The following is a 50,886-nucleotide window of genomic DNA, read 5'->3' on the forward strand; positions in this document are numbered from 1 at the left end:
GCTACGGGTCTGAGCGCACGATAAATTTTGAATAGCCACTTAGTCACTCCATTTAAGATATTTATAGCTTTTATTCACCCTCCACGGGGCTGTTTTAAACAATCTCATACTATTAATTGTTTAAGAAGAAACTAGCATTTAAATACTCGATAATTTCGAAGTAATCGCCCCCCCCCCTCTCGACCACGGTCAGCCCAATGGAAGGCATCCGTGATATTGCCAGTCAGGTAGCCATGAATAGTTTGAAGGTGGGCGGCCCCCTTAAGGTCACACCTTGAGGGGGCTCTGCTACTTAAAGGTTGTACATCCGTTTTCTAGAGGAGTGCCAGCGTCAGCCAGGGCTGCCAAGCTAACAACACCAAGGTCACAAGACTCGCCAGCAGGAATGGCAACAATGCCAGGAAGATACGCATAGGCGGCACCCCCGTCATGGAAGAGGCAATAAACAGTCCTGCACCCACTGGCGGCGTCAGAAGTCCCAGCACTAACGTCAGACAGACCACCACACCAAACTGGTAGGGAGTAATATCAAACTGCTGGGTGGCAATCGGCAGCAGGATGGGGACTACCAGGATCAGCGCAGCGATACCATCGATGATCATTCCCACCAGTAGCAACACCCCCACCAGCAACAGCAGAAAAATAAAGGGGTCGGTGGTCAAAGCAGCGATCCAGGCGGCAGCCATTTGCGGCAGTTGCTCGTAGACGACCACCCAGCCGAAGACTCCAGCAGCAGCGATCAACATGATCACCAGACCGGCATTGATAGCGGTGCGTTTGAGTATCTCGGGCAGCATGGCGACTTTCAAATCACGATAGAGATAGCGCCCTAATAGCAACGCCGCCAGCGAGGCGAGCGCCGCCGATTCGGTGGGAGTCGCTAAGCCCAGCAGAATACCGCCGATGATAATCAGCGGTATCGACATGGCTGGCAGGCCCATCTTCAGCGCTTTTATTGCTTCTTGTCGACTCAGCCACTCTCCCTTGGGGTATTGCTGTACCAACCCCATGATGGCGATAGTCAGAAAGAAGGTGCCGCCTAGCAGTAGGCCCGGCAAGATACCGGCGATAAACATATCCGCAATGGGCACCTGGGCCATCACGCCGAACAGCACGAACAGCATCGAGGGCGGGATGATGGGTGACAGCAAGCCGCCAGCAGCGGTAATGGCCGCACTATAGGGCTTGTCATAGCCCTCCCGTTCCATGGCTGGCACCATAGCCCGAGACATGATGGCGATCTGCGAGGCGGCAGAACCGATAATCGCTGCCATCATCATGTTGGCAACCAGATTGATGTAGGCCAAGCCACCGCGAAAACCACCCACCAGCAGCCGTGCCAGGTCGATCAATCGGCGAGTTACCCCACCTTCGTTCATCAACTCTCCGGCCAGCATAAAGAGTGGAATGGCCAGCAGCCCATAGCTCTCGATGGCCGCGAATAACTGCTGAGGATAGGACTCAAAGAGCACGGTATTACCCGATACCAATATATAGAACAGGGCGGTAAGTGCCAGCACCAGGGCAATGGGCACCGCCCCCAGCAGTAGCACAGCAAAGACAGCGACAGTCATCGGGCCACCTCCTCTTGAGTGGTGTGGGATGCCGGACGACCAAGATTGCACAGCGATTGGCATAAATTGATCAGACTGTGGAACAGCAAGGAAGCGGCGAACCAAGGAAGAATCAGCCACACCCAGAACTTCTTGATACCCAGCGTTGAGGTATTCTCGGCATAGATGAAATTGAAGGTCTCGCCTTGAAAAGCCTGAATATCGAATCCGCTCTGCCACAGCAGTAGTGGCTGATACCAGCGCCAACAAAGCCACAGCAGAATCAGCGCGAAGAGCGCCACCATGAGGTCGACAAACAAACCTACCAGGCGCTGACAAGAGGTCGGCAAGAGATCAGTGAACAGCGTCACAGCAATCCCTTGGCGCCGTTTAAAAACCGCACTGGAGATCAGCAGAGTCATCCAGATCATGGCGTAGATAGCCAGCTCGCTGATCCAGTAGATCGGATAGCCGGCGGCACGAAAAGCCACATTGACAAGGATCAGCAGGGTCACTGCCGCCGCTAGGACAGCGGCAGTGATCTCCTCTCCTTTGGCAAGTCGGTCAGAAAGTCGTGACAACATCACGTCGCCCTCATTCACGTAGACGGTCGGCTTCCTGGCGAAGCATCTCCAGTCTCGGAGCTTTCTCACCCCAGATTGCTTCCCACTCGGCAATGGCGTCGCCGAAGAACTCAGCATCGGCCTCGACAATGTTCAGACCAAGCTCACGGATCTCAGCTTCTTGGGCAGCATCCTTAGCCTGAAAGCCGGACAGGACATTCTCCAGGTGCTCAGCCATGGCGGTCTCGATCAACTCACGATCCTCCACTGAGAGTTCGCGCCAAACCCGACCGGAGACCACACCCACCATAGGGAACATCATATGGTTGGAGATCAGTAAGTTAGGCGCCTGCTCATAAAACTTGAGGATCAAGATAGAATCAAAGTCCATGTCGATGGCATCTACCTGGCCATTAGCCAGAGCGTCATAGACTTCGAGCAATGGCAACGGGGCTGGAGCCGCGCCAGTGGCAGTATAGAAGTCACGGATTGGCTCAAAGGGGGTGATACGCAAGCGCTTCCCGCTCATATCGGCCTGGTTCTCGATAGGTGCCCGAGAGAGCACCTGCCGCATGCCTACCATGCCATAGCCAACGCCGACCATACCCACGCCCTGGGGCATCAGGTCGAGCAGTTCACCGGCAGTGTCGGAACGCAGTAGGCGCGCGGCATGATCCACATCATCAACCAGATAGGGCGCATAGAGGGCACCGAAGTCAGGAATCCGATTGGAAATTTCAGCGATGGTCAGAAAGGCCATGTCCAGCGCGCCAGTCTGCAATTGCTGAACCATCTGTGCTTCGTTACCGAGCTGCTGAGCCGGGAAGACACTGACGCTGTGCTCGCCATCAGAACGCTCATGAAGGGTGTCGGCAAAGGCCACAGCTTCGGTGGACCAGAGGTGCTGGGGAGGTGTAATTACCCCCAGGCGGAAATCGCGAGCCTGGGCAGAAACGGCACCAAAGAGTAGAGAGGCCGCCACGGCAGTGCTCAGAAAGGCTTTTGTAGGAGTCATAATGGGTCTCTTATATAGTTTTTATGTGGTTTGAAAACAGACTCAGACCTTCGCTGTACCGGCCAGTTGACTGGCGAGATCCTGCTCATCTTCTTTAGCCCGCGGCCGGGCATGACGCACCTGTAGCTCGGGTGCCTCAACGTTGGCCAGTGCCACATTGAACACCACATGAGAAAACGGACCGTCTAGTTCACGCTTGGCAATCTCGGCGGGGTCCTCAATACGTTCGGCAGTGACGACCAGCTCTTCACGGGTGGCAAAGGCAAAGTCGTCATAGGTGTAGGGATCACCCGCCAGGTTAATCTGAGTGGTCAGGTGCTGGTGGCCCGGAGCGGAGACGAAGTAATGAATATGCGCTGGACGCTGCCCGTGACGTCCCAGAGATTTCAGCACTACATCCGTGGGCGCACCTTCGGGTACGCCGTAACCAGAGGGGATAATGCTACGCGCGGTGTAGTGACCTTCGCTGTCGGTATAAATCGTACGACGCAGGTTGTACTCAGATTGCGAAGGATCAAAGAAGGAGTAACCTCCATGGGAGTTGGCGTGCCAAATCTCGACCTTCGCGCCAGCAATCGGCGTGCCGCTCACGTCACGCACCTGACCGGTCAGCCACATGGTCTCACCGTCGTTATCCTGACTATCGTCCATGCGGGCAAAACCTTCGGCTTCCGGGGCGCCAGCGACATACAGCGGGCCTTCAATAGTACGCGGGGTGCCGCCAGTGCGTTTGGCTTCGGCATCGATAGCGTCTTGGCGCATATCAAGGTAGTGATCAAAACCAAGTCCAGGAGACAGCAAACCAAACTGAGTTTGGCTACCCAGCGAATTGAGCAGATTGACCGCCGCCCAGTACTCTTCCTCGGTCACATCGAAGTCATCGATTAGCTTGAACAGATCAGATACCAAGCGATGCACAATTTGTTTGGCGCGATCATTGCCACCGGTTTGGCCAAAGCCAGCAACGGTTTTGATGAAGTCTTGCACGTCGGGAGTGTCAAAAATCTTCACGGTCATGGTGAAACCCTCTGTTTGTTATAAGCTGTTGTTATTAATAAGAACTAACCTTGCACCTGGGTATATCAGCTATCGTCGTCACGCACTGAAGAGGGGTGACGACACAGCGGTTTGACGCTGATCTCCATATAGGGAAACAGCGGTAAGTTGCTAACCAATGCTTGCAGCTCGGCGTTATCTTCAACGTCAAAGATGCTGACGTTCGAGTAGCTGCCTGCCACCCGCCATAAGTGGCGCCATTTGCCCTGGCGCTGCAGGTCTTGGGAGTAGCTCTTTTCAGCAGCCTTAATATCTGCCGCTTGCTCGGCGGGCATATCCGTCGGCAATTTAACGGTCATTTCTACCTGATACAGCATGGCGCTCTCCTCCTCGGCTCTTACGCGACTAGTCTTTACGTGAGTAGTGCGTAACCTTGTCTTCATCTAGCGTGATACCCAGCCCCGGCCCTGTCGGTAAGTCGACGCCAAAGTCATGGTAATTCAGCGGTTTAACGACGATGTCGTCTTTGAGCAGCAGCGGGCCGAACATCTCCGTCCCCCAGGCCATTTCTGGTAGCGTTGCCCAGGCGTGGAGTGACGCGGCAGTGCCGATGGTGCCCTCCAGCAAGGTGCCACCGTACAAGCCAACCCCCGCAGCTTGGGCAACATGGGCCAGTTCCAGCACGCCGTACATGCCACCGGCTTTGGCAATCTTCAGCGCGAAGGCACCACTGAAACCGCCGCAGACAAGGTCAAGCCCGTCGCGAGCGTCTTGTACTGCCTCGTCAGCGAGCATTGGCACATTGAAACGGTTAGCCAGTCGGACCAGCCCGGCATGCTCACGAGCAGGAATGGGCTGCTCGATCAGCTCAATACCGGCCTCCTGCAGTGCCTGAATACCGCGAACCGCGGTGGACTCATCCCACGCTTGGTTGACGTCAACGCGCACGCTGGCGCGATCCCCCAAGGCCTCTTTGATGGCCGCCACGTGACGTACATCGTGATCCACCGGATGTGCGCCGATCTTCAACTTAAAGTCACAATGCTGGCGCTGCTCTAAGCGCAACTGCGCTTCGTCGATATCCTTGGCGGTATCGCCACTGGCCAGCGTCCAGAGCACCGGCAAATGTGTTTGGCGGGCGCCGCCGAGCAGCTCGGCCACGCTTAGCCCCAAACGTTTTCCCTGAGCATCGAGCAGCGCGGTTTCCAGCGCCGATTTGGCGATCATATTGCCGCGGATGTGGCGGTTAAGGCGGGCGCGTAGCTGATGAATATTGCCTGACGGTTGACCGATCAGCAGCGGCGCTAGGTAGGTATCAATATTGCGCTTGATGCTCTCTGGGCTTTCTGGGCCGTAGGCAAGGCCACCAATGGTGGTGCCTTCGCCTAGCCCTTCAACCCCATCCGAGTGGCGCATGCGCACAATGACCATGGTTTGGCAGGCCATAGTGGTCATGGAAAGCTTGTGTGGACGGATGGTTGGTAAATCGACCAGCACTGTTTGAATATCTTCAATAGAGACGCCGCGCATAGAAACCTCAACTAGAGATAAATTTCTCAAAAAACACTCGGCATTCGCCCACCGGATTTTCCTCAAACCAAGTCTTGCTAGCCTCAATCATCGGCGGCGGCCCACATAGGTAGGCATCGAAGGGCTGGGCGAGGAAGTCGAGATCGAAAAGATCACAGACCACGCCCTTGTTGCCTTGCCACGCTTCGGAAGGCGTCATTACAACGGTGCCAAAGGCGAAGTCGGGCAGCGTCTCGGTGAAAGCTTCTAAACGCGCGAGCTCACTGAGATCCTGCTCCTGGGTCACTCCATAGACGAGACGGATCGGCTGCTGGCACTCGCCCTTTTCGGCCAGCTCCTCAAGCATACCGAGGAAGGCAGAAAGGCCTGTACCGCCGGCCACCATCAGTAACGGGCGCTGTACCTCACGGAGATAGAAGGCTCCCAAGGGCGCCTCCAGAGAGATGGCATCGCCCACCTGGGCACAGTCGCGCAGGTAGTCACTCATCACACCGCTCGGCAACAGGCGAATCAAAAAGCGCAGCTTTCCCTCCTGTACCGCCGAGGTGGCAAAGGAGTAGGCCCGCCACTGATCACTACCCGGCACCTCGATGCGAGCATACTGACCAGGCAAGTACGGCAATGCCTGAGTGGGATCGTCGAGGGTGATCTCGAGGATGGCAGCACCATCGGAGACCTGCTCCACGGCACTGACAGTGCCGTTATGCACCTCGGTAGCCACACTGCAGACGTTGGAATCGATATCGAAATAGAAGGAAGCCTGACTGGAGCGCAGGCGAGTCTGGCAAGCCAATACATGCCCTTCGGCGATCTCCTCCTCGGTTAAGGCCTCCTCATCGATATACTCGACGTCGACATCACCGGACTCGCGCAGGCAGCGGCAGGTACCACAAACCCCCTCCCGGCAATCCACCGGCAGATTGACTCCGTGACGCTGAGCGGCATCCATCAGCAGCTCATTCTTATCGACCTTGACGAAGCGGGTGGTGCCGTCCCGAAAGACAATGGCGGCTGTGTTATGCATGACTCGCCCTCCAGCAACATCAGACGTGGTAGAAATCCAAGACGGAATCGATCTTGTCGTTGAGCAGTACCGTGTGCTTACGGGTAATCTTCCAGTCATCGCCATCACCACGCAGCGTGTAGCTGGCCGTGCCGAAGAAGTAGCCGCTCTCACCGAAGCGGTGGAAGTGAGTGACCCAGTTCACCTTAGCCTGCACCTGACCATCATCACGTGGCGCCCAGCGCACGTTATTAATCAGATGCAGCGTGCGGGGCATCGGCGTAGAAGCAGCGGACTTACCAGTACGCAGGCGGAAGATGCGATCCTCAATGCCTGTGCGGTCCGCGTAGTACATCAGCGACATCTCACGCTTCGGGTCCTGGGTGATCTCATGGTCGCCCTTCCACTGAGGGATATGAAACTCACACTCTGGGGCGAACTGGTCTAAATAAGCATCCCAATCCTGGCTGTCACAGAGTTCGGCGACCTGATAGAGAAACTGTTCGATGGATTGCTGCTGGCTCATGACTTATACCTCCTGGAGCTTGAGTGCTTTCTTCTCGAGACCCGCGAGCAGCATTTGCTGCCAGCTGCCGTGCTGGTTGACGTAGAGCCCCTCATGGGTGAACTCGGTTCCGGTGATCACCGGTTTAATCCCAAGCACCTGGCTGTTATGGGTCTCGCCGTACTCCCAGCACTGGTAGCCCCGGGAAATGTCATTCCACTCAGTGGCCCGCGCTTCGAAGCCACGTTGTTGCTCACGGAACTCCACCAGATCATCGGGGGTCCCCATGCCAGAGACATTGAAGAAGTCCTCAAACTGTCGGATACGATTCTCGCGATCAGCATCGGACTCACCTTTCACGCCCAAGCAGAGGCTGATCACTTCCGTCTTGTTCCAAGCCACCGGGCGCACGATGCGCAGCTGGGAACTGATCTGATCCATGAAGAACAAGCTGGGGTAGATATTCAGGTTACGCAGGCGGTGCATGGTCCACTCAGCACGTTCCTGGGGGAGCTGCTCTAGTAGGCGCGGCATCACCGCAGCGTAACCAGGGCGTACCTGGGGGTTAGGCATGTCGCTGAACAACAGGCTGTGGCCGTTATTGAAGGAGAACCAACCATCGTCGGTATCTTTGTCGCCGGCACCTAGCTTGCTGTAATCGAGGGTGTCACCACTGCTACCCTTCTGCTGGGCTTCCAGCTCACGGCGGTGCTGTACGGTGGAAACATAGTTATAGTGCACAGTGCTGACGTGATAGCCATCCAGACCGTTCTCGTTCTGCAGCTTCCAATTGGCGTTGAAGGTGTAACGGGACTCACCGGGCAGCACTTCCAGTTCACCATCCTTCGCCTGCTCGACCATCATGTCGAAGAACAGCGTAGTGTCACCGAGGAACTCCTTGAGACTGACGGTGGATTCTGTGTCCAGACTAATAAAGACGAAGCCACGGTAGCTTTCGATGCGCGCCTGGCTCAGGCCACGGCTGGCTTTGTCGAAGTCTTCGGGATATTCGCTCGGCGCCTTGACCTTGACCAGGCGGCCATCGGACTTGTAGCACCAAGCGTGGAACGGGCAGGTGAAGGTAGACTGGTTGCCCTTGCCAACCCGGGTCAGGGTGGCCCCACGGTGCTGGCAGGTGTTGGCCAGCGCCCGCAGCTCTCCCTTGCCGTCACGAGTGATGATCATCGGCTGACGGCCAGCCTGCATGGTAATAAAGTCGTTCTTATTGGGAATTTGGCTTTCGTGGCAGGCGAAGATCCACTGCTTTTCGAAGATGAGTTCCATTTCGAGATCGAACAGCGCCCGATCGGTGAACATGTCACGAGAAACCCTAAAAACGCCTTCATCGGGGCGGAAGTCGATACAACTCTCGACGAAAGCCTGCCAGTCGGAGGGGGAGCGATATGCAGTCATGGGTCGTTACCTTTTTATTACTTATGAGGTACGTCTAACCCTAGAGGCTTCCCCCAGCCTTCACTATGCAGTTCTTGGAGGAACACTATGCACTTTTTTGCTCATTCTCCGAGAGCAGTACTGATTGGCGCCAATGCTCATCCAAGCCGTTCTTGTCTATTTAATCGTCGCAACAATTTCCTAAAAACAATGCCCTAGAAACAATGTTCTAGAAACAGTGCCCTAGAAAAGCACCTGAACGCTTCTATGAAACAGTTACACTAGTATAAAGATAACCACGAAAGGCCTTAACATGACGCTACCGCTTTACCTTGGTCTGCCCATGTGGGCCAATCAGGATTGGCTTGGCACTCTTTATCCAAGGCATGCCAAAACTGACCTGTTAAGCGATTATTCGGCGGTCTTTTCAAGCGTTGAGGGCAATACAACGTTTTATAGCGGCGCACCAAAGGCAGAAACGGTGGCCGCGTGGGCGCGGCAAATACCGCCTCATTTTCGTTTCTGCTTTAAACTTCCCGCCACAGTCACCCATGACCAGCGTTTAACCCAGCCAGAAAATGCCTGGGCGTTTCTCGAAGCACTCACGCCACTGCATGATCGCCTTGGTCCTACCATGGTTCAGCTACCACGTGATTTTGGCCCTTCGGAGCTGTCACAACTAGAAGCACTACTTGCTCAATGGCCGACCCACTTGCCTTGCGCAGTAGAGGTACGCCACCCCGCTTTTTTCCTTAAAGGAGACGCTGAAAAAGCCCTGAACCGCTTGTTAATAACTTATTCAGCTAACCGCGTGATGCTCGATGTTCGCCCGCTGTTTTCAACACCCGTCAACGACCATCCTGGCCTAGCGCATGCTCAGCAAGAAAAGCCGAAACTCCCGCTACACGTGCTTTCTACAGCAAATTATCCAGTCATTCGCTTTATTGGCCATATTGACAAAACAATTAATAGGGACTACTTCACGCCGTGGACAGACAGGCTCATCCTGTGGATAAGTCAGGGGAAAACCCCTTTCTTATTTGTGCATACTGCTGATAACCGAGCGTCACCAGAACTGGCGCGCTGTTTGTACCATGAAGTTCAACAACGCATCACTTTGCCAGCGCTTGCGTCATTCGCCGACGATAAGCAGAGCCAACTGTTTTGACCGATCTTTTTAGGCTAACTGACTGGCAACCCCCACCACGATCGGATAAATTGCGCGTACTTTCGGAAAATAACGTTAGAACATTTCTCTTTTCCGAAAATCAGCACATTAGGCTTATAACGCCTTATTACAATTAACTAAACAGGTGATTTCATGGCAAAACTTGCACATGCACAGTGGTCATCGCGCATGGGGTTTGTGCTAGCGGCCGCTGGTTCAGCCGTTGGCCTTGGCAACATTTGGCGCTTTTCTTACATGGTGGGCGACAGTGGTGGGGCAGCTTTCGTGCTTGTCTACCTTGCTTGCGTAGCGTTGGTGGGCCTGCCCATTTTGGTGGCTGAATGGATGATTGGTCGTCGTGGCCAGAAAAATCCAATCAACACTATGGCGGACCTAGCAGCCGATCATGGTAAATCCAAGGCGTGGGCGTTAATCGGTGTGAGTGGCGTATTAGCGGCGTTCCTGATTCTGTCTTTTTACAGCGTCATTGGCGGCTGGTCGCTGAACTACACCCTTAGTTCCGTCATTGGAACGTTTAACGGCCAAGATGCTGACGCCATTAGTGGCCTTTTTGGCGGCATGTTGGCTAGCCCGACGACCCTGCTGCTTTGGCATACAGCCTTTATGGCGCTCGTCATTGGGATCGTTGCGCGTGGCGTAACCAAGGGCCTTGAGAGCGCAGCACGACTGTTGATGCCAGCTCTGGTGGTATTAATGCTGATACTGGTGGGCTACGGCATGACCAGCGGCTATTTTGGTGAAGCGCTAGCCTTTATGTTCAGCCCGGATTGGGATGCACTTGACGGCGGTGTTGTACTCGCTGCCATGGGCCAAGCGTTCTTCACCCTATCGCTGGGTATGGGCATTATGATGGCCTACGGTTCCTACCTAGGCGAAGACGTTAACCTGATCAGTACCGCACGCACCGTTATTATTCTGGATACGGCGATCGCGCTGTTGGCGGGCTTAGCAATCTTTCCGATCGTATTTGCTAATGGGCTCAGCGCTGGAGAAGGCCCAGGTTTGATTTTTGTCACGTTACCATTAGCTTTCGGCAATATGGCTGGCGGTACAATTTTGGGCTTGATGTTTTTCTTACTGCTGACCTTTGCTGCCTTAACGTCAGCGATTTCCCTGCTGGAACCGACGGTAGAAATGCTTGAAGAGCGCACTACAATGTCTCGTGTCACCGCTACCTTAACAAGTGGGATTGGCGTCTGGGTACTCGGTGTCGCCGCATTGTTGTCGTTTAACGTGTGGTCTGAGGTGCTTTTCTTCGGCCTTAATATTTTCGATCTACTCGATACGTTTACCAGCAAGATCTTGCTGCCATTAACCGGGCTGGGGGCAATTATATTTGTTGCGTGGTGTTTGAAGCGTGACAGTGTAGAGGCTGAGCTGGGGCTTTCGTCCACAGGCGTTAGCGTATGGAACGTCATCGCGCGCTTTATAGCGCCCGCAGGCGTTATTGCAGTGTTCGTCACAGGGCTACTCTAAACCCTTACTGACAATCAGCACTATTGAGCAGTGCCGCCCTGCGCATGAGCGGGGCGGATCTGCTTCAGCGTCCTACAATCCTTAGGTATACTTTTTGAGCCTACCTTTTAAGTGCACTCTTTAGTGCACTTTTTTAATGCAGTTCGCTCTCTTGCTGCTCGTCATCGTCTGGCATCGGGGCGATATCTCGCGATAACTTCTGAAACTCCCGATGCAGCTCGATGCCCCTACGCGCCCTTAGGCTGCGCTGGGCGGCACTGCGCCGACGCTCAACATGCTCATCCACTTCCATACTCATAAAGATGTCGAGCAGTTCGCTTTTTACCGAGGTGATTCGTTCGACGTTTCTCATAATCGACGTTCCTCCAGGTGAATATGCCTACGTCCACCTGCATCCGTGACGACTGTTTATTTAAATGATGCAGTGCGGCACTTCACTTCTTACTATAACCTACTTGACAAAATGATGACGAATCCAGCTGAAATGCCCTAACGGCATTTAAACGCATGAGTCAATCGCATTTATACTGTGTCTGCATAAGTACTAAAGAGAATTTAAGGAGCTTAATGTGAGCCGCGCCCTGTTCGATGAAATGAGACGCCGCATGGAGCACTTTCGTCGCTCCGAGCAAAAGGTTGCGCGGTTCGTACTGCGCAACCCAGACGAGGTCATCCATATGCGGATTGTCGACCTCGCAACAGAGGCTAAAGTTAGCGAGCCCACCGTCGTGCGCTTCTGTCGCGCACTCGGCTGTAATGGGTTTCAGGACTTTAAACTCCAACTTGCCCAGATGCTGGCCAGTGGTAGTCAGTTTGCCCAGTTCTCGATGAACGATAGCGACTCGGTTGCCGAATTTTCCCATAGCATTTTCGACTCCACCGTGGGCACACTTTTATCGGTGCGCGACCGGCTTGATAATGATGCCCTCGGGCGTGCAGTCAACGCTCTCGCCATGGCAAACCGCGTTGAGTTCTATGGCTTTGGGGCCTCCGGTGCCGTGGCTTTCGATGCCCAGCACAAGTTCTTCCGCCTGCAGATATCGACCTCCGCTTATGCGGACCCGCATATGCAAAATATGTCGGCGGTCACGCTAAAAGAGGGTGATGTGGTGGTCGCCATCTCACAAACTGGCCGCACTAAAGCACTGGTCGCTAGCGTTCGCTTAGCGCGCGAAGCAGGCGCTACCGTTATTGGCCTGTGCCCGAGTGACTCACCGCTGGCCGGCGAAGTGAGCCTGCCGTTGTATATCGATGTGCATGAAGATACCGAAATCTACACGCCGCTTAGCTCACGAATCGCCCATTTGGTGCTTATCGACGTCCTCGCCGTTGGCGTTGCCAAAACGCGCGGCCCGAGGCTTGCTGAGCAGCTAAAAGCCGTCAAAAAGAGCCTGAATACGCTGCGTTACCCTGAAGAACCGTAGCTGTCCATTCGACTGTATGCACAGCCAGTTCACTGGCTGTGCTAAACTGGCCGCCCATTTTTCGAACCGGCAGCGGCTTATATGGACGACGTCACGGCGATACTTGATCAGCTCAACCCTGCCCAGCGCGAGGCAGTAAGCGCACCCCAGGGTAACTTACTGGTACTGGCGGGTGCCGGATCCGGTAAAACCCGCGTGCTGGTTCATCGCATTGCTTGGCTAATGCAGGCCGAAGGGCTTTCGCCGTATGCCCTGCTGGCGGTCACGTTTACCAACAAGGCCGCGCGGGAAATGCGCACTCGTCTGGAAGCCCTGCTGAGCATCTCCATGCGCCATGTATGGGTTGGCACGTTTCACTCTATTGCTCATCGCCTACTGCGCACTCACTGGCAGGATGCCCGGCTGCCACAGCACTTCCAAATCATCGACTCCGATGACCAGTTACGGCTGGTAAAACGGATGCTCAAAGATTATTCCATCGATGATGAGCGCTTCCCGCCCCGCCAGGTGCAAGGCTTTATCTCTGGCTGCAAAGAGGAAGGACTTCGCCCCCACCAAGTCAACGTGGACGGCGATGGTTATCTTGGCCAGATGGTAGAGCTTTATGAGCGCTACCAATTTATCTGCGAACGCGGCGGCTTAGTGGACTTCGGTGAACTGCTACTGCGCAGCCTAGAACTGTTGCGTGACAACCCGCCGTTGCTAAATCATTACCGCGAGCGCTTTGGTCATGTATTGGTCGATGAGTTTCAGGACACCAATACGCTGCAATACGCGTGGTTAAAACTACTCACTGGGCTACAAACACCGATGACCGCCGTCGGTGACGATGACCAGTCAATTTACGGTTGGCGCGGCGCCAAAGTGGAAAATATTCGCCGCTTTGAGGAGGAGTTCCCTAACACTCACACCGTACGCCTAGAGCAGAACTACCGCTCCACAAGCGCGATTCTGGAGGCCGCTAACACGCTGATCAGTCATAACAGTGAGCGGCTGGGTAAAAACCTATGGACTGACGGTGTCGAAGGCGACCCTATTTCTGTTTACGCCGGGTTTAACGACTTAGAAGAAGCCCGCTATATCGTCGATACCATCAAAGAAAAGGTCGATGAAGGGTTTAATCGCCGCGATGTTGCCATTCTTTACCGCTCCAATGCTCAATCGCGCTTACTGGAAGAGACGCTGATCCGCCAAGGTATGCCCTACCGTATTTACGGGGGGCACCGCTTTTATGAGCGCTTAGAGATCAAAAATGCCCTAGCGTACCTGCGCCTACTGCTTAATCGTGATGACGACGCCTCTCTGGAGCGCGTGATTAACGTGCCTACCCGCGGGATAGGCACCCGTACGGTAGAGATTGTGCGCCACCGTGCCCGAGAACAAAGCATTTCTCTGTGGCAGGCGCTGCACGATGCCATTCAAGACGGCTCGCTAAAAGGCCGTGCAGCCAACGCGGTGCAGACATTTGCCAACCTCATTGAGCAATTAGACAACGATGCATCTGGCCTGCCGCTGCATGAAATTATCGACCACATCACCACGCATACCGGCCTGATCGAGCATCACAAGAGCGAGCGCGGCGAAAAAGGCCAAGCGCGCGTGGAAAACCTGGAAGAGCTGGTGACAGCTGCGCGCGCCTTTACCCATGGCGATGCCTTCGAGACCCCTGAGGCAGGCGAAGGCATGGCAGCGCTGGAAGCATTTCTTTCCGAAGCGGCACTTAATGCCGGCGACCATGAAGCCGATGAGTTTGAAGACAGCGTGCAGCTGATGACCCTGCACTCTGCTAAGGGCTTGGAGTTTCCCGTGGTGTTTATTGCCGGCGTTGAAGAGGGCCTGTTTCCTCATAAAATGTCGATCGAAGAGCCAGGGCGGCTCGAAGAGGAAAGACGACTTTGCTATGTCGGCGTTACCCGCGCGATGCAGAAACTCTACCTGACCCATGCCGAAACCCGCCGCCTGCATGGCAAAGAAGTATTCCCCAGGCCATCGCGCTTTCTACGCGAACTTCCCCCCCATTTATTGGAAGAAGTCCGCCTACGTGGCCATATTTCCCGCCCCGTTACCGCTTCACGCTCAAGTTTTGCGCAACAGCGGGTTGAAAGCGACGGCGACCTACCTGCCCTGCATGTTGGCCAGCGGGTAATGCATCCGGTGTTTGGCGAAGGCATCATTTTAAACGCGGAAGGTGAAGGTGCCCGCGCCCGCGTACAGGTCAGCTTTGAAGGTGAAGGGGTGAAATGGCTCGTACTAGGGTTTGCCAAACTCACCCCACTTTGAGCGGTGTTAACGTAAGCGTAAAGCTGTAGGCGGGTACTTGCCGATTAAAACCTGCTTAGCGCATACTGGCTGATGGACACTGCGCTCACTGCGCGTTAATAAAAAAACATCAGATAATTTCGGAGTTATGCCCGCCATGCAACGCCGCCAATTTCTAAAAACCGCCGGCTTCGGTGCCGCCGGTGTCGCTGCTGCGCCTTTTGTTTCCACTGCTAGCGCCAACGAAACCTACACCTGGGATATGGTGACCTCCTGGCCGAAAAACTTCCCAGCGCTTGGCACAGGTGCCAATGACTTCGCGCGTCGGGTCGAGCAGCTCTCCAATGGCCGCATGCGCATTCGTGTACACGGTGCTGGTGAGCTTGTGCCTGCACTTGAGGTGTTCGATGCGGTCGCTGCGGGTACCGCAGAGATGGGGCATTCCGCATCCTACTACTGGCGCGGCAAGGTCGCGGCCTCACAGTTTTTCACTGCTGTGCCGTTTGGCATGAACACCACCGAAATGAATGCGTGGCTGTATAACGGTGGCGGCCAGGAACTGTGGGATGAAATCTACGCCAACCACAACCTGAAGCCTTTCGCTGTCGGTAATACCGGCACGCAAATGGGCGGCTGGTTCAAAAAAGAGATTAACTCCCTAGACGATATGCAGGGCCTAAAACTTCGCCTGCCAGGCCTTGCTGGCGAAGCGATGAACGGCATTGGCGTCAGTACCGTCACTATGGCGGGCTCAGAAATCTTCACCTCGCTGCAAACCGGCGCACTTGATGCAGCGGACTGGGTCGGGCCTTACAATGATATGGCGTTTGGCCTTCACCAAGTAGCGGATTACTACTACACCTCCGCCTGGAACGAGCCGACAGCCGTACTGGAAGGCACGGTCAATTTAGACGCTTGGAATTCCCTGCCAGAAGATCTGCAAGACGTTATCCGTGAGGCTGCGCGCGCCTCTAACCTCGCCATGATCAGCGAATTTGCCTTCCGTAACGCTCAGGCATTGGAAACGCTGGTCGATGAACATGGTGTTCAACTGCGTACCTTCCCAGACGACGTGATGGCAGCGCTGTATGAATCTTCAAAAGCCGCGATCCAGCGCCAAGTAGACAGTGACGAAGAGTCTCGCCGTGTTTATGACTCTTACTCAGCCTTCCAGAAATTACTGCGCCCATTCAGCGATGTCGGCGAATACGCCTACCTGAAAAACCGCGACAATGTCGGCGTCTAGGAATTTCGCCAACTTTTAGTAGCGACACAACAAAGGGCGCCAAGGCGCCCTTTTGCGATGTTAATGGTCAACCAATCTCTCAGCTATGCACCGCACGGATACGCCCATTATCATCCAACGCTACCATCACAAAACGCGCTTCGGTGACTTTCTGCCGCTCTTCCAAATGGCGACCCTGAGGTGGACGCACCCATACCTCAACATCAATCTTAATTGAGCTATGGCCTATTTCCCGCACGCAGGTATAGACACTTACCATAGAACCCACGCGTACCGGGCTTAAAAAATCCATCGCTTCGATAGCCACGGTCGCTGTGCGACCGCCTGCCTCTCGGCCCGCGGCTAATTCGGCGGCTTGATCCATCTGATTGACTAACCAACCCCCCGGAATATCACCATAGAGATTGGTATCTTGCCGAGAAGCCAGTAACTTTAAGGTGAGCTGCCCCTGCGGAGCAGGTACATCGTCCAAATCGGTGTCCAGCGGTGTCATAAGGTGGTCGCTTCAAAAGGTTATTGTTGTGATGTTGCTGCATCGCAATAGGCTGGTAATAGTTAATCACAAGAGGGGTGTCGTTTGAAGCGTTACAATTTACGACGTGTGAGCAAACATCAACTGCTACTGCTTCTGACTGGCTGGCTTTTAATGGCAGGCACGCTTGCCTGGGGGCAGCCAACTTCGGTGAGCGGCACGTTAGGTGCCGTCGGTTCTGACACCATGGCAGGCTTAGTGCTGCGCTGGGGCGAAGCCTTAAGCGCCCGCCACCCGGATATCAACCTGCAATTTCAGGCCGGCGGCTCAGCCAGCGCGCCAACTGCCTTAGTGGCTGGCACCACTCGCCTAGGGCCGATGTCACGTCCCATGACCCATGCAGAACGCCAGCAGTTTATTGACCGCTACGGTTACCCACCGCTTGAACTTCGTGTTGCTCGGGACGCATTAGTCGTGGCGGTACATCGCCATAACCCATTGGATACCCTGACACTCCAACAAGTCGATGCGATTTTTTCAACTAGCCTCGCTTGCGGTGCCCCCCACCCCATCCGGCGCTGGAGTACGCTGATCCCGGCGACGGATTGGCCCTATGGCCAAATAGCCCTGCATGGCCGTAACCTAGCGTCAGGTACTCATGGCCTCTTTCAGGCAAGAGCCCTGTGCGATGGCGAGTTCCGCCTAGATATCAGTGAACACCCAGGCTCATCGGCGGTCATTGCTGCGGTAGGAGAGTCCTTCAATGCCATGGGCTATGCAGGCTACAACCATTTAAACCCAATGGTGCGCGCACTGCGCCTAGTCGATGAATCCGGCGCTGCCGTTGCGCCCAACGAACGCTCTATTCAGCAAGGAAAGTACCCATTATCACGCGATCTCTATCTTTACGTTAACCTGCCACCCGGCGAGTCATTGCCACCTGTGGAGCAAGCCTTCCTGACACTTATCTTTTCCGAAGAGGGTCAGCAAATTGTCAAAGCAGCTGGCTTTGTGCCGCTGCCCAATCACCTGCGTGATGCTCAGCGCCAACACCTGTGAACTGTCATTTAATTGTCATAAACAAACGATAGGGTAAGGAGACTTGACCATGCATGCTTATTTTCGTGATGGCTTTCGCTTTTCTATGATGTCGACATGATTCCTCCTCGGCTACCCTTCTCGCGTCAGCCGCTGCGCCATATACAAGACCGACTTGCTACCGGGCTTATCACCGCCGGTGGCATCGGTGTTTTGTTGGCAATTTTAGCGATTGGTGTGTTCCTTTTTTGGGAAACGCTACCCTTGCTCGCCTTTGGCGACACGTTCAGCCTCGCTAAACTCTCGCCCCTTGCCTGGGGAACGTTAAAAGCGGCACTGGCGGCCATGCTATTCGCAACGCCTATTGCCCTGGGCGCGGCAATGTACTCTGCACTATTCATGTCAGCACGACTCCGTAGCCGTTTGAAGCCAACGCTTGAGTTGATGGAAGCAGTGCCTGGCGTTGTCATCGGTTTCATTGCCGGTTTATTACTCGCCCCCTGGGTGGAACGAAACCTGGCTAGTGCCTTGATGATCATTATTTGGCTACCTCTTAGCGCAGCCTTAGCGGGATATCTATGGTATCGGACGGCCGCCCACGTTCGTCAACGACTACCGCTTTCTTGGGCAGGCTTATGGCTGATCCCCTGGTTGGCTGGCATGGCTGTACTGGCTATATGGATTGCTCCCATCATTGAACAACACTGGCTTGGCGGCGACCTGCGACGCTTGCTGGATCAACGTTATGGTCTTGATTACGCCACTCGAAATGCATTGATTGTAGGCATTGCGATGGGATTTGCGGTGATTCCCAGTATTTATTCACTCGCGGAAGATGCACTTGCCGATGTGCCCCCTACCTTAATGGAAGGTGCTCAAGCGCTAGGCGCTAGTCGCTGGCAAGCACTGTGGAAAGTTGCCCTACCCACGGCAGGTCCTGGGGTCTTTTCAGCGGTGATGATTGGCGCTGGCCGCGCCGTGGGCGAAACCATGATTGTGTTAATGGCCAGCGGTAACACCGCGCTCTTGAGTGCCAGTCCGTTTGAAGGGCTGCGTTCGCTATCAGCCTCTATCGCCATTGAGCTTCCCGAGGCATCTCCAGGTGGGCTGACCTATCACTTACTGATACTGGCGGCGTTGGCCTTGTTCATTTTTACCTTTGTGGTGAACACCCTGGCTGAAATTGTCAGACAGCGCTTGCGCCGACGCTATCAACGCTTAGGGAGCACACTCTAATGCGTTGGCAGCGGGCTGTTTTTTCAAACGTTGATTTTTTAAAAATGAGCGGCAGCGGGCTCTGGCCTTGGCTTTGTGCTGCCTGTGTGGCGCTTTCGTTATTAATGTTGGCAGCATTATTAACGCTGCTGACGATTCGGGGGTTAGGGCATTTTTGGCCAGCGCCGTTAGAGGAAGTTACCCTCAAGTCAGGCGACATCGTCATTGGGCAGTCAGTTCGTGAAACGACGCTGCCCAAAGGAGCAGGGTCAGAACGGCTCTATTTCACTGGTAATCAGGATATTACAGGAAGCAACTGGCAGTGGATTGCCATTGATGAGATTAGCCAACAGGCCGAGCCAACCGACCTTATCCGCTTAACGCGCACCCCATGGGGTGATTTTATAGGTCGCTTAATGACGCTGGAGAGTGGCGATCAACGGTTAACAGAACAAGCTGCCTGGGCCTTCATCCAGGATGCGCTTGCCTTGCCCGTCAACCAGCGGCCCCCTGGCACGTTAGTGCTAGCCACCGCCGATGGTCAAATACTTCGCCAGCCGCTGGCAAGTGTTACCTACTTTCAATCACCAAATGCTATGTCATGGGGACAAAAAACCATCGCCTGGGGGCAACGCATCTGGCAATTTCTAAGTGAAGGGCCACGCGCCGCAAATACTGGCGGAGGTGTCTGGCCAGCCATTTTTGGCACTGTCTTAATGGTCATTCTGATGTCAGTAATCGTTACTCCGTTTGGGGTTCTCGCTGCCATTTACTTAAACGAAATCGCTCACCAAAACCGCTTAACGCGCTTAGTTCGCATTGGCGTACGCAACCTGGCAGGTGTGCCCTCAATCGTTTATGGCGTGTTTGGCCTTGGGGTATTTGTATACGGAGTAGGCGGCTCTATCGACAGCTGGTTTTTTAGCGATGAACTGCCCTCACCCACATTTGGAACCGGCGGCCTTCTTTGGGCCTCGCTAACACTTGCCTTGCTCACGTTACCTGTGGTGATTGTCGCTACCGAAGAAGGGCTAGCACGCATACCCGATGCCCAGCGGGAAGGTGCCGTTGCACTGGGGGCGACACGTTTAGAAATGTTAACGCGGGTGGTGTTGCCCATGGCAACGCCCGCCATGCTAACGGGGATGATTTTAGCCGTCGCCAGAGCCGCAGGCGAAGTGGCGCCGCTAATGCTAGTGGGCGTTGCCAAGCTAGCGCCGCAAATGCCTGTAGATGGTGAGTTTCCCTACCTTCATCTAGAGCGCAAGTTTATGCACCTCGGCTATCATTTATTTGATACCGCCTTTCATGGTGAAGATGTGCAGGCCGCCATTCCGCTGGTTTTCGCCACTGCGCTGCTGCTGGTATTAATCGTACTCGTGCTTAATCTAACTGCCATATTTCTGCGTCATTATCTGAGGCGTCAGCGAGGAAACGAATGTTAGCGTCTTTATCGTCCAACAATGCGGCTCTCGCACCCGTGGCGCGTTTTTCTGCCGAACAGCGCTGCTTGAGCATTGCAAAGTTTCACCTCGCTTATGCGGGGAAAATGGCGTTGCGCGATCTAACATTAGACCTACCACGCCACCGTGTAACGGCCTTTATTGGCCCTTCAGGCTGTGGAAAGTCAACGCTGCTACGCGCGATTAACCGACTGCACGACCTTAATGAATCGGTAACACACAGTGGCCATATTCAGCTTGAAGGTCAGGATATTCATGCCCCGGACATGAATGTTACCGAGTTGCGACGGCGCGTTGGGATGGTGTTTCAAACACCCAACCCTTTCCCTATGTCGATTTATGAAAACGTGGCCTTTGGCCTGCGTTTACAGCAACGCTTACCCAAGCGGAAGCGAGACGACATTATCGAATGGGCACTGACATCGGCAGCACTGTGGGATGAGGTTAAAGATCGTCTGCACCGATCGGCCTGGCAGCTATCTGGCGGCCAGCAGCAGCGCTTGGTCATTGCTCGTACGCTTGCCGTACAGCCGGATGTACTGCTACTTGATGAACCAGCGTCAGCCTTAGACCCGATCTCAACGCTGAAAATTGAAGAGCTGATTCGTAACCTTAAATCACAGCTAACGCTAGTGCTGGTTACCCACAATATGCAGCAAGCCGCGCGGGTTTCTGACTACACGGCTTTTTTGCAGCACGGTGAACTCGTTGAGTACGGGCCAACGGATCAAGTGTTCACCAACCCGCGTTTACAACGCACCGAAAACTACATCACCGGCCGCATCACCTAGGCCCCAAAGACATCACGTCAGGAGTGCTCAATGGATATTACGAGCGATAGCCACAGCCAACATATCTCTCGCCAGTTCAACCAAGAGCTGGAGGAGCTAAAAACCCACCTGATGGCCATGGGCGGTCTGGTGGAAAAACAAGTGCAAGATGCTGTTTTTGCGCTACTGGAAGGTGATAGCCGTCTTGCTGAGAAAGTGCGCGACAATGACCGCCAAGTGAACGACCTGCAGCTGCAAATTGACGATGAATGTACGCGGGTATTAGCGCGTCGTCAGCCCGCAGCTTCCGATTTGCGCTTAGTGCTGGCGGTTATTCGCGCAACTTCTGACCTTGAGCGTATCGGCGATGAAGCCAGCAAAATTGCTCGAAATGCACTACTGTTGAGCGAAAGTAGCGGCAGTATTCGTGGTTTAGTCGAAGTACGCCATATCAGCGAGCACGTGCGTAAAATGCTTCGCGATTCACTTACCGCTTTTGCGCGTTTTGATACTGATCTTGCAATGCAAGTTGTGCGCGAAGATGAGTTCGTTGACGATGAGTATGGTAGCGCCATGCGTTCGCTGATGACCTTTATGATGGAAGACTCACGTTCGATTAGCTCCGTACTTAGCATTATGTGGGTGCTACGTGCCTTAGAACGCGTGGGTGATCATGCCAACAACCTGGCGGAGTACGTTGTCTACTTGGTCAAAGGGTTAGATATTCGCCATAGCGATCCCGACACGATCGACCCGCAGGTACTTAAAAAATCTTGACCTAGCACGCGATTCCTCCTGCAATACGCCCAGATATCCCCTCTGGGCGTTTTTTCTAAGGAGCAAACATGTTGGATGCGATGACAGCGCTGAGTCGAGGCACTCGCTTGGTCTACCAGAAAGGTCTGCGGCGCTATATTTTCCTACCTATCGTGGTCAATATAATCGTTTATGCCAGCATGCTCAGTTTCGTGGTCAGCCGCTTTTCTGGCTGGCTAGACAGTGCGATGACAATGGTGCCAAGCTGGCTTGAGTGGCTCTCATGGCTAATCTGGCCACTGTTCTTTATCAGCCTACTGCTGGTGATCTTTTTTACCTTCACCCTGGTCACCCACTTAATCGCCGCACCTTTCTATGGTTTTTTAGCCGCGAAGGTAGAGCGCCAAGCAACAGGACGTGAACCCCTGGATGACCGCGGACTCGCTAAAACCGCCGTCGATGCCTTGGGTCGTGAGCTAGTCAAACTCGGTTATATTCTGCCACGCATGGTGATACTGTTTATCATTAGCTGGATACCTGGCCTGAACCTGATAGCGCCTATTTTGTGGATCCTTTTTTCCGCGTGGATCATGGCAATCACTTATTTAGATTATCCTATGGATAACAATAAGGTTACGTTTCGCGATATGCGTACACGATTATCGCAACGGTGGTGGCCAAGCCTCACCTACGGCGGGTTGATCATGTTAGTGACCTGGATTCCTCTCGCCAACCTGTTCTTAATTCCCGGCGCGGTGGCAGGTGCCGTCTTAATGTGGGACGACCACTACCGCGGCACGCGCGACATTACGCCTCATCGCTGATGGCTTAATCGCTATAACGCTGACACAACCTATTTGTTACCTTAAGGTTGTTTGGCTTCACTATTATTCTCAAGATTAAGCATAAGCCTTGTTAAGAAGATAAGGCCCCTACAAGGAATACGACCATGCTGACCCGCGCACTCTGGTTGACGGCTCTCCTCACTGGCTCAATCTCTTTCGCGTCGGCTCACGACGTTCAAACCGACCAGTTAAGGATCGCTCATCCTTTTGCCACGCCAACTCCCCCCGGTGTGGCAAATGGTGCCGCTTATCTGGATATTACGGCTCATACAGAGTCCGTCACACTGGTCAGCGCGCAGACACCTGTGAGCGAAAGTGTTGAGCTACATGATATGCAGATGGAAGGCGATATGATGAAAATGCGCCACGTCAGTGCTATCGAAATCGCTAAAGATGAAACGCTAACAATGCGCCCAGGTGGCGGCTATCACTTAATGCTAATGGGATTACATCAGCCATTGGCAGAAGGTGACCGGTTTCCCATCACGCTCGAATTTGCCCAGCAAGACGCTATTGAAATAGAAGTTTGGGTTCAAAGCGCCCAAGAAGGAAGCACCGCCGCTGACCGCCATCACCAGCATTAACAGGATCAATCGATCACCGTCTTAACCACAAAAACCCCGCCGAAGCGGGGTTTTTGCTATAAAACTTATTTGTCACACACGTTTAACCATCGCCCTCTTTACCAGCGTGTACTGCTACCTTCTTCACGGTTGAGTTCTTCAGCGCGATAACCTGCTCGCTCTTTAGAGTCATCATCAGCGTCACTGGCACGGCTTGAAGGAGCATATATCAGAGTATTCTCATTATCATTGATCAAATCTTTAGCTGAATAGGTTGCAGGGCCCGATGTGTTACGAGATTGAGGTTGAATAATTTCTTGGTTCTCAGCACGTCCTTGATTCAGCTCAATGGAAGAGTGTGCAAACGCTAATGGACTTGCGATAAGCCCCAACGATAAGCCCCAACGATAAGCCTACAACCACAGTGCTTTTAACAAATGATTTCAACAACATAAATAAAAACTCCTTGCTATATGGAGCAACCGACAATGCAATGATACAAGGTACCTTCTTTTGCCAATCGCAAAACGTGTCATCTGAATAATTGCATTTTTAACACCAAGAAACAGTGGGCAACGTAACAATGATTATACTATACACAAAAAATTAGACCCCACCGAAGTGGGGTCTTGAGCACTCTTAGTATCGCGATACGTAACACTAGCTTCCTATCCGTTTGAGGGGCTCCAGCCTTGGAATTAACCCTAACTAGCGTGTTGACCGTCGAAAGATTCAATCCTTGAATCTAGGAGCATCCATGCAATTTGACATCCATGCCTCTGAATAGCTCATCCGTAAGCGTAAGAGTTATAGTACCTTTTGAAAAGATAAGTAACCAAAGTTAATGTTACATTCCGCTATTTTCTTCAGGCAACTCATCTGTGCTGTCATAGCCAGACTCTGAATCGTCCTGGCTAGTTGAACTAGGTTCCATGTCGCTGGCGTTATCGCCTTCGTCATGAGTCAGCTCTTGGCTATCATAATCACTTGAATCTGTTGTACTTTCGGATTGAGTCTCAACAGGCTGCTCGTCAGGGGAAATATTGTTCGCGGGGTCTGCTGGCTCTTGAGCGAATGCTGCAGGGCTAGCCACTAAACCGAACGCTACACTTAAAATACCAGCTTTCTTGAGTAGTTCCTTGGACATCATGTTCCGTCTCCTAGATCGCTGTTCAGGTACTGCTTAAATAGTAAGAAAGACGGCCTTTCGGCTTACCAAATCCTATGGTTTTCTCTCTTACCAAGTACCAAGACACTTGCAGACGATGTGCCAAAAAATCAAAAATTATATAAAAAATCAAACAAAACAAACACTTAGTCAATAAAAAATAATAGAAAGGGCGCTTAAAGCGTTTGCAGATCAAGCAGGGAAAGTGGTTAGAAATGGCACATGAGTATTATGTGACCATACTTGTATGACAAGCATGACACACCTATACATCACTTGTACTTAAACAGAATTGCGCGAGGCGGACTCGCTTTTGACAACACGTGAAGACGGAAAAACACAGCGAAAGAGGGCTCCTTCGCCAGGGCGAGATTCAATTTGTAACAATGCGTCATGTCTTAGCAACACATGCTTTACAATCGCTAGACCAAGCCCGGTACCACCCGTTGCGGTACTACGCCCTTTATCAACGCGATAGAAACGCTCGGTTAAGCGTGGAATATGCACAGGGTCAATTCCCTCACCATCGTCGTCAACTTCAATACAAGCACTGCCATTGGGCATGGTTTTCCAGCGAAGTGTTATCTGACTACCCTCTGGCGTATACCGCACAGCGTTAAACACTAGGTTTGAAATAGCGCTATGCAGTTCCTGCTCGCTGCCGATCAGACGGGCATCGCTCTCAAGCGCGACTTGAACACTGTGCTGTTGATTAGAGAGCGCTAGCGCATCGCGGCGAATGGCGTCGAGCATTGGCCCTAACGCCAACGCATGATGATCCTCGCCACCTTGATCAATTTCTAACCGAGAGAGCAGTAGCAGATCATTGACTAAGTTTTGCATACGCTTCGTCTGCTCTTCCATCTGAGCAATACCTCGGCCCAAACGTGGTGGAAGTTGCTCTTTTAAGTCGCTGTAGGTTTCTAAATAACCCATCAATACCGTTAGCGGTGTGCGTAGTTCATGGGAAACATTGGCGACAAAGTCACGACGCATCTGCTCTAAACGATGCAAGCGGGTAATATCTCGCGCCATTACCAAGCGCTCATCATCACCATAGAGAGTAATTTGATATTGAAGGATATGCCGTTCATCGATGGGCGACGTTAAGGTCAGCGGCTCACCGTATTTACGTGCATTAAAGTAGCTGATAAATCGCGGGTCACGAAGCAGGTTGGTAATGTGCTGGCCACGGTCGTGGGCTGTTTGCAAGCCCAGCATTTCTGTCGCGGCACTGTTCCACCACTCCAGGTCGCCATGTCGATCTAGCATAACGACACTGTCACGCATCGCTTCGGATGATTCCTGAATACGTGCAAGGGTGGCACGTAAGCGATTCTGAGTAATCCGTTGGCTCTTTTGGTAGCGATACAAGCGATCAAAAAGCTCGCCCCACATGCCGCTCGCAGCAGGGGGTTCATCATGAGGATGAAGCGTTAACCACTTAAAGAGCGCTCGCAATTGGCGCAGTTGATACACCAGACAAACGGCAAGCCCCGCAGCAACTCCAAGACCTGGCATACCCAGCAACCACCCCAGACAAGCGCCCAAAGCGGCCAGCCACGCAATTCGCCATAGTTCTCGGCTCCACAGGCGCACCGTTACACCCGCGCGGAAAAACGGTACCCAGTGCCTCTCACCGTTTGAATGAGACTCTGGTGAGCTTCTCCTAAGGCCTTACGTAGACGTCGGATGTGAACATCTACCGTCCGCTCTTCAACGTATACGTTACCGCCCCACACTTGATCGAGCAGTTGGCTACGTGTATAGGCGCGCTCTTGGTGCGTCATGAAAAACTGCAGCAGACGGTACTCCGTCGGCCCCATTTCTAACGCCTTACCGTAAGCACTCACACGGTGGCTCACTGGGTCTAATAGCAAGCCATTAATTTCAATAGGATCTTCGACACCTCGGGGGGTAGTACGTCGCAATACTGCTTTTAAGCGCGCCACCAGTTCGCGGGGAGAGAAAGGCTTGGTGATATAGTCATCCGCCCCAGCCTCAAGCCCTTGAATCTTGTTATCTTCTTCGCCTTTAGCGGTCAGCATAATGATAGGCACCTCGGCGGTGGCTTCTTCACGCTTTAAGCGCCTTGCAAGCTCAATACCACTGGTGCCCGGCATCATCCAATCCAGCAAAAGCAGATCTGGCTGGTGGTCAACCATCATCGCGTGGGCATCCTGGGCGTTATCCGCTTCAAGAACGCGATAGTCAGCCATTTCCAGCGCCACTGCGATCATCTCGCGAATAGGCGCCTCATCATCGACAATCAAAACGGTCTTGGCGGTCATTCCAGGGCCTCACGGTGTTCAATGAAAACTAATTAAAAAAATAGTTTAAAAAACAGTTCAAAGACATGTCAGTGACGATAACACCATGACTCGATGACAATTTTATGACATAGAGGATATTTAGCCAGTTATTGGCCACCAACTTAGTGCAATACCTGCAAAAATTAACAAGCCAGACCAATGATTATTAAGAAATGCTTGGAAGCAGCGGTCGCGCTCACGGCCAGCGATTAAGCGTTGTTGGTGGACAAACGTAGCGGCCATAGCGGCTAGCCCAAGCCAGAAAAAGCCACCTAAACCAACACGCCATCCTACCCAGGCAAGTAGTCCAAGTGCCGCCACTTGCAGTACACCAATGATCAGACGATCAGCGCTACCAAACAGCACCGCGGTAGATTTGATGCCAATTTTCAGGTCATCGTCGCGATCGACCATGGCGTATTGGGTATCGTAGGCAACGGTCCACAGCACGTTCGCGCTAAACAATAGCCATGCTTCAAACGGCACATGACCCAATACCGCACCGAATGCCATGGGGATCGCCCAAGAGAACGCAGCCCCCAACACTACCTGAGGTAAATGGGTGTAGCGCTTCATAAACGGGTAAATGAACGCTAATACAACACCCCCTATCGACAACAGCACCGTAAACCAATTGGTCAATAGCACTAAAATGAAAGCAGTGGCTACCAGCGCGATAAACAGCAGCTGCGCCTCGGTTTCACTGATACGACCAGTGGCTAGCGGACGATGTTTAGTGCGCTTTACATGGCCATCGAAATGACGATCAGCGTAATCATTAACCACGCAGCCCGCGGCGCGCATCACATAAACGCCAGCAATAAAGATCAGCAGAACATTCCGCCCAGGCACACCCTCTGCTGCTATCCACAATGCCCATAAGGTGGGCCACATCAATAGCCAAGTACCAATCGGGCGATCCAATCGCGTTAAATGTAAAAAATCAGCCACCCGAGCCCATCCCGTTGGCCTCAACAGAGAACGGTCCATGCTTACCTCTCAAAAAGAAAACGCTGGCGATAGCCTAGCGCGAAGACAGGGCAAGATCATCTGCCATGGTCGATAAAAAGTATTCCTGCACTAACAGCGATAGCCCACTGTGCTGAAACACTGAGCGCCGCCCCCATACGCTGTCTAAAAGCGACGCAGAGTGTTCCGCGACAAAGCGTGGCTGATGGCGAGTGGCGTAGAGTGGCCCACGCACCAGGTCAGGTTGTTGAAACAACCAGCTGCCTAATGAACGCTCGCCAAGCCCTTCTAACCCCTTACCTTGTAATTGACTAAGTGGCGCTACCGAGCGTGCTACTACCCAGGGCTTATCGCCGACACACAACGCTACTTCCCTCAGCCATGCATAGCGGCGCGGTTCAATTCCCAGCGCTAGCGCTTCGTCCCGCAGAGGTAAGCCAATCGTTTGACGTAACAATTGCACCCGAAATGCGTTTGTGCCGCCTGCGACGGTTAACCGCGTCGTTAAGGAGTCCGTCGATGCCACCCACTGCCACCACGAAGCGCTCATTGCAGGACGAGCCGCAGCAACAGGGAGCCAGTGAGGAAATAGTCGATGAGGAAATAGGCAAGCTTGCCGAACAGTAGGGGCGATCACCAAAGTCTCCAAGGCGGTCAATACACAGAAAGCTAGTGTAACATGGTGACCTCACAGGCTTTTGTTCCGCCGACTTTTGGTGACTGCATGCCCTCACACGAGATATCGCGATATTCCCATTCGGCACTGATTATTATTGGCACCGGCATGGCGGGGATTGGCCTTGCGCGCGCCCTACGCCGACAAGGCGATACACGTGCCATTACCCTTATCAGTGCCGATAGTGGCGATGATTACAGTAAACCGCTGCTTTCTACTGGCTTTGCGAAACGCTTAACGCCAGACCAACTCGCCCAACGTGACGCCAGCGGCGTCGCAGAAGAGCTGAACGCTGAGTTAATTACCCACACCCAGGTCGCACACCTGCATGTGGATAACCAATGCGTAGAACTCAGTAATGGCCAACAGCTCCACTATAACGATCTGGTGCTAGCCACTGGTGCGGCGCCCCATACGCCGTTCAGCGTGCCTGAAAGTGTCGCCAAACGATGCTTCACCATCAACGACTTAGACGAATATCGCCGCTTTTATGCCGCATTAGGCGCAGCGCCTACTAAACGTGTCGCGGTTGTCGGTGCTGGGCTGGTGGGCTGCGAGTTCGCCAATGATCTCCATGCTGGCGGCCACCAAGTCACCCTCATTGCGCCAGAAAGTACCCCGCTGCAACGTCTGCTCCCAGAACCACTCGGCCAAGCGCTGGCGGATGCTTTCCAAGAGGCAGGCATCCAACTTGCCTTAGGGCATAACCTAACAACACTGGCACTTAACGTAGATGACGTCCTATCACTTCGTCTTGATAATGGCGACCTTTATGCTGCCGACATCGTGTTACTCGCCACGGGTTTAGCTCCGCGCACTCAACTTGCCGAAGCAGCCGGGCTGACGGTTAGCCATCGCGGTATTGTGGTTGACCGCCAGCTACGCACCTCTCGACCAAACATATTTGCGTTGGGCGATGTGGCTTGCGTTGAGGGAGTTAACGCTATGTACGTGCAGCCCCTGCAGGCGAGCGTAAAAGCGCTGGCGTCAACACTCGCCGGAAAACCAACCAGCGTCAGCTTTGGGGCGTGGCCCGTCATTGTGAAAACGCCCTTACTACCCGTGGTTGCCTACCCACCGGTAACCACACCAGCACGGTGGAGAATTGAGGGAGAAAGCGGTGAAATGACAGCGATTGCTGAAAATAAAGACGGTCGTTTGATTGGATTTGCGTTGACAGGCAGCTGCGTGAGAAGGAAAGTGGAGCTTTCCAGAGTAGCACCTGCGCTGCTAGGCTGATTTTCGCCGCCTTAGCGACTAGGCTAAAAAAGTTAACCAGCTGGGCAGTGCTTCTAACAACACAGATGAACTTACGCTTGATTTCCACATAGGGAGATACCTTTATGCGCAAACCTGAACTCGCAGCCGCAATTGCTGAAAGCGCTGATCTATCCAAAGACAAAGCAGGCCAAGTCCTGAACGTTATCTTGGACGAAATCACTAACAGCGTTGCCAAAGGCGAAGATGTCGCTCTGATTGGTTTTGGAACGTTTACCGTACGCCAGCGTGCCGCACGTACTGGCAAAAACCCCCAAACTGGCGCGCCGTTACAGATTCCTGCCAGCAAAAACGTTGCGTTCAAGCCGGGCAAAGCGCTTAAGGACGCCGTTTCCTAATGAAACTCAAGCTGACGCTGTGGCTACTGAGCTTACTGCTTAAAAGAGCCCTGCGACGCAAGCCGCGCTTTCGTGAGCAACTTGAGCGAATGCGCGGTCTGGACTGGGGCGTTGCCACGGAAGACCTCAGCATTGCCCGGTATTATCGAATGGCGCCGAAAGGCATTGATACCGGCAAAGGGCTACCCGTTGACCTAGACCTTGAGCTTCGTTTTCGCGATCAGGATGCCGCGTTGAAAATCCTTAAAAAGCCGACGCAACAGGCATTTCTAGATGGCATGGTAGCCGGTGAAGTCCGCCTAGTGGGCGACTCTGCCGATATGAATAAGCTGCAGAAACTACTTAAGTACCTATAGCGTTATTATCGGTTTAGAGAAAACTACGAGGCTTGGGGACCCTTAGGGTAACGATTTATACAGAGCCAGTGCAGAGGCATAGCAGCTACCAGTGGATATTCCTCATCAGCGATTGGTTTACTTTCGCGTTACCCTTGAGTCTGGCTCAGTGCGCCGCGCAGCGGCGCGCTTGGACATTGCCCCCTCGGCGGTAAGCCGGCAAACTGCCTTGCTGGAAGAAGCCTTGGGGGCAACCCTGATGGAGCGTCATCGCGACGGCATTTCGCCTACCCCGGTAGGCGAAATGCTGCTTGAGTACTGCGAACGACGCGGCGCTCTTGATGAAGGCTTTATTGCCTCACTTGAATCCTACCAACGCATGGAAACCGGCAAGATATCGCTCACCGTCGGTGAAGGATTTGTCAGTGACCTAGTGGCGTCCCCTCTGCATGAATTTACCCAACGCTATGCGGGCATTCAGCTCGATATCCATACCGCAGGCACATCGGGGATAATTGATGCCATTATCAGCGATCACAGCCATATCGGCTTGATGTTCCATGAGCGTACCCATCCCCAGCTGCGTTTCTGGTCATCTAGCCCGCAGCCACTGATGGCTATCCTGGCGCCCAACCATCCTTTAGCCAAGCACACCACACCGCTTACGCTCACTCAGTTAAGCACACAGCCGATGGCCATGTGGGATACCACCCATGGGGTGCGCCAAATGGTTGACCAAGCCTTTCAGCAATCGCGTATAGCCCCGCGCATGGCGATGAACACCAACTCCATGGTGATTCTGGCGCAATACGTGCGTAGCGGTATGGGCATTACCTTGCTGCCCGCCTTTGCCGTCGCCCATGATTTAGAGCTCGGCACGTTAGTAGCGCGCCCGGTAGATAATCCGCTTTTTCAGCGCTCCCAGGCCCACATGGTCACGCGGGTAGGTCGACAGCAGCCCAAAGCTAGCGTTCTGCTGCTACGCCACCTACAACGCTGGATGCAGGCCTTTCGCGCCCCAGGCTTGGCGGTGAGCGATCAACCAACACCACTGCCGTAACCAAATGCCACGCTGGCTTCGGGGGCGGTTTCTACCCAAACGCTTTGCGGCACCGTGTATTCGCGCAGGCCATCCAAACCACTGGAGCGCCCAAAGCCGCTATCGCCAAAGCCTCCGAACGGCGACATAACGCTGATCGCCTTGTAGCTATTGATCCACACCGTACCCGCTCGCAACTGACCGGCTACGCGATGCGCCCGCGCAACGTCCTGGCTCCAAACGGCACCAGCCAAGCCAAAGCGTGTCTCGTTGGCAAGTTGAACAGCCTCATTGTCAGTGTCGAAGGCCATCGCCACCAACACCGGGCCGAATACCTCTTGCTGAGCGATCTCCATATCCGGTGTGACATCGACCAGCACCGTAGGGGCGATAAAGTAGCCGTGAGCCTCATCGGGCAGCCCTAATGGACGTTTACCCCCCGTTAACAGCCGCGCGCCAGCGGCTACTGCAGCGTCAATCATACGCGTCACTTGCTCAAACTGGCGGCGATTCTGCAATGGCCCCATGCGCGTTGCTTCGTCACTAGGCAGGCCCACTTGAATCTGCTCCGCCGCCCGCGCCAAACGGCTGGTAACCTGCTCAAACACCGAGCGCTCAATCAACAGCCGCGATCCGGCCACACAGCTCTGTCCAGCCGCCGCAAAAATGGCCGCCTGGGCACCCGCAACGGCTTCATCCAGTTTGGCATCGGCAAACACGATATTAGCCGACTTGCCTCCCAGCTCTAACACGCTGGGTACCAGTCTCCGCGCACCAGCCTCGGCGATCATACGGCCACTCTGGGGGGAGCCCACGAATACCAGTTTGCTGATGGCAGGGTGATCGGTTAGCGCTGCGCCGGTCGATTTGCCTAGCCCATTGACGATATTGATCAATCCTTTAGGAAGCCCGCCGCTTTCAAGCAGCTTGGCAATCACCACCGATGAAAACGGCGTCAGCTCGGAAGGTTTTAGCACCACGCCATTGCCCGCCGCCATGGCCGGGGCTAACTGCCAGGCACAGGTGAACATCGGTGCGTTCCAGGGGGTAATCTGCCCCACCACGCCATAGGGCACGTGGTGCACATAGTTAAGGTGCGAAGTAGGCACCGGAATCACTTCGCCATGCTGCTTGTCGCACCAGCCCGCGTAATACTCGAACATCTCACGCACTTTGCCTACTTCAGCGCGGCAGTCACGAATCGGCTTGCCAGCCACTACACTTTCCAGCTGAGCCAGCGCCTCTTCATGGCCCTCCAGGCCACGGATGGCGGCATTCATGCGCCGTCCACGCTCGCTGGCGGTTAACGCCATCCATTCGCGCTGGCCACGCTCAGCGGCTTGGGTGGCACGCTCAATCAGCGCGGCTCCCGCATCGTGATAACTCACCAGCGTTTCGCCAGTGGTCGGATTGCTCAGGGTGATCACTTCACCCTCTCCTACCACTAAATCACCATCAATCCAGTTACTCAGCGGTGTGGCAGCGGCTAATCCAAAACCTTCAAGCAGTTCAACAAGATGGTCGCAGGCATGTTGGCTAAGTGTGTTCATTCGTTACCCTCCGCTTGAGTAGCGCGAGCTAATATCGGCGTAGTGATATGGTTAAAGTCATCGCTATCGGCGGGGTGATCGGCGTTGGCGTGCCAGGCATCGACCACGGCTTGTAACAGCGGCGAGGGTATATTCAGTTGCTCAGAGGCATCTCGCGCTAAACGCAGGTCTTTACGCATCAAACCGGTGGTAAACCCTGAGTCAAAGCGCTCACTCAGCACCCACTCGGGGAAGTTCACCTCGCTAACCGCACTACGCCCAGAACCACTATTGAGTCCCGCCAAGCAGGCGGCGGGGTCAACGCCCGCTTTGGCTGCCATAGCAACGGCTTCGGCGGTGGTTAACAAGTGCGCGGCACACAGGTAATTATTGGCAAGCTTGACCACATGGCCGCTGCCCGGGCCGCCCACATGGGTGCGCTTGGCTGACATCGCTTCCAGCATCGGCAATACCCGTTCGATAGTGCGTTCATCGCCTCCCAATAGCATCCCTAGCTTGCCACTAGCAGCGCCTTTCGGGCCTCCGCTAACCGGTGCATCCAACCATAGAAGACCCGCTGCGCTAACTTTTTCTGCCAGTTCACGCGTCACGGCGGGGTCACTGGTGGAGGTATCAACAATCACGCTACCTTTCGGCGCTAGGTTAATCAGGCCAGGCGATTGCTCGAGCACCTCACGCACATGGGCGGAGGTAGGCAACGACAGCAGGTAAACGTCGCTTGCGAGTAGCTCTTCGGGAGCCACCGCGGGTACCCCTTGTGCAGCAAGACGCGACCGTGCTTGCTCAAATACATCGCTTCCCGTTACCGCAAACCCGGCGGCTTTAAGCGTCAGCGCCATATTACCGCCCATCTGCCCCAGGCCGATGACAGTAATAGTTAAAGACCCAGTTGCCGAGGGCTCAGTTTGTAATGACATCGTAAAACTCCCAAAGCGCCTTTTAAGTAACAAGACGCTATGTTCGGTGGTGATATTTGGGGTAGACGCTCCCCTACCCAGTGGGCATCAGAGAGCGAATAACGTGTATTAAGTCAGGAATTTAGACGAGTAATGCTCTTACCAGCTCCACCCAGTAGCGCGCCCCCAGTGGCAACAATGCATCGTTGAAGTCATAGTGCGGGTTATGCAACGAAGCGGACTCCTCGCCATTGCCCATCCAGATATAGGCACCTGGGCGCTCGGCAAGCAGGAATGAGAAATCCTCAGACGCCATGCTGGGTGACGGGTTGCGGATCACGTTGCCACTACCGAGTAAGCTTTCCAGCACCGAGGCGCAGTGCTGAGCATGTTCAGGGGTATTGATAGTGGCGGGATAGCAGCGCTGGTAGTCCAGTTCAACGGTTAAACCATGAAACTCAGCTAAGTTGGTAATCGCTTGCTTAAAGCGCGCTTCCAAATGCTCTTTGTGTGCCATATCAAAACAACGCAGCGTGCCGCGAAGCGCCACCTGCTCGGGAATCACGTTGAAGGTATCACCGGCGTTAATACTGGTAATACTCAGCACGGCTGCTTTATCAGGCGGCGTTTCGCGACTCACCAACCCTTGCAGTTGGCTAATCAGTTGGCAGCTCGCCAACACCGTATCAGTACCTAAATGGGGCATCGCCGCATGGCAACCCTTGCCAGTCAGCGTCAGGCTAAAGATATCGAAGGCGGCCATAACGTCGGTATCGTGCACCGCGGCAACGCCAACCGGCAGCCCCGGCCAGTTGTGCAGGCCGTACACGGCATCCATGGGAAAGCGTTCAAACAGCCCCTCTTCAACCATCACCCGCCCGCCGCCGGCGTTCTCTTCAGCAGGTTGAAAGATAAACACCACCCGGCCTTTAAAATCAGGCTGCTGCTTTAACGCCCAGGCGGCGCCCAGCAGCATGGTGGTGTGGCCATCGTGGCCGCAGGCGTGCATCTTGCCAGGTGTTTGCGAGGCGTAGGCAAGCGCCGTCTCTTCGCGAATATCCAGGGCGTCAATATCGGCCCGTAGGCCGATCGTTTTACCTTCACCCTGTTGTCCATCCAGAGCGGCCACCACCCCCGTGCCAGCAATACCGGTGGTTACTTCAAAGCCCCACTCAGTCAGCAGCTCGGCAATACGCGCACTGGTGCGATGCTCCTCAAACGCGGTTTCCGGGTGCTGATGGAAATCATGACGCCACGCTTTTAGTTCTGCGCTATCCGGTAAGTCTACTGAAGCAGTCATCGTCTTATCCTTAAAGCATCACGTGGGCGACAACGGCAGAGCCAATAAAGGTACCGGTAAATACTAGCAGCGCTACCACTACCAGCTTCCAGCCGGTTTGCTTGAACATGGCGAATTCACGCCCGGTAAGCGCCAGCCCTGCATAGGCCAATACCGGCGTGACCACTGCCAGAAAATCCACTTCAGCCAGCCGTGCGATGATCCAACCATTACCAGGGAAGAACGGCAGCGTCGCGATAATGCTAATCAGCGACACCCAGGCCACGCTGGGCAGGTAAAAAGGACAAAACCGCCCAACCACCAAGCCGATAATGACCATGACATAGAGAATTAACATGCCGGGCAGCGCGTCTAATAAAGGCGAACCGTTGACGATATTGCTAAACCACGCCGCCACACACACCGCTGCCAGAACCAACGCGGTTTTACCCAGCTGATTTTCGGGACGTAGCTCTTTTAACGCCTCAGCATCGAACTGATCGATTGGGCTCTCATGAGTTTTCATGGCTAACCTCCTGGCGCGAGCCTTTTAAGCGCTTGTACATCCACTCGGTGATCGGTAGCGCGATAAATAGTGAGATATACAGACCGGTAGCGTAAGTAAGCAGGTTGCTTGCCCCGGCAAAGGCGAGTAGTTCGTCCTTAGATGCCGGTACCGCTTCGGCTAAAGCTGCCGAACACGCCGCCACCATACTGCCACTGCCCACCCCGCAGGCCATGGCCAAAGCACGAATATCAAGAATATCCAGCGAAGCGATATAGCCCGCCATTAAAGCGAAGTAGAGCGTACCGAACATGGTGCCCACAACGTACACCCCCATAATCCCGATGCCCTCAGGGCTTCTTAGCCCGTAACGGTCTGAAATAATGGCAATATTGGGTTCACGGGCGATAGAGTAGGTAGCGCCAATCGCTTCACGGCCCATCTTGAGGACTAATACTGCAAAGGGCAGCGCTATCAGCATGGTGCCCAGATTGCCTAACTCTTGGAGTATCAGCGCGGGGCCAGCAGCGATAATCTGCTCGATCGCAGGGCCAATGGTGGAACCAAATTTGGCGATAAACGGCAGGATGGCAATGAGAATAATCGGGCCAGCCGCATTGCTGACCGGCTTGGGAATCACCTTGCCCATTGCCGAGAAAAGATGAGGGTTAAACAGTACGCCGATCACAAAAGCGTAGAGCAGCGGTAGTAACAGTAGTGTTCCCGGCCCGAGAGGAATACGCACGATGCCGACCCACTCGGCAAACATTGACGTCACTATCACCGTAAGGTGAAGACGCCAATCCAGCATTAACTTGAGATCCATAGGAGTGTCCCTGTTTTTTTTAGAGTCACTCCGAGTATCGAAAGGTTGCCGTTCCAATCATAGGACCTTAGTGCGCTATTTTTTAGAACACTCCAACAGTTTGGACTAGAGGGCAATAATAAATTAAAGCGACAATGGCCTAACCTTGAAGGGGTTGAGAGAGGAGTATGGCACCGTACACCTACCAACCCTATGTTATACTAAAGTATAAAATTTACCCACCAGAGCCTTTATGCCTATTTCATTGCCTTTGCGGCGTCTATGGACCCTAGATAAGTTTGCCTACAGCCTGCGCGTGTTTATCGCGTTCAGCGGGGCACTGCTGTTTAGCGGTTTTGCAGGTGACATCGCGCTGGTGATTCCGCTGTTTTTGGGCATTATTGCGAGTGCGCTTTCTGAAACCGATGACAGTTGGCAGGGGCGCTTACAGGCGCTGGTGGTGACACTTGCTTGCTTTGCATCGGCCTCGTTTGTCGTTCAGTGGCTTTTCCCCTGGCCGTGGTTGTTTGCAGTTGGGCTGGCAGTTTCTACCTTCACGTTAATTATGCTGGGTGCCATTGGCCAGCGGTACGCGACCATTGCGTCAGGCACGTTAATCCTATCGATCTACTCAATGATCAACATTGAACAGCACGGTGGCGTGGATGAAGACGTGGCTTCCCGGCAATTGCTGCTGCTTGCAGGAGCCGCGTGGTACGGGGTTATCTCAATCCTATGGTGCGCCCTTTTTTCGCGCCAGCCAGTTAAACAAAGCATGGCGCGGGTATATAAAGCGCTAGGTGAGTTTTTAATCTTGAAGTCTGCGTTGTTTGAGCCTGTCCGCGAGGTCGATTTAGAGGCGCGGCGCGTGGCGCTAGCTAGGCAAAATGGCAAAGTCGTCGATGCCCTCAACCAAGCAAAAGAGATGATTTTCCGCCGCTTAGAGGGGCAGCGAGGCAGCCGCAAGTTGAACCGCTACTTACAGATTTACTTTATCGCCCAGGATATACACGAGCGGGCAAGCTCTACCCACTACCCCTATAGCGCGCTCACCGAAGCGTTTTTTCACCATGACGTGCTCTTTCGTTGCCAGCGACTCTTAGACCAGCAAGGCCGTGCCTGCCGCCAGCTAGCCAAATCGTTGTTGCTTAACCGTCCCTTTGGCCATGAGCAGAGTGAGCAAGCGCTGGCCGATCTACGCGCTTCTATCGACAACCTAAGCGAGCACGGTAAGCCGGAATGGCGTCCGCTCATGCATCCGCTCAATGCACTTGCCGATAACCTGTCTATCCTGGAAGCTCAGATTGCCAGTGCTCACAACCCAGACACCGACGATGATCGTCGTGATAGCTCGCTTTACGACCGCTCCCCCTCTAGCGTGCTAGAAGCGTGGAAACGCGTTCAGCTAAATTTGACGCTGGGTTCACCCACGTTTCGCCATGCGGTGCGCTTATCCACCGCGCTGCTAGTGGGTTATGGGCTGCTCCAGTGGCTTGACCCTGAACAGGGGTTTTGGATTTTACTCACCACGTTGTTCGTCTGTCGCCCTAACTTTGCCACCACGCGTCGCTTTCTGTCACAGCGCATCCTCGGCACAGTGCTTGGCCTCATTGCCGGTTGGGCATCCATTAGTTTGTTCCCCCAAGCCAGCATACAAAGCATGATTGCGGTGGCTGCGGGCGTGTGTTTTTTTGCCAACCGCGAGCGTCACTACGTTATCGCCACCGCCTCAATCACACTGCTGGTACTGTGCAGCTTTAACCAGGTCGGCGACGGTTTTAATCTGATCTTACCTAGGCTATTGGATACCTTGGTGGGTTCGTTGATTGCTGGGCTAGCGGTATTTTTTATTCTGCCGGACTGGCAAGGGCGTCGGCTGTATCGGGAGGCCGCAAAAGTCCTCACCAACCACCGCCGTTATTTAGATGAGATTGTTCACCAGTATGAAGAGGGAAAGCAGGACGATTTGGCTTACCGGTTAGCCCGCCGCAATGCTCACAACGCCGATGCAGCACTGTCAACGCTGCTCACCAATATGCTCCACGAGCCGGGGCACTATCGCAAACAGGACGCCGACAGCGGCCTACGCTTTCTAGTGCTGTCTAACACGCTACTAAGCCACTTATCTGCTCTTGGCGCTCACCGCCACCAGTTGGCTGAAGATGAGGACGACGCCGCTTTGGTGCCCCTTGCCAAGCGCATCAGCGAGCTGCTGGAACAACTGGCAGAACAGCTCAACAAGCGCCAACCCATCACGCCCTTAACTGATCAAGTCAACGACCTACTCGCGCAGCTAGAGCAGAATGCCTCAGATTCCTTCGATAAGAAGGGCTCAGAGGGAGACGAACAAGCCATTGCCCTTTACCGTCCCATCCAAAGCCAGCTACGCCTAATTGCCGCGCAGCTAGGGCCACTTGGTGAAGCCGCCAACCGCTTAACGGAGACCCCGGTAGAGAGTCACCAAGCAGCGAACACCGCCGCTTAAGCGTTGTATCACTCCCTACACCTGCCCGTAGCGTCCGGCGGCTTCGCCTAGCCAACGCCGCACTAATACGGCGGTAACTTCGGCATTGCCTTGCAGCCCCTGGGCAAGGGCGGTGACGCGCTCTAGCTGGTCGGCATCACGCTCAAGATCAGCAATTTTCATCTGGGCAAGGCCGGTTTGGCGAGTGCCGAGCACTTCGCCGGGGCCACGAATTTCCAAGTCCTTTTCGGCAATACGGAAACCGTCGGTGGTTTCGCGCATTACCCCCAGGCGTTCCCGAGAGCTTTTCGAAAGCGGCGGGTGGTAAAGCAACACACAGAAGCTTTCCGTGCTGCCGCGCCCTACTCGACCGCGCAGTTGGTGCAGTTGAGAAAGCCCCAGGCGTTCCGGGTTTTCGATAATCATCAGGCTGGCATTGGGGACATCTACGCCCACTTCAATAACGGTAGTGGCCACCAGCAGGTCGAGCTCGCCCGTTTTGAAGGCCTCCATCACCGCGACTTTTTCGCTGGCCTTCATGCGCCCATGAATCAGACCAATAGCGAGTTCTGGCAGCGCCTGGGTTAGTTCATCGCGGGTGACTTCGGCGGCCTGACACTGCAGCACCTCAGACTCTTCAATCAGCGTACACACCCAATAGGCCTGGCGCCCATCACTGCAGGCGTTGCGAATGCGTTCGACCACTTCAGGCCGCCGCTCATCAGACACCACCACGGTTTTAACCGGCGTACGCCCTGGCGGCAACTCATCAATTACCGATACATCCAAATCAGCGTAAGCACTCATGGCCAGCGTACGAGGAATTGGTGTCGCGGTCATGATCAGTTGATGCGGCGTTAGCCCACCTGCTTCGCCTTTCTCGCGCAGTGCCAAGCGTTGATGAACACCAAAGCGGTGCTGCTCATCAATAATTGCTAACCCCAAACACTGAAAGTGTACGTCGCTCTGAAACAGCGCATGGGTGCCCACCACCATACGGGCACGGCCATCAGCAATAGCGGCTTTGGCATCTAACCGTGCTTTACCTTTGAGCTTGCCTGCCAACCAAGCCACTTCGATACCCAACGGTTCAAACCAGGCTTTAAACGCCCGATAGTGCTGTTCAGCAAGAATTTCCGTGGGGGCCATCATCGCCGCCTGGCAATTGCCCGCCAGCGCCGAGAGTGCTGCCATCGCCGCAACGACCGTCTTTCCTGAGCCGACGTCGCCCTGCACGAGCCGTAGCATCGGGGCGGGCCGCGCAAGGTCTAGGGTAATCTCTTCCAGCACGCGGCGCTGCGCACCGGTAAGGGCAAACGGCAATTGGGCTAAAAAGCGGGTTTGCAGGCTGCGGCCCGAGGGCAGCGATGGCGCACCATCCGCCTGAATACGTAACCGCACTTCACGCAGGCTGAGTTGGTGGGCCAGTAGCTCTTCCAGCGCTAACCTACGTGTGGCGGGATGATGGCCGTGGGCAAGCTGCTCAATGTCCACATCCGGTGGCGGTTGATGTAGCAGTTGCAGGCTAGCGTGCAACCCAGGCAGGCTGAATCGCTGGCGCAGGGCATCTGGAATGACGTCCGGTAACAGCTCAGGGGAGCGCTGCAGTAGCGCCAGCGCTTGCTGGGTAAGTGCGCGAAAACGCGTCTGATGCAACCCTTCAGTGGTCGGGTAAATCGGCGTGAAATACTCCTCAACCGGTGTATCGTTACCGCCGCTTAGCCGATACTCAGGATGGTAAATTTCCAGCCCTGTTGCCCCCGCGCGCGCCTCTCCAAATGCACGCACCGTAACACCGGGGCGCATCTGTTGCTGCTGGGCAGGCGAAAAATGAAAAAAACGTAGGCTTAAAATACCGCTGCCATCACGCACTCTGACTAACAAACTACGCCGACGCCCCTTAACAACATCGCACGCGGTGACTTCGCCTTCTATCACCGCCTCACTCCCTGCGCGCAGCAGGCCAATGGGCGTTAGCCGTGTACGGTCCTGGTAGCGCAGCGGCAGGTGAAATAACAGGTCGCTTACGCAGTCTATGCCCAATCGCGCCAACTTTAGCGCAAGCGCCTCACCAACCCCTTTCAGCGACGAAACCGGTGCAGAAAGGTCACTCATGAGGACGGACTAGCAGTGTGTACAGGTTGCTGACAGTGGCTAATCGCCTTGGCTAATGCATCAATTGCTTTGGGGCGAGGAAAGCTTGCCCGCCACGCAATGGCAACGGTGCGCGAAGGCGCAGGCTCAACAAATGGCCGGCTCACTAACATGGCATTTTCATACTGATCAGTGCCCAGCGCCGACTGTGGCAGTACCGTAATGCCTAATTTAGATGCCACCATATGGCGAATGGTTTCCAATGATCCCCCCTCTGCAATCAACGTATTATTTGGGCTGTTAAGCTTCTGGGTAATTGCCGGACAGGCTTCTAAAATTTGATCACGGAAGCAGTGCCCTTCCCCCAGCAACAACAAGCGCTCTTCTAACAAATCTTCTTTGTGAATCGCATCACGACTTACCCAGCGATGGCTGGCAGGCATCAATACCTCAAAATGCTCATCGTAAATCGGCTTGGTAACCACGTCGGTCTCGGTGAAAGGCAACGCCACAATAATCACATCCAGCTCGCCACTGCGTAACTTTGCCCGCAGAGAGCCGGTCATGCCTTCTTCGATATACAACGGCATTTGCGGTGCGGCGCTAGCCAGTGCTGGCACTAGATGGGGAAATAAGTAGGGGCCAATCGTATAAATTGCGCCAATGCGCAGCGGGTTAGCCAACTGGTCTTTGCCAGCATTCGCCATTTCGTAGATAAGCCGGCTCTGTTCCAGCACGCGCTGGGCTTGAGCAACGATCTTCTCACCCAACGGGGTGACCTGCACGGTTGATTTGGAACGTTCAAACAACGGTGTATCAAGCTCGTCCTCAAGCTTTTTTACCGCCACTGAGAGCGTTGGCTGCGAAACATGGCAGCGTTCGGCGGCACGACCAAAGTGACGTTCTTGGGCAAGGGTTACGATGTAGCGTAGTTCTGTTAAAGTCATAGTGGTGCCAGTGGCATCCTCTCGTTGCAGCTCGTTACAGGTCATCGTTATAGCGAGATGGAAAAGGACAAACAAACCCTATTGAAGATGGCACATCTCATAGGGACTTTGTATCTGATAGGGAATATTAATCAAGAGGAGTGACCAAGGTGAAGCTAACGGTACTGATTATTGGCTGCGGCGATATCGGCATAACGCTTGGACGCGAGCTGCTCAGCGAAGGCCATCATGTTATCGGCGTGCGCCGTCAGGTCGAGGCATTAAAAGATACGGGCATTGAGCCATTGGCGCTTGATCTTAACAATCTCGAAGGTGCTGACGCTCTACCTCATGCTGACTACGTTATTTATACCGTCAGCGCTGACCGTTTCGAAGAAAGTGCCTACCAAAGCGCCTATCCGGATGGCCTCAATCGTGTGCTTGGCGTGCTGGAACAACATAAAACGCCACCGAAACGCGTCTTTTTTGTGTCGTCGACCAGTGTCTATGGCCAGCAGGAAGGCGAAGTCGTAAATGAAGACAGCCCAACCGGGTCGACCAGTTTTTCTGGCAAACTGATGTGCGATGCTGAACAAGCGCTGATTAACCATCCGATTCCCGGCACGGTCGTGCGCTTTTCGGGGATTTACGGCCCTGGGCGTGATCGTTTGATTCATCAGGTCGCAGAAGGCCGCATCGCGGCAGTTACGCCGGTCAGCTACTCCAACCGTATTCACCGTGATGACTGCACCGGTATTCTGGCGCACTTAATTCGTTGTCAGGAAAAAGGCGCGCCACTCGCCGACCTTTACCTAGGTAGCGACTGCGAGCCTGTCACCCTGCATAACGTGATGGCGTGGTTAGCCAAACAGCTCAAGGTTGAATCTACCGAGACCATGCAGTCACCACTGCGCCGCCGCACCAGCAAACGCTGCGATAATAGCCGTATCCGTGAAACGGGTTATGAATTCCGCTATCCGACCTACAAAGAAGGCTACGCACAGGTGCTAAAAGAGGGCGGCTTCTTAACACCACAAAAAGCCTAATCGTTGTGATGCTCCTTTGCACGATCTTCAAAAAAAGAGCGAGCACTTGATAATAGAGTGCTCGCCCGTTTTTAGTGAAGATAGTTGCTGAATACAGTTGCTTAAGGCATTAGGCTCAGAGACTTAGTCACCAATGACCATCACAGCTTCTGCTTCTACTTGGCTGCCTTTGGGTAACGCTTTGACGCCGACCGCTGCACGGGCAGGGAAAGGCGATGAGAAGAACTCTTCCATCACCTTGTTCACGATCGCAAAGTTATCCAAATCAACCAGGTATAAGTTGAGTTTGACGATATCGCCAAGCGTACCGGCAGCCTCTTCACACACCGCCTGCAGATTGGTAAATACTTGGCGCGCTTGTGCTTCAAAGTCGTCAGAGATAATTTCCATTGTCTCTGGGTTCAGCGGGATCTGGCCCGAAAGATACACTGTGTTGCCAGCCTTAATCGCTTGAGAGTAAGGGCCGATTGCAGCGGGGGCTTTTTCAGTATTAATAACTGCTTTGTTGCTCATGAGATAGCACTCTCCTGTCGTGTTTAATATATTTTTAGAGGTAAGTGATAGATAGGATGATAGCGTTAAACAGTAATTGTAATGGTCCGCCATAGCAGTTGCTGCCAGCCCATCGCCAGCAGCCTACTAACGGGTGATTAATTGGTCATTCTAGTTATTTTGCCGACATTAGGAAGGTTGCGAATACGCTTAATAATGCGCGCAAGATGCACTCGGCCTTTTACCGATAAGGTTAAGTTAACGATTGAAAGCCGCGCATCGCGCTCTTCAATGCCGATACGCTCGATATTAGCGTCGGCATCGGTCACCACGCCCGCCAGCTCGGCCACCAGCCCACGACGGCTCTCAATTTCAATGCGCAGCGCGACCGGGAAGTCTTCATCTATACTGTCCGACCACTCGAGGGCAAACAGCTTCTCTGGGTCGTTTTTGCGATCACCTAGGTTTTTGCACTCACTGCGATGCACCACCAGCCCCTTGCCAACGGATAAGTGGCCGACAACGGGGTCGCCCGGCAACGGATGACAGCAGCGGGCAAAATTAATCACCATACCTTCGCTACCGCTGATAACGACGGCTTTTTCACTATCCCCACTGAGAACGTAGTCAGAGTTGCCGCCATTAGAGACATCAACCAAGCGCCGTGCCACCACATGGGCCATGCGATTGCCCAAGCCAAGTGACTCTAACAAAGCATCTAGCGAAACGACGTCCAGCTCTTTCAATGCTTTAGCAAAAACACTTTCATTAAGTTCTTCCAGACTGGTTTCAAACGGCGCCAGCGCCTTATTCAACAGCCGTCGCCCTAAGATAACCGCTTCTGCCTGCTGCTGGTGCTTCAATGCATGACGTATCGCGGAACGCGCTTTTGCTGTCGTGACGAAGTTGAGCCATGCCAAGTTAGGCCGTGCACCAGGAGCAGTAATAATTTCCAGCGTTTGGCCACTTTCAAGACGCGTCGAGAGCGGGGCTAAATGGCGATCAATACGACAAGCAATGCAGTTATTGCCAATATCGGTGTGTACGCTGTAAGCAAAGTCGATCACCGTTGCGCCCTGAGGCAGCTCCATGATGTCGCCTTTGGGAGTAAAGACGTAGATATCGTCTGGGAAAAGATCGTTTTTGACGTGCTCAATAAACTCTAGCGAATCCCCTGCATGGCGCTGCATTTCCAGCAGCCCTTTTACCCAAGCACGGGCGCGGGCATGGCTGCCTTCGGCAATGGGGTGGGTTGTTTGCCCTGCTTTATAGAGCCAGTGGGCAGCGATGCCATTATTAGCCATCGCCTCCATCTCACGGGTGCGGATCTGCACTTCAATGGGCATCCCGCCCTGACCAAACAGCGTGGTGTGAAGACTTTGGTAGCCGTTGGCTTTTGGGATAGCGATATAATCTTTAAATCGCCCTGGTACGGGCTTATAGAGATTATGCACCACGCCTAAGATGCGATAGCAGCTAGCGACATCTTCGGTAATAATGCGAAATCCGAAGACATCCATAATTTCCGCGAACGGCTTACGCTGGTCGCGCATCTTTTTATAAATCGACAGCAGATGTTTCTGCCTGCCAATCACAGTACCTTTAAGCCCTTCATCGTCTAGGCTCTGCTGTAGCGATGACTGAATTTCTCGCATCGCACTCCGGCGGTTCCCCCGCGCGCTGGCCACCGCGCGCTTGATGCGTTCTGAACGCATTGGGTGAATAGCCTGGAAAGAGAGGTCTTCAAGTTCAACACGAATCGTATTGATACCTAAACGTCCCGCGATTCGGGCATAAATTTCCAGCGTTTCTCGGGCAATACGGCGCTTTTTATCTGGGCGCAATGCTCCCAGCGTGCGCATGTTATGCAGACGGTCAGCCAATTTTACGATGATGACGCGGATATCCCGCGACATCGCTAACACCATCTTCTGGAAATTTTCCGCCTGGGCGACGGCTTTGTCTTCAAAGGTGATCTGGGTCAGCTTGGAAACACCATCCACCAATTCGGCGACAGGCTTACCAAACTGCGCAGACAGCGCCTTCTTCGAAACACCCGTATCTTCAATGACATCGTGCAGCATGGCCGCCATCAAGCTTTGATGGTCCATGTGCATATTAGCCAATATATTAGCGACCGCTAACGGGTGGGTCACATAAGGCTCACCTGAGCGACGGCGCTGGCCGTCGTGGGCTTGCTCGGCATAATAGAAAGCGCGTTTGACCTGCTGTATTTCGTCTGGAGGTAAATAGCCGCCAAGTCGATCGGCCAGGTCATCAATGGTGAACATTTACCGCGCCCCTAGTCGCTTCTAAGTCCAGTCTCTAGTAAACCTTAGTCGTCGATATGTGTCGTAGGCGTCATTGCTGGGCGCGTACGGACCGGGGCTTCAACCGGTTCATCTAGCACGGTGTGGTTTACCAGACCTGCGGCAATTTCACGCAGTGCCATAACGGTAGGCTTATCGTTCTCCCAGGGCAGTTGCGCTTCACGGGAGCCACGGGCAAGCTGGCGCGCGCGCTGGGTAGAAATCATCACCAGCTTGAAGCGGTTCTCAACATTTTCCAGACAATCTTCAACGGTTACGCGAGCCATGGGGGCCTTCCTGTAATGACAACGCTGGGCCAGCGTTGTGGTGAAACGCCGCGGGCCCAGCAAAAAAAGTGGTAATGGAATCTGCTAGATTACTCGACGCTAGGCGCTTGTGACAAGAGCGCATCGAGTAGTGGTGCATGACGCACCTGCATCGCCTCACGTGTTAAGCGGCGACTGATCACCAGCGACTGCAACTCTTGCAGTGCTGTGGTGAAATCATCGTTGATGACTAAGTAGTCATATTCATCAAAATGGGACATTTCGCTAACGGCATCACGCATACGCCGAGCAATCACTGCGTGCTCATCGGTTCCGCGGCTAGAAAGACGCCGCTCTAGTTCGCTACGCGAGGGTGGCAAGATAAAAATCGACACTGCCGAAGGCATTTGTTCACGTACCTGCTGAGCGCCCTGCCAGTCGATCTCTAAAATAACGTCTTGCCCCGCGTCCAGAACAGTTTGCGCCGCACAGCGAGACGTACCGTAGTAATTATCAAAGACCTTGGCATACTCAAAGAACTCACCGCGCTCAATCATCGCTTCAAAGTCGGCTACGTGAGTAAAGTGGTAGTTCACACCATCCACTTCTCCCTCGCGCTTAGCTCGCGTGGTATGTGATACCGAGACCTGAATACCATCCAGGCTCTCGATCAGCTCGCGGACCAAGCTGGTTTTACCAGCACCCGACGGGGCAGAAATAATAAAAAGCGTACCCTGGGACATGAAGCGCTTCCCTAATTAGCAAAAAATAGTTAGCGAAATGATAGTCAGCGAAAGATCGTTGATGAAGATAAACAAGACAACGGCTATGCGTTGTAGTGTGTATATAGTAGCGCGCAGTATCGCACACCTATGCTATGGACTGTAGCGTTTCGGCGCAGTCACAAGGAGGTCGTTATGCGCAGTACGATCGTTATTTTATGCTTAATTGCCCTGGGCGTAGCGTTCCAAAAAGGCTTGATTGAGATTCCCCGCCATTGGGCCCCCTGGGCGCCACTCTATATCGATGACCCAATAACACCCATCACCCAGCTAAAGCTCAAACGTCTAAACGATGACCGGGGTGCCTGTTTAGCCGCACTGGACACCGTGCCAGAAAGCGAGCTTAGTTACACACCTTTAGCCGATTATTCCCCAACCGCTAGCTGCCCACTGACGAATATCGTGCGTATGCAGTCTAGCAGTGTTCGTTTTAACCAACGCTTTGTCGCTAGCTGCCCAATGGCGCTTGCCTGGGTAATGTACGAGCGCCATGCCCTTCAACCTGCCGCCCTGGAAATCATGGGTAGCCGTGTGGCCCAAGTCAATCACGTTGGCAGCTTTGCCTGTCGTAACGTCTATGGCCGCGAAACAGGCAGGCGCAGTGAACACGCCACCGCTGAAGCACTGGATGTGGTGGGGTTTCAGTTTGAAAACGGCCAGCTCATTACGCTAATCAATCACTGGGATGACGAAGGCGAAACCGGGGAATTTCTAAGAGCAGCGAGAGATGGCGCCTGCGACACCTTTGGTAACGTGTTGGGTCCAGACTACAACGCCGCACATGCTGATCATTTTCACCTCGGCATGCGCGGCTTTCGGCTATGTCGTTAGTAAACACTCATTGATAACGTTCAGCCGTAGCGAAAGTGCGTTTCTCAAGCCAGCGCCCCCAAGCAAAAATCACTAGCCCGCAAAGGGCTAAACCGGTACCGACTAACCCTGTGCTCGACCAACTAAAACCTGCGCTAATCACCAGTCCTGCTAGCCACGCTCCTAATGCATTAGCCCCATTAAAAGCGGCATGGTTTAGCGAAGCCGCCATCGTTTGAGCATCTTCTGCCACATCCATTAAACGGGTCTGCAGCGCAGGTGCTAGCGCCATGCTAGAGCCGACTAATCCCACAAATAACAGCCCCGTCCAAACATTATTGGCAGCAAAATAGAACAATCCTTGAATTACAGCGCACCACACCAAGGTAGCGGGAATCGCGCGCATCAGGTTCTTGTCCGCTGCACGACCGCCAATTAAATTCCCAGCGATAGAGCCAAGACCAAAGATGACCAACACTAGCGGCCCCAGCGCTTCACTCATACCCGCTTGCTGCGTAAGCGTAGGCATCACATAACTAAAAATAGCAAACATACCGCCACAACCAATACAGGCAATGGCCACCGTCACCAACACACGCTGCTTTATCAATGCCGACAGTTCACGTAGCGGGCTTGCCAAGGCATCGAACGGCTGTACAGGCACCCACAGACGAATCAATAGCGCGGTCAACAGGGCAATAATGCCTACGGCTGCAAAGGCGATTTGCCAACCAAACAGATTACCTGTCCAGGTGCCTAACGGCGCGCCAATCAGAATCGCCAACGTCAAGCCCATCATTACCCGAGAAATAGCGCGTGCGCGCTGATCAATCGGCACTGCGCCAGCCGCTACCAAAGCGGCTACGCCAAAGTAAGCACCGTGGGGTAACCCGGCAATAAAGCGCAGCCCAACAAATGACCAAAATCCCGGCGCCATGGCACTGGCGATATTACCGACGGCAAAGACCAACATCAGCACAATGAGCAACGCACGCTTAGGTACCCGCGCTGCAAAGGCAGATATCAGCGGCGCGCCCACAACTACGCCCAGGGCATAACTACTGATGGCATAGCCCACCTGAGGCACCGTAACGGCGAGATCTTCCGCAACACGGTTCATTAACCCCATAATGACGAATTCGCTGGTGCCAATACCAAACCCGCCTAACGCCAACACGACTTCTGCCAGCCGCGGGTTACGTGCCAATCCCGATGACGACGCCTGCATACTTTTCTCCCCCAGGCGCATTCAACACCTGCTTAACAAAACGGTCTTGTATAGCTGCAAATGATCGCAGGATTAGACAAAAGTAGAAATACGCAACACCAAAAAAGTTAGCGAGCGAACGAGGCAGTTCCGACGGATTACAACGCTAATATCCTAATTTTGTTAGTGTGTTTTTAAACTTATAAGCAGGTGAAATGTTCATGACACTAGAGACTATCGAGTACGCCATGGAGGCACTGGCTAAAGCAGACTCCGATATTGCCCGTGCTTATCCACTGGTGGGAGCACCTGCGCCGCGCCAACGCGATCAAGGCTTCGCAACGTTTTTTAATACGATTGTTAGCCAGCAGATTTCGACGGAAGCAGCGCGCGCTATTATGGGGCGTGTCACTTCATTGCTACCTGAATTGCACGCGCAAGCAGTTATCGACGTTGAAGACCAAGCGCTGCGTGATGCAGGGCTTTCCTGGCGCAAAGTAGCCTATGCCAAAGGGTTGGCGGAGGCAGAGCTTGCAGGCACATTCAGCGCCGATGGGCTGGCCATGCTGAGCGATGACGAGGCGATTGCCGCCATCACTCAACTACGTGGTTTTGGACGCTGGAGCGCCGAAATTTACCTGATGTTTTCGCTCCAACGCGCGGATATATTTCCCGCCGACGACCTTGCCTTACGTATAGCGCTTGGCCGTCTAAAAAAACTGGAAGACAAACCCACGCCTAAACAGGCTCGCCAGTTAGTCGAACACTGGGCCCCCTGGCGTAGCGTGGGTTCGCTATTTTTATGGCACTACTATCGTGGAGAACCGCTTTAGGGAACGATCTTACCCGTTAGATCATCGTCATGATCAGAAGGCGATGGCGGCGCTATGAGTGCCTCAGGCTGAGCAATAAAGCGATACGCTAGTGCCCCTAACGCTGCGCCGATCATAGGCGCTATCCAGAACAGCCACAGCTGAGCCGTCGCCCAATCTCCTACATATAGAGCAACGCCCGTACTACGCGCTGGATTCACCGAGGTATTGGTCACCGGAATGCTGATCAGGTGAATTAGCGTTAAGCCCAAGCCAATCGCCAACGGCGCAAACCCTGCAGGTGCACGACCATCGGTTGCCCCCATAATGATGAAGATAAACATCATGGTCATTACGACTTCCGTTAGTAACGCCGCCGTCATGCTATAACCGCCGGGTGAATGCTCTCCATAGCCATTAGATGCAAACCCAGCCGACACATCAAACCCAGCTTGGCCACTCGCAATGAGATACAGCACGCCACCGGCAACAACGGCACCCAGTACTTGCGCACCAATATAGTAAGGCAGCTCTTTAGCAGGAAAGCGCCCTCCCACCCAAAGTCCTACCGATACCGCAGGATTTAAATGGCACCCCGAAATATGCCCAATCGCATACGCCATCGTAACAACCGTTAAACCAAAGGCCAGCGACACCCCTAATAGGCCAATGCCGACTTCTGGAAAAGCCGCTGCTAACACCGCGCTGCCACAACCGCCCAATACTAGCCAGAACGTACCAATTAACTCCGCTACGTACTTTTTCATATCCCTACTCCTCTAATGACCAAGCATCATTGGGAATACTGCGCCAGCGAGTTAAGCACCCATAAAGACGCTTATTGATGTGTACGCAGTAATGCGTGCACTCAGTGCACGCCATTTTTTTAATTAACTTAAAGAGAGAAACTAGTTCTTAAACACTAGGCATATTGTTAATTTATTTTACAACAAATTAGTGTAAAAACAACTTAACCAAGCACCTAAAGAAAAGACAAGCTTTTATATAACAGCCTTTGAAAATGGGCAACAAAATATCACCAGCGACTTTAAAATAAACAAAAAGAAACAATTAGCGTATTAGTCATTATGCGCTAAAAAATCATGAATCAATTAGATTGATAATAAGTGTTTCTTTAATACCATCTTTTTAGATTCCAAAAAAACGTTAAAAACACCAAAAGCACCCGTTATAGATGAAAAGTAACGGGTGCTAAGTGGCTATTCAAAATTTATCGTGCGCTCAGACCCGTAGC

At 53.7% G+C, this 50,886-nt stretch carries 50 protein-coding genes; 20 read left to right on the forward strand and 30 right to left on the reverse strand.

Annotated features, from left to right (window positions below; all coding sequences use genetic code 11):
* Nucleotides 1–314: 314 nt before the first annotated feature.
* From INT19_RS02350 to antA, 9 genes are all read right to left on the reverse strand, one after another.
* Complete coding sequence (locus INT19_RS02350) at nucleotides 315–1,574, reverse strand: TRAP transporter large permease (RefSeq protein ID WP_193059579.1); 1,260 nt, start codon at nucleotides 1,572–1,574, stop codon at nucleotides 315–317.
* Nucleotides 1,571–2,137 (reverse strand): TRAP transporter small permease, encoded by a 567-nt coding sequence (locus tag INT19_RS02355; protein WP_193059608.1) that lies wholly within the window; start codon nucleotides 2,135–2,137, stop codon nucleotides 1,571–1,573. The genes INT19_RS02350 and INT19_RS02355 overlap by 4 nt, the downstream gene beginning before the upstream one ends.
* 10 nt (nucleotides 2,138–2,147) lie before the next feature.
* Nucleotides 2,148–3,131, reverse strand: coding sequence for a TRAP transporter substrate-binding protein (locus INT19_RS02360; RefSeq protein WP_051626399.1), 984 nt, complete (start codon nucleotides 3,129–3,131; stop codon nucleotides 2,148–2,150).
* A gap of 42 nt (nucleotides 3,132–3,173) precedes the next feature.
* Complete coding sequence (gene catA, locus INT19_RS02365; protein WP_193059580.1) at nucleotides 3,174–4,148, reverse strand: catechol 1,2-dioxygenase; 975 nt, start codon at nucleotides 4,146–4,148, stop codon at nucleotides 3,174–3,176.
* Nucleotides 4,149–4,213: 65 nt separating this feature from the next.
* A complete protein-coding gene (gene catC / locus INT19_RS02370) occupies nucleotides 4,214–4,504 on the reverse strand; it encodes a muconolactone Delta-isomerase (RefSeq protein WP_089040225.1) in 291 nt (96 codons plus the stop codon).
* Nucleotides 4,505–4,532: 28 nt separating this feature from the next.
* Entirely contained in the window at nucleotides 4,533–5,657 is a 1,125-nt protein-coding gene (locus INT19_RS02375; RefSeq protein WP_193059581.1) for a muconate/chloromuconate family cycloisomerase, read from the reverse strand.
* 7 nt (nucleotides 5,658–5,664) lie between these two features.
* Nucleotides 5,665–6,780, reverse strand: a complete 1,116-nt coding sequence (gene antC, locus INT19_RS02380) for an anthranilate 1,2-dioxygenase electron transfer component AntC (RefSeq protein ID WP_226924446.1) — start codon at nucleotides 6,778–6,780, stop codon at nucleotides 5,665–5,667.
* A complete protein-coding gene (antB, locus tag INT19_RS02385; protein WP_038479649.1) occupies nucleotides 6,701–7,186 on the reverse strand; it encodes an anthranilate 1,2-dioxygenase small subunit in 486 nt (161 codons plus the stop codon). The genes antC and antB overlap by 80 nt, the downstream gene beginning before the upstream one ends.
* Nucleotides 7,187–7,189: 3 nt before the next feature.
* A complete protein-coding gene (gene antA, locus INT19_RS02390; RefSeq protein ID WP_089040221.1) occupies nucleotides 7,190–8,578 on the reverse strand; it encodes an anthranilate 1,2-dioxygenase large subunit in 1,389 nt (462 codons plus the stop codon).
* A gap of 292 nt (nucleotides 8,579–8,870) precedes the next feature.
* Between antA and INT19_RS02395 the strand changes: the two genes are divergently transcribed.
* Nucleotides 8,871–9,725, forward strand: a complete 855-nt coding sequence (locus INT19_RS02395; protein WP_193059582.1) for a DUF72 domain-containing protein — start codon at nucleotides 8,871–8,873, stop codon at nucleotides 9,723–9,725.
* Between the two features lie 153 nt (nucleotides 9,726–9,878).
* Nucleotides 9,879–11,222, forward strand: a complete 1,344-nt coding sequence (locus INT19_RS02400) for a sodium-dependent transporter (protein WP_193059583.1) — start codon at nucleotides 9,879–9,881, stop codon at nucleotides 11,220–11,222.
* 133 nt (nucleotides 11,223–11,355) lie between these two features.
* Here INT19_RS02400 and INT19_RS02405 read toward each other — a convergent pair whose 3' ends face one another.
* Nucleotides 11,356–11,574 (reverse strand): PA3496 family putative envelope integrity protein, encoded by a 219-nt coding sequence (locus tag INT19_RS02405; RefSeq protein WP_089040218.1) that lies wholly within the window; start codon nucleotides 11,572–11,574, stop codon nucleotides 11,356–11,358.
* 217 nt (nucleotides 11,575–11,791) lie between these two features.
* Between INT19_RS02405 and hexR the strand changes: the two genes are divergently transcribed.
* The 3 genes from hexR (at nucleotide 11,792) to INT19_RS02420 (ending at nucleotide 16,151) form a co-directional block, all read left to right on the forward strand.
* On the forward strand, nucleotides 11,792–12,646 hold the full coding sequence (gene hexR / locus INT19_RS02410; protein WP_089040217.1) for a transcriptional regulator HexR: 855 nt from the start codon (nucleotides 11,792–11,794) through the stop codon (nucleotides 12,644–12,646).
* A gap of 81 nt (nucleotides 12,647–12,727) precedes the next feature.
* Nucleotides 12,728–14,926 (forward strand): DNA helicase II, encoded by a 2,199-nt coding sequence (gene uvrD, locus INT19_RS02415; protein ID WP_089040216.1) that lies wholly within the window; start codon nucleotides 12,728–12,730, stop codon nucleotides 14,924–14,926.
* Between the two features lie 136 nt (nucleotides 14,927–15,062).
* Nucleotides 15,063–16,151 (forward strand): TRAP transporter substrate-binding protein, encoded by a 1,089-nt coding sequence (locus tag INT19_RS02420; protein WP_125753101.1) that lies wholly within the window; start codon nucleotides 15,063–15,065, stop codon nucleotides 16,149–16,151.
* 79 nt (nucleotides 16,152–16,230) lie between these two features.
* On the opposite strand, the gene INT19_RS02425 is transcribed toward INT19_RS02420, so the two are convergent.
* On the reverse strand, nucleotides 16,231–16,644 hold the full coding sequence (locus INT19_RS02425) for an acyl-CoA thioesterase (protein WP_083007699.1): 414 nt from the start codon (nucleotides 16,642–16,644) through the stop codon (nucleotides 16,231–16,233).
* 84 nt (nucleotides 16,645–16,728) lie between these two features.
* Between INT19_RS02425 and INT19_RS02430 the strand changes: the two genes are divergently transcribed.
* From INT19_RS02430 to INT19_RS02460, 7 genes are all read left to right on the forward strand, one after another.
* Entirely contained in the window at nucleotides 16,729–17,682 is a 954-nt protein-coding gene (locus INT19_RS02430; protein WP_193059584.1) for a PstS family phosphate ABC transporter substrate-binding protein, read from the forward strand.
* A 96-nt stretch (nucleotides 17,683–17,778) separates the two neighbouring features.
* The gene (locus INT19_RS02435; protein WP_193059585.1) at nucleotides 17,779–18,897 is read left to right on the forward strand and encodes an ABC transporter permease subunit; all 1,119 of its coding nucleotides are present in this window, start codon (nucleotides 17,779–17,781) and stop codon (nucleotides 18,895–18,897) included.
* A complete protein-coding gene (pstA, locus tag INT19_RS02440) occupies nucleotides 18,897–20,321 on the forward strand; it encodes a phosphate ABC transporter permease PstA (RefSeq protein WP_193059586.1) in 1,425 nt (474 codons plus the stop codon). Before INT19_RS02435 ends, pstA begins: the two co-directional genes overlap by 1 nt.
* A complete protein-coding gene (pstB, locus tag INT19_RS02445; RefSeq protein WP_089040211.1) occupies nucleotides 20,315–21,130 on the forward strand; it encodes a phosphate ABC transporter ATP-binding protein PstB in 816 nt (271 codons plus the stop codon). Before pstA ends, pstB begins: the two co-directional genes overlap by 7 nt.
* A 30-nt stretch (nucleotides 21,131–21,160) precedes the next feature.
* Entirely contained in the window at nucleotides 21,161–21,886 is a 726-nt protein-coding gene (gene phoU / locus INT19_RS02450; RefSeq protein ID WP_193059587.1) for a phosphate signaling complex protein PhoU, read from the forward strand.
* Nucleotides 21,887–21,954: 68 nt separating this feature from the next.
* Complete coding sequence (gene cysZ / locus INT19_RS02455; protein WP_193059588.1) at nucleotides 21,955–22,689, forward strand: sulfate transporter CysZ; 735 nt, start codon at nucleotides 21,955–21,957, stop codon at nucleotides 22,687–22,689.
* A gap of 125 nt (nucleotides 22,690–22,814) precedes the next feature.
* Nucleotides 22,815–23,294 carry a copper chaperone PCu(A)C gene (locus tag INT19_RS02460; protein WP_193059589.1) on the forward strand — a complete coding sequence of 160 codons (480 nt, stop codon included), beginning with the start codon at nucleotides 22,815–22,817 and terminating at the stop codon, nucleotides 23,292–23,294.
* A gap of 98 nt (nucleotides 23,295–23,392) precedes the next feature.
* On the opposite strand, the gene INT19_RS02465 is transcribed toward INT19_RS02460, so the two are convergent.
* The 6 genes from INT19_RS02465 to INT19_RS02490 form a co-directional block, all read right to left on the reverse strand.
* Nucleotides 23,393–23,665: a hypothetical protein gene (locus INT19_RS02465; protein WP_193059590.1), complete on the reverse strand. Its 273-nt coding sequence runs from the start codon at nucleotides 23,663–23,665 to the stop codon at nucleotides 23,393–23,395.
* 455 nt (nucleotides 23,666–24,120) lie between these two features.
* Nucleotides 24,121–24,423, reverse strand: a complete 303-nt coding sequence (locus tag INT19_RS02470) for a hypothetical protein (protein ID WP_193059591.1) — start codon at nucleotides 24,421–24,423, stop codon at nucleotides 24,121–24,123.
* Nucleotides 24,424–24,723: 300 nt separating this feature from the next.
* Nucleotides 24,724–26,040: a phosphate regulon sensor histidine kinase PhoR gene (gene phoR, locus INT19_RS02475; protein ID WP_193059592.1), complete on the reverse strand. Its 1,317-nt coding sequence runs from the start codon at nucleotides 26,038–26,040 to the stop codon at nucleotides 24,724–24,726.
* Nucleotides 26,041–26,042: 2 nt separating this feature from the next.
* On the reverse strand, nucleotides 26,043–26,732 hold the full coding sequence (phoB, locus tag INT19_RS02480; RefSeq protein WP_009723274.1) for a phosphate regulon transcriptional regulator PhoB: 690 nt from the start codon (nucleotides 26,730–26,732) through the stop codon (nucleotides 26,043–26,045).
* A 120-nt stretch (nucleotides 26,733–26,852) separates the two neighbouring features.
* Complete coding sequence (ubiA, locus tag INT19_RS02485; RefSeq protein ID WP_089040204.1) at nucleotides 26,853–27,743, reverse strand: 4-hydroxybenzoate octaprenyltransferase; 891 nt, start codon at nucleotides 27,741–27,743, stop codon at nucleotides 26,853–26,855.
* 34 nt (nucleotides 27,744–27,777) lie between these two features.
* Nucleotides 27,778–28,359, reverse strand: coding sequence for a chorismate--pyruvate lyase family protein (locus tag INT19_RS02490; protein WP_319022176.1), 582 nt, complete (start codon nucleotides 28,357–28,359; stop codon nucleotides 27,778–27,780).
* 87 nt (nucleotides 28,360–28,446) lie between these two features.
* Between INT19_RS02490 and INT19_RS02495 the strand changes: the two genes are divergently transcribed.
* The 4 genes from INT19_RS02495 to INT19_RS02510 all read left to right on the forward strand — a co-directional run bounded on the left by INT19_RS02495 (nucleotide 28,447) and on the right by INT19_RS02510 (nucleotide 31,409).
* Entirely contained in the window at nucleotides 28,447–29,637 is a 1,191-nt protein-coding gene (locus INT19_RS02495) for an NAD(P)/FAD-dependent oxidoreductase (protein ID WP_193059593.1), read from the forward strand.
* A 104-nt stretch (nucleotides 29,638–29,741) separates the two neighbouring features.
* Nucleotides 29,742–30,014 carry an HU family DNA-binding protein gene (locus tag INT19_RS02500; protein WP_009723279.1) on the forward strand — a complete coding sequence of 91 codons (273 nt, stop codon included), beginning with the start codon at nucleotides 29,742–29,744 and terminating at the stop codon, nucleotides 30,012–30,014.
* Nucleotides 30,014–30,370, forward strand: coding sequence for a hypothetical protein (locus tag INT19_RS02505; protein ID WP_038479712.1), 357 nt, complete (start codon nucleotides 30,014–30,016; stop codon nucleotides 30,368–30,370). Before INT19_RS02500 ends, INT19_RS02505 begins: the two co-directional genes overlap by 1 nt.
* Nucleotides 30,371–30,461: 91 nt before the next feature.
* The gene (locus INT19_RS02510) at nucleotides 30,462–31,409 is read left to right on the forward strand and encodes a LysR family transcriptional regulator (protein WP_193059594.1); all 948 of its coding nucleotides are present in this window, start codon (nucleotides 30,462–30,464) and stop codon (nucleotides 31,407–31,409) included.
* Here INT19_RS02510 and INT19_RS02515 read toward each other — a convergent pair.
* The 5 genes from INT19_RS02515 to INT19_RS02535 all read right to left on the reverse strand — a co-directional run bounded on the left by INT19_RS02515 (nucleotide 31,388) and on the right by INT19_RS02535 (nucleotide 36,444).
* Entirely contained in the window at nucleotides 31,388–32,938 is a 1,551-nt protein-coding gene (locus INT19_RS02515) for an aldehyde dehydrogenase family protein (protein ID WP_193059595.1), read from the reverse strand. The two genes, INT19_RS02510 and INT19_RS02515, sit on opposite strands and share 22 nt — an antisense overlap.
* On the reverse strand, nucleotides 32,935–33,855 hold the full coding sequence (locus tag INT19_RS02520) for an NAD(P)-dependent oxidoreductase (RefSeq protein ID WP_193059596.1): 921 nt from the start codon (nucleotides 33,853–33,855) through the stop codon (nucleotides 32,935–32,937). Before INT19_RS02520 ends, INT19_RS02515 begins: the two co-directional genes overlap by 4 nt.
* Before the next feature lie 121 nt (nucleotides 33,856–33,976).
* The gene (locus tag INT19_RS02525) at nucleotides 33,977–35,134 is read right to left on the reverse strand and encodes a M20 aminoacylase family protein (RefSeq protein WP_193059597.1); all 1,158 of its coding nucleotides are present in this window, start codon (nucleotides 35,132–35,134) and stop codon (nucleotides 33,977–33,979) included.
* A gap of 10 nt (nucleotides 35,135–35,144) precedes the next feature.
* Complete coding sequence (locus INT19_RS02530) at nucleotides 35,145–35,639, reverse strand: hypothetical protein (protein ID WP_089040199.1); 495 nt, start codon at nucleotides 35,637–35,639, stop codon at nucleotides 35,145–35,147.
* The gene (locus INT19_RS02535; RefSeq protein WP_193059598.1) at nucleotides 35,626–36,444 is read right to left on the reverse strand and encodes a DUF3100 domain-containing protein; all 819 of its coding nucleotides are present in this window, start codon (nucleotides 36,442–36,444) and stop codon (nucleotides 35,626–35,628) included. The genes INT19_RS02530 and INT19_RS02535 overlap by 14 nt, the downstream gene beginning before the upstream one ends.
* A 232-nt stretch (nucleotides 36,445–36,676) precedes the next feature.
* On the opposite strand from INT19_RS02535, the gene yccS reads away from it, so the two are divergent.
* A complete protein-coding gene (gene yccS / locus INT19_RS02540; RefSeq protein ID WP_193059599.1) occupies nucleotides 36,677–38,908 on the forward strand; it encodes a YccS family putative transporter in 2,232 nt (743 codons plus the stop codon).
* 15 nt (nucleotides 38,909–38,923) lie between these two features.
* On the opposite strand, the gene recG is transcribed toward yccS, so the two are convergent.
* Both recG and INT19_RS02550 read right to left on the reverse strand, forming a co-directional pair.
* Nucleotides 38,924–41,002 carry an ATP-dependent DNA helicase RecG gene (gene recG, locus INT19_RS02545; protein ID WP_193059600.1) on the reverse strand — a complete coding sequence of 693 codons (2,079 nt, stop codon included), beginning with the start codon at nucleotides 41,000–41,002 and terminating at the stop codon, nucleotides 38,924–38,926.
* Nucleotides 40,999–41,928: a hydrogen peroxide-inducible genes activator gene (locus INT19_RS02550; RefSeq protein WP_193059601.1), complete on the reverse strand. Its 930-nt coding sequence runs from the start codon at nucleotides 41,926–41,928 to the stop codon at nucleotides 40,999–41,001. Before INT19_RS02550 ends, recG begins: the two co-directional genes overlap by 4 nt.
* Nucleotides 41,929–42,077: 149 nt before the next feature.
* Here INT19_RS02550 and INT19_RS02555 point away from each other — a divergent pair, with 149 nt between their 5' ends.
* Nucleotides 42,078–42,953 carry an SDR family oxidoreductase gene (locus tag INT19_RS02555; protein ID WP_193059602.1) on the forward strand — a complete coding sequence of 292 codons (876 nt, stop codon included), beginning with the start codon at nucleotides 42,078–42,080 and terminating at the stop codon, nucleotides 42,951–42,953.
* Nucleotides 42,954–43,076: 123 nt separating this feature from the next.
* Here the strand turns inward: INT19_RS02555 and INT19_RS02560 are convergent, their stop codons facing one another.
* The 4 genes from INT19_RS02560 to gmk all read right to left on the reverse strand — a co-directional run bounded on the left by INT19_RS02560 (nucleotide 43,077) and on the right by gmk (nucleotide 46,763).
* Nucleotides 43,077–43,466 carry a RidA family protein gene (locus INT19_RS02560; RefSeq protein ID WP_083007717.1) on the reverse strand — a complete coding sequence of 130 codons (390 nt, stop codon included), beginning with the start codon at nucleotides 43,464–43,466 and terminating at the stop codon, nucleotides 43,077–43,079.
* Nucleotides 43,467–43,603: 137 nt separating this feature from the next.
* Complete coding sequence (locus INT19_RS02565) at nucleotides 43,604–45,736, reverse strand: RelA/SpoT family protein (RefSeq protein WP_193059603.1); 2,133 nt, start codon at nucleotides 45,734–45,736, stop codon at nucleotides 43,604–43,606.
* A 44-nt stretch (nucleotides 45,737–45,780) separates the two neighbouring features.
* On the reverse strand, nucleotides 45,781–46,041 hold the full coding sequence (gene rpoZ / locus INT19_RS02570) for a DNA-directed RNA polymerase subunit omega (RefSeq protein WP_083007719.1): 261 nt from the start codon (nucleotides 46,039–46,041) through the stop codon (nucleotides 45,781–45,783).
* A gap of 89 nt (nucleotides 46,042–46,130) precedes the next feature.
* Complete coding sequence (gmk, locus tag INT19_RS02575; RefSeq protein ID WP_038479745.1) at nucleotides 46,131–46,763, reverse strand: guanylate kinase; 633 nt, start codon at nucleotides 46,761–46,763, stop codon at nucleotides 46,131–46,133.
* A gap of 174 nt (nucleotides 46,764–46,937) precedes the next feature.
* Between gmk and INT19_RS02580 the strand changes: the two genes are divergently transcribed.
* Nucleotides 46,938–47,633 carry an extensin-like domain-containing protein gene (locus INT19_RS02580; protein WP_193059604.1) on the forward strand — a complete coding sequence of 232 codons (696 nt, stop codon included), beginning with the start codon at nucleotides 46,938–46,940 and terminating at the stop codon, nucleotides 47,631–47,633.
* Nucleotides 47,634–47,640: 7 nt separating this feature from the next.
* Here INT19_RS02580 and INT19_RS02585 read toward each other — a convergent pair whose 3' ends face one another.
* Nucleotides 47,641–48,840, reverse strand: a complete 1,200-nt coding sequence (locus INT19_RS02585) for an MFS transporter (RefSeq protein WP_193059605.1) — start codon at nucleotides 48,838–48,840, stop codon at nucleotides 47,641–47,643.
* A 200-nt stretch (nucleotides 48,841–49,040) separates the two neighbouring features.
* Between INT19_RS02585 and INT19_RS02590 the strand changes: the two genes are divergently transcribed.
* On the forward strand, nucleotides 49,041–49,652 hold the full coding sequence (locus tag INT19_RS02590) for a DNA-3-methyladenine glycosylase family protein (protein ID WP_193059606.1): 612 nt from the start codon (nucleotides 49,041–49,043) through the stop codon (nucleotides 49,650–49,652).
* Here INT19_RS02590 and aqpZ read toward each other — a convergent pair.
* Nucleotides 49,649–50,398: an aquaporin Z gene (aqpZ, locus tag INT19_RS02595; protein WP_193059607.1), complete on the reverse strand. Its 750-nt coding sequence runs from the start codon at nucleotides 50,396–50,398 to the stop codon at nucleotides 49,649–49,651. The two genes, INT19_RS02590 and aqpZ, sit on opposite strands and share 4 nt — an antisense overlap.
* Nucleotides 50,399–50,886: the final 488 nt, after the last annotated feature.

This window comes from Halomonas sp. 3A7M, assembly GCF_014897875.1.
In the GTDB taxonomy this organism is placed as follows: Bacteria; Pseudomonadota; Gammaproteobacteria; order Pseudomonadales; family Halomonadaceae; genus Vreelandella.

What these genes read in the sequence shown, in the direction of transcription:
- INT19_RS02525 (WP_193059597.1), bottom strand. Translation starts at nt 35,134, where the DNA reads ATGACTGCTTCAGTAGACTTACCGGATAGCGCAGAACTAAAAGCGTGG.
- yccS (WP_193059599.1), top strand. Translation starts at nt 36,677, where the DNA reads ATGCCTATTTCATTGCCTTTGCGGCGTCTATGGACCCTAGATAAGTTT.
- INT19_RS02515 (WP_193059595.1), bottom strand. Translation starts at nt 32,938, where the DNA reads ATGAACACACTTAGCCAACATGCCTGCGACCATCTTGTTGAACTGCTT.
- pstB (WP_089040211.1), top strand. Translation starts at nt 20,315, where the DNA reads ATGTTAGCGTCTTTATCGTCCAACAATGCGGCTCTCGCACCCGTGGCG.
- antB (WP_038479649.1), bottom strand. Translation starts at nt 7,186, where the DNA reads ATGAGCCAGCAGCAATCCATCGAACAGTTTCTCTATCAGGTCGCCGAA.
- INT19_RS02530 (WP_089040199.1), bottom strand. Translation starts at nt 35,639, where the DNA reads ATGAAAACTCATGAGAGCCCAATCGATCAGTTCGATGCTGAGGCGTTA.
- INT19_RS02400 (WP_193059583.1), top strand. Translation starts at nt 9,879, where the DNA reads ATGGCAAAACTTGCACATGCACAGTGGTCATCGCGCATGGGGTTTGTG.
- rpoZ (WP_083007719.1), bottom strand. Translation starts at nt 46,041, where the DNA reads ATGGCTCGCGTAACCGTTGAAGATTGTCTGGAAAATGTTGAGAACCGC.
- ubiA (WP_089040204.1), bottom strand. Translation starts at nt 27,743, where the DNA reads ATGGACCGTTCTCTGTTGAGGCCAACGGGATGGGCTCGGGTGGCTGAT.
- cysZ (WP_193059588.1), top strand. Translation starts at nt 21,955, where the DNA reads ATGTTGGATGCGATGACAGCGCTGAGTCGAGGCACTCGCTTGGTCTAC.
- INT19_RS02425 (WP_083007699.1), bottom strand. Translation starts at nt 16,644, where the DNA reads ATGACACCGCTGGACACCGATTTGGACGATGTACCTGCTCCGCAGGGG.
- phoB (WP_009723274.1), bottom strand. Translation starts at nt 26,732, where the DNA reads ATGACCGCCAAGACCGTTTTGATTGTCGATGATGAGGCGCCTATTCGC.
- INT19_RS02590 (WP_193059606.1), top strand. Translation starts at nt 49,041, where the DNA reads ATGACACTAGAGACTATCGAGTACGCCATGGAGGCACTGGCTAAAGCA.
- antA (WP_089040221.1), bottom strand. Translation starts at nt 8,578, where the DNA reads ATGACTGCATATCGCTCCCCCTCCGACTGGCAGGCTTTCGTCGAGAGT.
- recG (WP_193059600.1), bottom strand. Translation starts at nt 41,002, where the DNA reads ATGAGTGACCTTTCTGCACCGGTTTCGTCGCTGAAAGGGGTTGGTGAG.
- INT19_RS02405 (WP_089040218.1), bottom strand. Translation starts at nt 11,574, where the DNA reads ATGAGAAACGTCGAACGAATCACCTCGGTAAAAAGCGAACTGCTCGAC.
- INT19_RS02375 (WP_193059581.1), bottom strand. Translation starts at nt 5,657, where the DNA reads ATGCGCGGCGTCTCTATTGAAGATATTCAAACAGTGCTGGTCGATTTA.
- INT19_RS02560 (WP_083007717.1), bottom strand. Translation starts at nt 43,466, where the DNA reads ATGAGCAACAAAGCAGTTATTAATACTGAAAAAGCCCCCGCTGCAATC.
- INT19_RS02360 (WP_051626399.1), bottom strand. Translation starts at nt 3,131, where the DNA reads ATGACTCCTACAAAAGCCTTTCTGAGCACTGCCGTGGCGGCCTCTCTA.
- INT19_RS02470 (WP_193059591.1), bottom strand. Translation starts at nt 24,423, where the DNA reads ATGATGTCCAAGGAACTACTCAAGAAAGCTGGTATTTTAAGTGTAGCG.
- uvrD (WP_089040216.1), top strand. Translation starts at nt 12,728, where the DNA reads ATGGACGACGTCACGGCGATACTTGATCAGCTCAACCCTGCCCAGCGC.
- INT19_RS02500 (WP_009723279.1), top strand. Translation starts at nt 29,742, where the DNA reads ATGCGCAAACCTGAACTCGCAGCCGCAATTGCTGAAAGCGCTGATCTA.
- catC (WP_089040225.1), bottom strand. Translation starts at nt 4,504, where the DNA reads ATGCTGTATCAGGTAGAAATGACCGTTAAATTGCCGACGGATATGCCC.
- INT19_RS02550 (WP_193059601.1), bottom strand. Translation starts at nt 41,928, where the DNA reads ATGACTTTAACAGAACTACGCTACATCGTAACCCTTGCCCAAGAACGT.
- INT19_RS02420 (WP_125753101.1), top strand. Translation starts at nt 15,063, where the DNA reads ATGCAACGCCGCCAATTTCTAAAAACCGCCGGCTTCGGTGCCGCCGGT.
- INT19_RS02535 (WP_193059598.1), bottom strand. Translation starts at nt 36,444, where the DNA reads ATGGATCTCAAGTTAATGCTGGATTGGCGTCTTCACCTTACGGTGATA.
- INT19_RS02355 (WP_193059608.1), bottom strand. Translation starts at nt 2,137, where the DNA reads ATGTTGTCACGACTTTCTGACCGACTTGCCAAAGGAGAGGAGATCACT.
- phoU (WP_193059587.1), top strand. Translation starts at nt 21,161, where the DNA reads ATGGATATTACGAGCGATAGCCACAGCCAACATATCTCTCGCCAGTTC.
- INT19_RS02350 (WP_193059579.1), bottom strand. Translation starts at nt 1,574, where the DNA reads ATGACTGTCGCTGTCTTTGCTGTGCTACTGCTGGGGGCGGTGCCCATT.
- pstA (WP_193059586.1), top strand. Translation starts at nt 18,897, where the DNA reads ATGCGTTGGCAGCGGGCTGTTTTTTCAAACGTTGATTTTTTAAAAATG.
- INT19_RS02585 (WP_193059605.1), bottom strand. Translation starts at nt 48,840, where the DNA reads ATGCAGGCGTCGTCATCGGGATTGGCACGTAACCCGCGGCTGGCAGAA.
- INT19_RS02495 (WP_193059593.1), top strand. Translation starts at nt 28,447, where the DNA reads ATGCCCTCACACGAGATATCGCGATATTCCCATTCGGCACTGATTATT.
- INT19_RS02395 (WP_193059582.1), top strand. Translation starts at nt 8,871, where the DNA reads ATGACGCTACCGCTTTACCTTGGTCTGCCCATGTGGGCCAATCAGGAT.
- antC (WP_226924446.1), bottom strand. Translation starts at nt 6,780, where the DNA reads ATGACTGGAAGATTACCCGTAAGCACACGGTACTGCTCAACGACAAGA.
- gmk (WP_038479745.1), bottom strand. Translation starts at nt 46,763, where the DNA reads ATGTCCCAGGGTACGCTTTTTATTATTTCTGCCCCGTCGGGTGCTGGT.
- aqpZ (WP_193059607.1), bottom strand. Translation starts at nt 50,398, where the DNA reads ATGAAAAAGTACGTAGCGGAGTTAATTGGTACGTTCTGGCTAGTATTG.
- INT19_RS02520 (WP_193059596.1), bottom strand. Translation starts at nt 33,855, where the DNA reads ATGTCATTACAAACTGAGCCCTCGGCAACTGGGTCTTTAACTATTACT.
- INT19_RS02505 (WP_038479712.1), top strand. Translation starts at nt 30,014, where the DNA reads ATGAAACTCAAGCTGACGCTGTGGCTACTGAGCTTACTGCTTAAAAGA.
- INT19_RS02460 (WP_193059589.1), top strand. Translation starts at nt 22,815, where the DNA reads ATGCTGACCCGCGCACTCTGGTTGACGGCTCTCCTCACTGGCTCAATC.
- INT19_RS02580 (WP_193059604.1), top strand. Translation starts at nt 46,938, where the DNA reads ATGCGCAGTACGATCGTTATTTTATGCTTAATTGCCCTGGGCGTAGCG.
- INT19_RS02565 (WP_193059603.1), bottom strand. Translation starts at nt 45,736, where the DNA reads ATGTTCACCATTGATGACCTGGCCGATCGACTTGGCGGCTATTTACCT.
- catA (WP_193059580.1), bottom strand. Translation starts at nt 4,148, where the DNA reads ATGACCGTGAAGATTTTTGACACTCCCGACGTGCAAGACTTCATCAAA.
- INT19_RS02435 (WP_193059585.1), top strand. Translation starts at nt 17,779, where the DNA reads ATGATTCCTCCTCGGCTACCCTTCTCGCGTCAGCCGCTGCGCCATATA.